The sequence below is a fragment of the Pseudomonas sp. MIL19 genome (assembly GCF_028680365.1).
GTDB lineage: Bacteria > Pseudomonadota > Gammaproteobacteria > Pseudomonadales > Pseudomonadaceae > Aquipseudomonas > Aquipseudomonas spirodelae.
Genome location: NZ_JAPPVG010000011.1, coordinates 57,672 through 108,036 on the forward strand (window position 1 = coordinate 57,672; position 50,365 = coordinate 108,036).

The window sequence follows — 50,365 nt, forward strand, 5'->3', positions numbered from 1 at the left end:
TCGGCGCCATGCGCGCGCTGCAAGCCGGCGTCACGCCGGGCGTGCACCTGTACTTCAATGGCGCGCTGCTGCATGGCGCACGGGTCAGCAAGCTGCGCAGCGACGCCTTCGACGCCTTCCACGTGCTGCCGCGCCAACGCCAGAGCGCCCGCGCCGAAAGCATCCCGGCCAGCATCGACTATCGCCAGCCGCGTCAGCCGGTCAACCTGGCCGTACTGCCGTTTTATCCCGGCATCCAGGCCAGCCATGTACGCGCCCTGCTCGACAGCGGCACACAAGGTCTGCTGCTGGAATGCTACGGCAGCGGCACCGGGCCGGCGGATGATGCCGAGCTGCTCGCTGTACTCAAGGCTGCGCATGATCGCGGCGTGGTACTGGTCGCCATCAGCCAGTGCGCCCACGGGCATATCGAGTTCGGCGTGTATGCGGCCGGCAGTCAACTGGCCAGTGCGGGGCTGATCTCTGCGGGCGGTATGACCCGCGAAGCCGCACTGGGTAAACTGTTCGCCCTGCTCGGCGCGGGCCTGAGCCAAACCGAAGTGGAACACTGGTTTGCCCTGGATGTCTGTGGTGAACGCGCCGATTGAAGCTTGGGCCCTTGCAGCTAGGCTGTAAGGGCTTTACTAAACCAACGAGGTTGCCAGCATGCCCATCCGCATTCCCGTCGAAATCCGCCCGATCAGCGCCGCTGATCAGGCCGCCTGGCTGCCGCTGTGGCAGGGCTATCAACGTTTCTACATGACCGAGATTAACGCAGCGACCAGCGACATCACCTGGCAGCGCTTTCTCGACCCGGCCGAGCCGATGCATGCCGCGCTGGCCTGGCACGAGGGCAAAGCCATTGGCCTGGTGCACTGGATCTACCACCGCTCGACCTGGACGGTTGGCGACTATTGCTACCTGCAGGACCTGTTTATCGCCAAGGATGTGCGCAGCAGCGGCACCGGTCGCAAGCTGATCGAGCACGTCTACCAGCAGGCTAAGGCCGCAGGCTGCTCACGCACCTACTGGCTGACTCATGAGAGCAATAGCCGCGCCATGCTGCTGTATGAACGCATCGCCGAGCGCTCGGGGTTTATCCAATACCGAAAACTGTTCTGAGAATCTGCTTACGGTCTGCTGCGCGTCGGCCCTACTGCGTTAAAAACCGGCTGGTGCGCCAGCCCGGTCGGAAGCCGCTTGCGGCTAACGCGCTTTAGCGCGGCCCGTAGGGCGAGTGAAACGAGTAATGCTCATGTACAGCTCGTACACTCCGCTTCCTTGCCGCTTTGACCAGCCGAAGGCTGTTACTAACGTAGCGCCTTGCATGGCTCTAGCTCGCAAGATCGTAAACAGGTTCTTCGCTCGCTGACCTTCTGGTCAGAAATTTTGAGCCTGGTCTTGCCGCCGGTAAATGATGGCGCTATCGTCTGCGCCACGCCGGCCAATGAGCCGTTCGCGCACCTGGATCAGCAGACAGGGTAAACACTGAGCTGGCTAACCTGAACCCACCTTCAGAGGAGCCAACTCAATGGCTGCTACCCGTATCTGGATCAAAAACCCCCTCGCGATTTTCACCGCCAACACCCTCGACGCCGCCGGCGGCCTGGTGATTGAAAACGGCGTCATCAGTGAACTGCTTACAGCCGGCCAACAGCCGAGCCAGCCCTGCGATCAGACCTTCGATGCCCGCGAGCATGTGGTGCTGCCAGGGCTGATCAATACCCACCACCACTTCTATCAAACCCTCACCCGCGCCTGGGGTCCGGTGGTCAATCAGCCGTTGTTCCCCTGGCTGAAAACCCTCTACCCGGTATGGGCGCGCCTGACCCCAGAGAAGCTCGCACTGGCCAGTAAGGTCGCGCTGGCCGAATTGTTGCTGTCCGGCTGCAGCACCGCCGCGGATCACCACTACCTGTTCCCCGGCGGCCTGGAAAACGCCATCGACGTACAGGTCGAGGCCGTACGCGAACTGGGCATGCGCGCCATGCTCACCCGTGGTTCGATGAGCCTGGGCGAGGCCGATGGCGGCCTGCCGCCGCAACAGACCGTGCAGCAAGGTGAAGTGATTCTGGCCGACAGCCAACGCTTGATTCAGCAGTACCACCAGCGTGGCGACGGCGCGCAGATCCAGATCGCCCTGGCGCCCTGCTCGCCGTTCTCGGTGACCCAGGACATCATGCGCCAAAGCGCCGAACTGGCCGCAGAGCTGGACGTGCGCCTGCACACCCACCTGGCGGAAACCTTGGACGAAGAAGACTTCTGCCTGCAGCGCTTCGGCCTGCGCACCGTGGATTATCTGGACAGCGTCGGCTGGCTCAGCTCACGCACCTGGCTGGCCCACGGCATCCACTTCAACCCGGATGAAATCCAACGCCTCGGCGCAGCCGGCACCGGCATCTGCCACTGCCCAAGCTCGAATATGCGCCTGGCCTCCGGCATCTGCCCGACCCTCGACCTAGAAGCAGCCGGCGCGCCCATCGGCCTCGGTGTCGATGGCTCGGCCTCCAACGATGCCTCCAACATGATCCTCGAAGCGCGCCAGGCCCTGTATATCCAGCGCCTGCGCTACGGGGCCGAGAAGATCACCCCGGAACTGGTGCTGGGCTGGGCCAGCAAGGGTTCAGCCAAGCTGCTGGGGCGAAGCGACATCGGCGAACTGGCGGTGGGTAAGCAGGCTGACCTGGCCTTCTTCAAGCTCGACGAACTGCGCTTCTCCGGCAGCCACGACCCAATCTCGGCATTGCTGCTGTGCGGCGCTGACAAGGCCGACCGGATGATGATCGGCGGCCAATGGCGGGTGATCGACGGGCAAATCGAAGGGTTGGATGTGGCGCAGCTGATCGCCGACCACCGTCAGGCGGCCAAGGAACTGATCGCCGGCTAGCACTCAGAGAAACGTAGGGTGGGTTAGGCGCTGGTGCATCACTGTCGGTTAACTCAACTTTGACAGCGCCGTAACCCACCAGAGAGGCTGATACCGCCTGGTGGGTTACACGCCGCACTGCCACCGAGCCGTCTGCTAGATAGTCGCTAGCGCCGCTAACCCACCCTACGATTTGCATACTCGCAACCGAGCCGAAGCAGATCCGAGTCAGCGTCCTAGAACACCGACCAGCCAATCCGCTCGCTGAGCAGTTCGAGCGCTTTAATGCCTGCCAGCGAGTTACCGGCGGCGTTCAACTCAGGCGACCACACGCACACGCTAAAACGCCCCGGCACCACCGCGACGATACCGCCACCGACTCCACTTTTGCCCGGCAAGCCGACGCGGTAGGCAAAGTTGCCCGCCTCGTCATACAGGCCACTGGTGGCCATGATCGCGTTGACCTGTTTGCTCTGCCGCGCCGTAAGAATCTGCGCGCCGCTGTGCTTGCAGAAGCCGTCGTTAGCCAGAAAGCAAAAGGCACGCGCCAAATCAGCACAACTCATGCGCAGCGCGCAGTAACTGAAATAGCTGCGCAGCACCGCCTCCACATCGTTATGGAAGTTGCCGAAGGATTGCATCAGGTACGCCGCCGCGGCGTTGCGCGCACGGTGCTGGTATTCCGAGTCGGCGACCCGGCTGTCCACCAGCACCTCAGGGTTGCCGGCCAGGCGCCGAACAAAATCGCGCATCGACAGCACAGGCGCGGCAAAGCGCGACTGGTTGATATCGCAGATCACCAGCGCACCAGCATTGATAAATGGATTACGTGGCCGACCGCGCTCAAGCTCCAGCTGCACCAACGAGTTAAACGGCTGACCGGAGGGCTCATGGCCCAGGCGCTGCCAGATATCCTCGCCGGAATGCTGAATGGCCTGCACCAGGCTGAAGACTTTGGAGATGCTCTGCACGGAAAACGCCGTATCCGCATCGCCGGCGCAGTACAGCTCGCCGTCGTTGCTGTACACCGCAATAGCCAGCTGATTGGCCGGCACGTCGGCCAGCGCCGGAATGTAGTCGGCTACTTTGCCCTGACCAATCAGTGGGCGGACTTGATCGAGAATTTCATTCAACAGCGCTTGCATGCTCAGGCTCACCACAAGGCCCGAGCGCACCTCGGACGATGGCAGGTAGACGCCAACGCGGCATAGCGGATCACATAGCAATGGTGCCCCGCAACCTAGCCCTCGGTTGACGACCCCGTAGGGTGGATGACGCTGTATCCATCCACCAAACCGCGAGGGTGGATGAGAAAGACGTCATCCACCCTGAACAGCCCTGGCGTACCTCAACGCGCCGGCTAGAACTTTTCCGGGCGCAGCACTTCCACCTGAGTGAGGTAGCAGACCATGGCGAAATTCTCGTAGTAGCGGGCCTGCAGATGCTCGGCAATGCGTTCAGCCACATCCCGCGCACAGATGATCTCCAGGCGGATATTGCCCTCGGCTTCCCAGCCCGCGCTGCGTACGCCACGGCCACCGCGACCGCGCGCATCGGAAATGGTCCAGCCGGGCGCTCCAAGTGCAGGCAGGTCAGCTTCCAGTTTTTTCTCCAGCGCCGCTTCACAAATCACGGTCAGCAGGGTGCGCACATGTGCGTTCATATCAGAACCCCCAGGCAATAAGCTGTTCAGCCAGCATCAGGTACAGCGGGATGCCCAGCAGAATGTTGAAGGGAAAGGTGATACCCAGTGAAGCGGTCAGCGACAGTGACGGGTTGGCTTGTGGCAAGGCCAGACGCAGCGCCGCCGGCACGGCGATGTAAGAGGCCGATGCGGCCAGCGTCGCCAGCACCGCCGTACCGCCCAGGCTTAGGCCCATAAAGCGAGCCAACAGCGCACCGATCAGCGCGCCAAAAAGCGGCATCAGCAAGGCAAAACCCAGCAGGCGCAGACCAAATTGCTTGAGCGCGCCAAGTTGCCCGGAGGCAATCAGGCCCATTTCCAACAGGAAGAACGCCAGCACCGGTTTGAACATGCTGGTGTAAAGCGGCTCCAGCGGCTTGATGCCCTCTTTGCCAGCGATTGCGCCAATGATCAGGCCGCCTAGCAGCAACATGATGCTCTTGCCCAGGAAGATCTCCCGGCCCAGTTCGCCCCAGTCGGTATCGCGCGCCAGCCCCTTGGCCAGGAGAATGCCGACCAGAATCGCCGGGATCTCCAGAATCGCCACAAACAGCGGCATGTAGCTTTCGAATTCGATGCCCTTGGCCAGCATGTAGGCCACCACCACGGCAAAGGTACCGGCACTGACCGAACCATAGTGCGCCGCCACAGCCGCCGCATTGACCCGGTCAAAGCCCAGGCCGCGCAATACGGCAAACGCCAGCAGCGGTAACACCACGCCGAGCCCCAGCACCAACCCCGCCTGGCCGAGCAGTTGCCAGCTGGCTTGCTCGGCCAACTCCACGCCACCGTGCAGACCAATCGCCAGCAGCAATAGGATCGACAGGGTTTCATACAAGGCTGGCGGCAGTTTCAGCTCACTTTTCAGCAGGCCAGCAACCAGCCCGAAGACAAAAAACAGCACAACCGGATCCAGACTCACAGTGCATACCTCTGCCGATTCACCTGAAGGTAGACGCAGGTGGCGTCATACCTCGTACATAAAAGGTCATGCCCCTCCGCAAGCGTGCTGATACTCGCAGTTTGCGCCCAGCCAGACTACAGAGCCTTGCTGAGCGTAGCGGGGCATAACCGAAAAAAAGGGAGCCCTAAGGCTCCCTCGGGACTCAGGCACGCGGCCTAAAACCCTTACCAACGCTGCTCAACAGCAGCGCTGGCGATGTAAAAAGAAGCCCCAAAAAAGCCATTCAAATGCCTGTTCAAACAGCCGGGGCTTCTGAGGTTAACCGTCGATTTCCACCAGTACATCGCCCGGGTTGACCCGGTCGCCCTTAGCCACATGCACCGCTTTCACGGTACCGGCAATCGGCGCCTGCACTTCGGTTTCCATCTTCATCGCTTCGCTGATCAGCACCGCCTGGCCGGCCTTGACCGTATCGCCGACCTTAACCAGCACGTCGACGATATTGCCCGGCATGCTGGTGCTGACATCACCCGGCGCACTGGCCTGCTTACGCTTGTTGCCGCTGCCGGCAACAAAATCGTTGAGCGGCTCGAACACCACTTCTTCCGGCATACCGTCGATAGATAGGTAGAAGTGGCGCTTGCCGTCGCTCTTCACGCCGACACCGGTGATGTCGACGCGGTAGCTTTCGCCGTGCACGTCCACCACAAACTCGGTCGGCACGCCTTCGCCACCAGCTGGGGCCACACCGCCCGCTTCGGGAATGGGCAGCAGCACTTCCGGGGTCAGGCTGCCGGCGGCGCGCTCTTCGAGGAACTTACGCCCGATGTCCGGGAACATGGCATAGGTCAGCACGTCTTCTTCGGAGTGCGCCAGGCTGCCCACTTCCTCACGCAGCTTGGCCATTTCCGGCTTGAGCAGGTCCGCCGGGCGCACATCGATCACGTCTTCACTGCCGATCGCCTGCTTGCGCAGCTGCTCGTTGATCTTGCCCGGCGCCAGGCCATAACGGCCCTGCAGGTAGAGCTTCACCTCGTTGGTGATGGTCTTGTAGCGCTCGCCGGCCAGCACGTTGAACACCGCCTGGGTGCCGACAATTTGCGAGGTCGGCGTCACCAGCGGTGGGAAGCCGAGGTCTTCACGCACGCGCGGGATTTCCGCGAACACTTCGTTGATGCGATTCAGCGCGCCCTGCTCTTTGAGCTGGTTGGCCAGGTTGGACATCATCCCGCCCGGCACCTGATTGACCTGCACGCGGGTGTCGACGGTGGTGAACTCGCTCTCAAACTGGTGGTACTTCTTGCGCACGGCATGGAAGTACAGGCCGATGTCCTGCAGCAGTGCCAGGTCCAAACCGGTGTCGTACGGGCTGCCCTTGAGCGCCGCCACCATCGATTCCGTGCCCGGATGGCTGGTGCCCCAGGCCATACTGGAGATGGCGGTGTCGATATGGTCGGCACCGGCTTCAATCGCCTTCATCTGGCACATCGCGCCCATGCCGGCGGTGTCGTGGCTGTGGATAAACACCGGCAGATCGACCTCGGCCTTCAGCGCCGTGACCAAGTCAAAGGCCGCATAGGGCGTCAGCAGCCCGGCCATGTCCTTGATCGCCACCGAGTCGATGCCCATGGCCTGCATGGCCTTGGCCTGCTTCACGTAGGCTTCGACCGTGTGCACCGGGCTGACGGTGTAGCTCAGCGTGCCTTGGGCATGCTTGCCGGCGGCTTTCACCGCCTCGATCGATACGCGTAGGTTACGCACGTCGTTCATCGCGTCGAAGATGCGGAATACGTCGATTCCGTTGACTGCCGCCTTGGCCACGAAGGCTTTGACCACATCGTCGCTGTAGTGGCGGTAGCCGAGCAGGTTCTGCCCGCGCAGGAGCATCTGCAGCCGGGTATTGGGCAGCGCTGCCTTGAGTTTGCGCAGGCGCTCCCACGGGTCTTCCTTGAGGAAGCGAATGCAGGCGTCGAAGGTCGCGCCACCCCAGACTTCCAGCGACCAGTAGCCAACCTGATCGAGCTTGTCGCAGATCGGCAGCATGTCCTCGGTGCGCATGCGCGTGGCAAGCAGCGACTGGTGGGCATCGCGCAGGACGGTGTCAGTGACGGTGATTTTTTTGTGAGTAGCGGGCTTGCTCATGTTCTGATCCTTCCCTTACAGGCCGGCGTGGGCAGCAATGGCGGTGGCGATGGCGATGGCCAGGTGCGACGGGTTGCGCTTGATCGAGTACTCGGTCAGCTCAGGGTGCGCCTCGACGAAACTGGTGTTGAACTGACCACTGCGGAATTCCGGGTTACGCAGAATTTCCTGGTAATAGGCGGCGGTGGTTTTCACCCCCTGCACACGCATGTCGTCCAGGGCGCGCAGGCCGCGGGCCAGGGCTTCTTCCCAGGTCAGCGCCCAGACCACAAGCTTCAGGCACATGGAGTCGTAATACGGCGGAATGGTGTAACCGGTGTAGATCGCCGTGTCGGTGCGCACACCAGGGCCGCCAGGGGCGTAGTAGCGGGTGATCTTGCCGAACGAGGGCAGGAAATTGTTCTTCGGGTCTTCGGCATTGATGCGGAACTGCAGGGCAAAGCCACGGTGGATGATGTCTTCCTGCTTGACCGACAGTTCCAGACCGGACGCGATACGGATCTGCTCGCGGACGATGTCGATGCCGGTGATTTCCTCGGTGATGGTGTGTTCCACCTGCACCCGGGTGTTCATCTCCATGAAGTACACCTCGCCCTCGGCAAGCAGGAACTCCACGGTACCGGCGTTTTCATAACCGACCGCCTTGGCCGCGCGCACGGCGAGATCGCCGATATAGGCGCGTTGCTCAGGGGTCAGCTGCGGGCTGGGGGCGATTTCAATAAGCTTCTGGTTGCGCCGCTGGATCGAGCAGTCGCGCTCAAACAAGTGCACCACATTGCCAAAGCTGTCACCGAGGATCTGCGCTTCGATGTGCTTGGGATTAACGATGCATTTTTCCAGGAACACTTCCGCCGAACCGAAGGCCTTGGTGGCTTCGGAAATCACTCGAGGGAAGGCTTGTTCGAGTTCTTCGCGGCTGTTGCAGCGGCGAATACCGCGACCGCCACCGCCGGAAGTGGCCTTGAGCATCACCGGATACCCGATGCGGTCGCCCTCGCTCAGGGCTTCGGCGATATCCGCCACGTTGCCTTCAGTGCCCGGCGTCACCGGTACACCGGCCTTGATCATGCTGCGCCGCGCTTCCGTTTTGTCGCCCATGCGGCGGATCACTTCGGCGCTCGGGCCGATAAATTTGATCCCGCGCTCGGCGCAGATTTCCGCCAGTTCGGCGTTTTCCGAGAGAAAGCCATAACCCGGATGCAAGGCATCACAGCCGGTTTCCACGGCCAGGTTGACCAGCTTGCGCGGGTTCAGATAACCCGCCAGCGGGTCCTCACCAATGCCATGCGCCTCGTCTGCACGTTTGACGTGCAGGGCATGGCGGTCGGCATCGGAATACACCGCGACCGAACGAATATTCATTTCGGCACAGGCTCGCACAATGCGTACGGCAATCTCACCGCGGTTGGCTATCAGGATTTTCTTGATCACGAGCCAGCATCCTCGATCACGTGAACAGGCAACCGACAAAACGGTCGACGTGTGACCGCAACAGCAACGGCGGTCAGGCGCCCAAACTACGCCGAGCGGGTGAATAACCAAAATCAATATTTATTGGGTTTAGTATTAGCTAAGACTTATAGTTACCCGCAGAACCGCCAGCCATATAGGTAATAAGCGTGCGTAAGTCTCTGCTGCGTATGACATTTCGTCAGCTTCGGGTATTCCGCTCTGTGTGCAGCCATCTGTCTTACAGCCGCGCGGCCGAGGAGATGGCCCTGACTCAGCCCGCCGTCAGCCTGCAGATCCGCCAACTGGAGGAGCTGATCGGCCAGCCACTGTTTGATTACGTCGGCAAGAAGCTCTACCTGACCGAAGCGGCCGAAGCCCTGCAACGCGCCAGCGCGGATATTTTTGGCCGCCTGGAAAGCTTCGATATGCAGCTGTCCGACCTGCAGGGTTCACTGCAAGGGCAATTGAGCCTGGCGGTAGAATCCAGCGCCAAGTACTTCATTCCTCACCTGTTCGCCGCTTTTCGCCGGCAATACCCGGAAGTTAACTTACAGCTGGTGGTCACCAATCACAGCCAGGCGATCAAGCGCCTGAACGCCAATCGCGATGATTTGCTGATCATGTCGCGGGTGCCCACGGATATGAATCTGGAGTTTCTGCCCTTCCTGAATAACCCGATCATCGCCGTGGCGCCGCCCGATCACCCCCTTTGCAACCAGGGCGCCTTGAGCCTGCCAGACCTCACACCCTTCCCGCTGCTGATCCGCGAAGCCGGCTCGGGCACCCGCCAGGCCTGCGAAGAGTATTGCCACCAGAAGCGTGCGCACTTCGCCCACACCTTGGAAGTAGGCTCTATAGAAGGACAGTGTGAAGGGGTGATCGCCGGCCTCGGCCTGGCGCTACTGCCACGCCACGCGGTACGCCGCGAGCTGGAGTGCGGCGCCCTGCGTGAACTGCCGGTGACCGAGCTGCCGCTGCTACGCAGCTGGTGCCTGGTGCACCCGCGCGGCAAATACCTGTCACCGGTGGCCCAGGCGTTTTTCGCCTTCGTGCGCGATCAACGCAGCCTGATCAACGCCCTGGCAGAGCGTTTCGCTGAGCCGGCGCCTGCTTCCCAGCCAGGTAGTTAGCGGCAATCAGCTCAGGGTAATCCACCCACTGCTGCTGTAACCGGCGCTGCTCGGCATGCGCCTCGATGGCGCGACGGTATTCCATGCGGCGCTGATCGAGGATCTTGCGCCGTGCTTTGGCGTCGCTATTTTCATGCGCCTGCGGTTTATCCAGATAGCCAGACATAGGGGCAACTCCCAAGCTGAATAAGGGAGTACCAGCATCGACTTTGGATATGACGGTTTGATGGCTGCGCGATAACGGGCCGATGACATCAGCCGCGGCGCGCCGAAACAGGGCTCAGCGCTGCGCAACCCTACGAGTAGCCTCGCGGATCACGCTGGGACGTATTCGGACGACCAACTGAACGGCCTGCAGCGCCTCAGTCTTCGCTGCTCTTATGCGTCTTCGGCGAAAGGCGCAGGCTGCGCAGACTGCGCTTAACGCTCTTGAGGTGGTTAACCAGGCCTGGACCGCGGGCCATGGCCACGCCCATGGCGAGCACGTCGATCACCACCAGGTGAGCGATGCGCGAGGTCAGCGGGGTGTAGATCTCAGTGTCCTCCTGAACGTCGATGGCCAGGTTGACCGTGGCCAAATCGGCCAGCGGGGTCTGGCTCGGACACAGCGTAATCAGCGTCGCGCCGGTCTCACGCACCAGGTTGGCGGTGATCAGCAAATCCTTGGAGCGCCCGGACTGGGAGATGCAGATGGCCACGTCCGTCGGCTTCAAGGTCACCGCACTCATCGCCTGCATATGCGGGTCGGAATAAGCCGCGGCCGTAAGCAGCAAACGGAAGAATTTGTGCTGCGCATCCGCCGCCACCGCGCCAGACGCACCAAAACCGTAAAACTCGACGCGCTGGGCGTTGGCGATAGCCGCGATGGCCTTTTGCAGGGCCTGGGTGTCGAGCTTCTCGCGCACCTCGATCAAGGTGTGCAGGGTGGTGTCAAAAATCTTCAGGCTGAAGTCGGCGACCGAGTCATCTTCATGAATCGCGAACTGACCAAAGCTGGCACCGGCCGCCAGGCTCTGCGCCAGTTTGAGTTTTAGGTCCTGAAAGCCGGTGCAGCCAATCGCCCGGCAGAAGCGCACGATAGTCGGCTCGCTGATGCCGACACTGTGTGCCAGTTCAGCCATGGAGCTGTGCATGACTGACGCAGGGTCGAGCAGAACATGTTCAGCGACTTTGAGTTCTGATTTGCGAAGTAGATCGCGCGACTGGGCAATGTGTTGCAACAGGTTCACAGGTTTAGGCTCGACATTTGGCTAACGAATCCATCAAGCACGCCGCATCTGAGTATTGACTCGGTTATGATCGGCGTACGACGGGTTGTAGTGGTCTTGTAGTTATACTACATGACCGCCGCTCCCGCACTGCTAAACCAAGTCGGAGTTCCCACCTTGAGCATTCCCTGCGACATGCTGGTGTTTGGCGGCACCGGCGATCTGGCCCTGCATAAACTGCTGCCAGCGCTCTACCACCTGCACCGCGCCGGTCGTCTGCACGTCGATACGCGTATTCTTGCCCTGGCCCGTAGCGCCCACAGCCGTAGCGCTTATCAAGCCCTGGCCGAGCGCCATTGCCGCGCTCAAGTGGCGCGTAAAGACTTCGACAACGAGACCTGGGCCAGCTTTGCTGCACGCCTCGACTACTTTGCTATGGACGCCAGCCAGAGCGCCGACTTCGGCCGCCTAAGCAAACGCCTGGGCGAAGACCATGAGCGTGTGCGCATCTACTACCTGGCCACCGCGCCCGACCTGTTCGAAGACATTGCCTCGCACCTGAAGGTCGCCCGCCTGGCCGGGCCCAAGGCGCGCATCGTGCTGGAAAAACCCATCGGCCACTCACTGCAGTCAGCCCAGGCCATCAACGCGGCCATCGGCGCGGTGTTCGATGAGTCGCGGGTGTTCCGCATTGATCACTACCTGGGCAAGGAGACGGTGCAAAACCTGATGGCGCTGCGCTTCGCCAACGCGCTATTCGAGCCGATCTGGCGCACCGGGCATATCGACCATGTGCAGATCAGCGTGTGCGAAACCCTCGGCGTGGAAAACCGCGGTGCCTACTACGAAAAAGCAGGGGCCATGCGCGATATGGTGCAGAACCACCTGCTGCAGTTGCTCTGCCTGGTGGCCATGGAGGCGCCCGTGCGCTTCGACGCCGAAGCGGTGCGCAACGAGAAGGTGAAAATCCTCGAAGCGCTGAAACCCATTACCGGCCTCGACGTGCAGGACAAGACCGTGCGTGGCCAATACACCGCCGGCAAGATCGGCGGCCAGGAAGTGCCGGCCTACTACTTCGAAAAGAACGTCGACAACGACAGCGACACCGAAACCTTCGTCGCCGTCCAGGCCGAGATCGACAACTGGCGCTGGGCCGGCGTGCCGTTCTACCTGCGCACCGGCAAACGCCTGGGGCATAAGACGTCGGAAATTCTGATCCAGTTCAAGCCGGTGCCACATCAACTGTTTGGTGGTGGCGAAGCCAACCGCCTGCTGATTCGCCTGCAACCGGAAGAACGCATCAGCCTGCAACTGATGGGCAAAAGTCCCGGCAAGGGCATGCACCTGCAACCCGTGGAACTCGACCTCAACCTGGCCGACGCCTTCCACAAGCAGCGCCGCTGGGACGCCTACGAACGCCTGCTGCTCGACGTGATCGAAGGCGACTCAACGCTGTTTATGCGCCGCGACGAAGTTGAAGCGGCGTGGAACTGGGTCGACCCGATCATCAAGGGCTGGCACCAACACTACCAGAGCCCACGCCCTTACCCAGCAGGCAGCGACGGCCCGGAACAGGCCAGCAACCTGTTGGAACGTCATGAACGGCAGTGGATGGAATAGTCCAACGCGTAGCCCGTAGGATGGGTTGAACGCAACGACACCCATCACCCGCCATCACGGTCATTGCCGTGATGGCTTACTGAACCTGAACTGCAGCCGCTGGCCGCGCCCGGCGGAAGTACAGCAGCACCAGCGGCAATGCCAGCAGGCCCAAGCCCCCGGCACATACAAACAACGCCTGATAACCCAGCCACTTAGCCAGCAAACCACTGGTTGCGCCAACCAGGCCGGCCAGCAACAGCTGCACACTGGCCTGCAAGGTAAAGTCGGCGCCCTCATGCTCCGGCCGGCACTGGTGCATCATCACCGCGAACAAAGCGACCGTGGACATGCCATCGGCGGCTTGCTCGAACAACGCCACGGAGTAAACCAGCGCACTGTTGCCACCGGCATTTACCAGCAGGGCCATGGCCGCAATCCCGACAGCCTGCAACAGACCGAACCCGAGCAGCGCACGCAGCGCGCCAATCCGGGCATACAACAGCCCCCCGATAAACGCGCCAGCGATGCCGGCAAGGCTGCTGATCAAGGTCAACTGGCCCAACTCGGCATTACTCCAACCCTGATCCACTAGCATCGGCTTGATCATCGGTGAACCCAGCGCATCACCCAGCTTGAAGCTCAGCAGCACCGCCAACCAAAAGAGCATGCTTGGCTGCATCATCAAGCCGCGATAATGCCGCAGTAATAGGCCTGGCCCGGCAGGCTCTGCCTGCGCCGGCTGGAACGGCAGTTCGCGCTGCTCGTTAAAGCGCCAGATCGGCACCGTCATTAGCACCAGCAGCGCCGCTACCAACCCCAGACTGAGGTGCCAACCCAAGGTATCCATCGCCAGTAACAGACCACTGCCACTCATCAACATGCCGACCTTATAACCGCCGACCTGCAGGCTGTTACCCAGCCCGCGCCAGCGCTCCGGCAGCAGCCTCACAGCCAAGCCATCGGTAGCGATGTCCTGGGTCGAGGCGGCCAGATTAACTAGCAGTAACAAGCCAACCAGCAGCAAAAAATAGCTGTCGAACAGCCGCTCGGGATTGATCAGCGCCAAACCCGTAACGATGGCGATAACAACCACCTGCAACGGCAGAATCCAACCTCGATGATGGCCCAGCCGCGGCGATGCCAAGCGATCCACCCACGGCGCCCAAAGCACCTTGAGCAGCCAGGGCAATGCCAGCAACTTGAGCAGGCCGATCAACGCCAGATCAACGCCATGCTGACGCAGCAGCACCGGCAACGAATGCGCCAGCAGCCCCGAGGGTAACCCCTGAGCACAGTAGAGCGAGGCCAATAGGATCAAGGTGGCATTGGCTGGGCGACTGTCAGGCTGCAGCATCGGCAATCCTCTACTCACAGAACGCGCGACAGTAGCGAGGAGCGCTGCATTACACAAATATCGGCCCTTCATACCCAAGCAATTTCAGCTGCATACCGATTCAGCCAAACACGGCCCCTGAATAACGCCATAAGCCTGCGGTCGTTAATTTAAACGCCAGAGCGGCTTAAGAATGCATCCAACAGCTTATTGGCGCCATTGAATCGCCATCATTACTGTGATGAAATTGGCACCGCTCGCAAGGTTGCGAACGAAAGACCAAGGCTTCACGGATGAACATTTTGCCCCTGCGCTCAATGTGCCTGCCCTGAAGTGCCCACAAGCTTCAGGAGCGTCTCTATTGTTCATCGCCTTGCATACCCGGTGTTCGCCCGCATTACGCATCACGGCTTTAGCCATCGCCATCAGCTTAGGCACCAGCAGTTGCGCAACAATCGATAACTTCGCCAAAAGCAACAGCGCCAACATCAACTGCATGGCCGGCGGCTTGTTAGGTGCAGTCGCTGGGGCTGCAGTCGGGGCCGCAACCAAAGGTGACAGTGGCGCCATCATAGGTGGCGCCGTTATCGGTGCTGCCGCTGGTTGCGGCATGGCCCTGCTGTACAAAAACCGCCTGGATAAGCTGGAGCAACTGGCGCGCGAGGAAAACCTCAAGATGCAGCTGGAAACCCTGCAGACCCCTGGCAGTACTCCCAGCGCAGCCCCCGAACAAGCCGGCATAGTCGCGCAGATCGAAGATCAGGGCATGTTCCCGGTCGGCAGCGCCACGCTCAGCAGCGATGGGCAACGCCAAGTACGCAAGCTGGCGAGTGCCTTTGCCCCCCTACCCGGTCAACCAAAAAACTCGGCGATTCTGGTAGTTGGCCACACCGATGCCACCGGCAGCGCGCAAGGCAACCAGCAACTGTCTGAACGCCGCGCTAAGGCTGTAGCAAGTATCCTGGCCGAACAGGGCATTGATCGTGAACGTATGTTCTTTCAGGGGGCAGGTGCCTCCAGGCCAATTGCCGACAACAGTGACAGCCTGCAACGCGGTAAGAATCGTCGCGTCGAGATAGTCGAAGTCAACGACCGCACCACCTTGGTAAAGCGGGTCAATGCCGAACAGAACAACCCAAAATACCTCGCTCACGGCACCTCGACTGAAGCAACTGCGCCGGTATCGATCAAGGCCTCAACGAGAGACGCCGCCACCAAACCGGTTACGAGCAAGGATACGGCAGTCGCTAAGAGCACCAGCAGTACTAGCCCGTCGAGCAGCGCTGCAGCACGCGTGCGCAAAGGCAATGTGATCGATTTTGGCGGCCAGCCCGCGATTGTCAGCAACTGGACGCTAGGCCAGGCCATCACGCCGAAAAGTGGCGGTTTCGCCATAATTTCTACGGCAAATGCGGCCGACATCCCCATGAGCAGCTGCGAAAGCGATAAGCCGCGCCAAAGTGGTGAGGTATTCAACTTGGCCAGCGGTAAAGCCTTGGAAACCCATGCCACCACCGATTACCTACCGGGGTACAACAACCGCGTATGGGCGCAGACGGTCAATGGCCACCTGGTGACGATTTCCCCCGTATCCATACTGCGCGACGCCGCCGCAGTAGATCGCCAGCCCTTCGTACAAGTAGTGCCGAACTACGATACCGGCAATCGCAAAGCCCTGGTCAAGGCCAGCGCCATCGCTAACACATACGAAGGCGAAGACCGTGTGCTCTATCGCGTATTCGTAAGCAACCCGCAAGAACCAGTTTCCTGCCTGGATGTGGTGTTCAGTAAAGGCAACTCACAAGCAACAGACGGCATGCTCTTCTATCCGAAAAACAATGGCGAAGCCTACAGCGCCCGGTTCATTCCGGTTCGTACCTAATACAAGGAACTCAAGATGGAAGATTTCAGCTTCAATGCGCTGATGGCTTTGGCCCTGGCCAACAAACTGGTGACAGGTGCGGTGATCTCCACCCTGCTGTCGGCACTTCTGATCAAGGTCTACTGGGACAAAGTCGGCTATTTTTTGATGCGCGTATGGCACGGTACCCCAGTGATTGGCACCGTAGCGCGCCTGGCCAGCGGCAGCACCAGCACCGACCACAAGAAGTGGCTGCTTAGCGAAGCTTCGCTATGCAACAACTACTACGACTACTACCAGGACGTTGGGGACAAAAGCTCCGACTACTACAACAAGTGCGAGTCCTACCTAGACACTATCGGTGAAGGAGACCGCCGTGAGCGTCCGATCTGGGTGCTGGTGCTTATCTTTCTGCTGATTCTCTTTGAAGCCGTAGGTTTCGCCTATGTACTGGTGCCTTTTATTAACCAGAACCTGTCATCCAATGACCAAGCCTATCTGGGCTGGATGGCCGCATTTCTCCTGTCGATTATCTCCGCAGGCTTTGCTGAAGCTGCAGGCCGGGCAATCCATCACAACTCACTGGTTAACAAGGCTCGCCACTGGTGGGAAGGCGATCAGGATGAGAATAAAGTCACTCCGCTGAAACAAGTGCAGCCGGGTGTACGTATCAAAGAAACCGAGAAGGACGAAGGCGGAAAGGACTACAACCGTATTCTGGCGCGCATCGTTACCAATCAAACCGTAACCCCACGGCATGGCTGGATCGTCGGCTGCGCCCTAGTGGTCATGATCATGGCCTGTGCAGCGTTCGGTATACGCGCTTATCAGCTCAAGAGCATCGAAACCGAAATGGTTGGCAACCCGAGCGTGTTTGCCGAGCAAAGCTACGAAAGCAGCGCCAGCCCCTTCGAACTGCCGGAGGACTCCGCAGCAGTGAACCAGGAAGCCAGCGACAGCACCCTGACTGACAAAATGGATGCGATTCGCAGCGCCTCGCTGATCACCTTTGTGGTGCTCTCGGTCATCTACGTCGCTATCCAGGCAGTCAGCGTATGGCTAGCGTCGATCTTCGGCTTCGCCGGGGTCGAATCGAAGAAGGCCTGGGAATACACCCACAAATTCAACAACGCCGTTGAGCTTGAGCGCTGGATGGAAAACCAACGCGGCAAAATCGCTGCCCATGCCGACCACAAGCTACGCATGCTGCAAATGAAGCTATCCAAGCGCACAACCACAGACAGCAATGTACAAGCAGCCCTCAAAGGCGCTCACGGACGCGACTTCAATGCCTATGTACTGCGCATGCAGGAAGAGGCTGGCACCCATCGATCACAAGCACAACCGAACCTGCCAAGCGCTGCCAAAGTCCAGCCAATAAGCCCTCCGGCACAGCCAACTGCAACCCCGGCAGCAATAGCCCAACCCACACCAGCAGTGTCTGAAATACAGGCGGAGAGCCCCCCACCAGCAGTCGAAGCAACCCTGGCGGCTGACCACAACGCGCTGCGCAGCAAAGATCTGACCGCCTACAGCGACGAGCAGCTGGGCACCATCTGCCGAGCCAAAGGCTATGACCTGGATGCCGTACTGGCGCTAAGGGCTGAACAACAGCTCTTGAAAGACTTTGAAGAGGTCTAAATGAAACTCAAGGCCCTTTCCGCCTTGCTCCTTTGCCTACCTGCACTCGTGCAGGCAGGCGGCGAGCGCAACGACATTCCCGACTGTTATGGCTATGCCAAGGTTAACGAGTTTCGCCAACCCGGCTCAGGCCGCGAACTGACGGTGATAGTCGACCAAACCATTCCGATGCCAGACAGTATCCAGAAAACCGCCTGGGGGCAGATCAATCGCTTTGTTGCACCTGGCGATAGAGTTCGCCTGTACAGCTTTTCGGCCTTTCTACCTAACCAATTTATGCAACTGCGTTTCGCCGGAGAGCTGAACCAACCGCTCGAAGGCAAGGTGCGCGACAGCATCGGCATGCAATCACTGCGTAGTTTCGATAAGTGCGTAGCAGAGCAGCAAGCCTTCTTTCGCAAGAAGTTTGGCCAGGCCTTCGTCAGCAGCCTGCGCGAAGCATCGGAAGATATTCCGCGCAGTGAGATCTTCCACTCCTTGCGCGACATAGGTGAAGACCTGGCGCGCCAGCCGGCCGAAGAACGGGTAATCCTGCTGCTCTCTGACATGTTGGAAAACAGTGATTTCGGCAGTTTCTACGCCAACAACCGTATCCGCGATTTGCAACCGCAGGGCGAGCTGAGGCGGGTTAGCGACAAGCAACTGTTTGCTGATCTACAGGGTGCAAGGGTCTATGTCGCCGGAGCAGGCTTGGTAACCAAAGATGTTAAGCAAGCCTATCGCTCTGGTAAAACCATGGAGTTGCTACATAGCTTTTGGAAAGGCTACTTCGAAGGTTCTAACGCCAACCTAGTAGCTTTTGGTTCACCCAGTTTGAATATCGACCTGAAATAAGCTGTGCATCACATCCACTCCCAAAACAAGGAATGCACCATGAAAGGCAAGATTCTGGATTTCAATAGCAATAATCGCACTGGCGTCATCAGTGCCGACGATGGTAATCGCTATAACTTCGATATGGGTCAATGGAAAGCTAGCGTACTGCCAAAGAGCGGCGCCAAGGTAGACTTCTCAGTAAACGAAGGTGCAGCCGCAGATATCTATCAAGACCAGGCCGCCTCCGGTTCTTCGAAAAAAATCCCTGCTGCCATTCTGGCGTTTTTTCTTGGCGTTTTTGGTGCACATAAATTCTTTCTTGGTTATAACAAGCAAGGCGTGATCATGCTGTTGACTTTCATCTTCGGCTTTATACTACTGGGCATTCCATCGATGGTAATTGGTGTAATTGCATTCGTTGAATTCATCATGTATTTAATAAAATCGGATGATGAGTTTGAAAATACTTATGTAAATGCCTCTAAACCCTGGTTCTAAAAATAGCTCCTTAAAAACCATAGAAAAGATTTACTTCCTCGATAAAACTGGTGCAGTTTAATATCGCCAACTACCAAACTGAGCGGCATGCTGCTCTCAACATGAGAGCAGCAACTTCACCTAAAAAAACATCCATCACTCGATAACGCCTAGAAATAAATCTATTTGCCTGACCAAGTAGTGTCGATGACTATCCGGAAGACTCGGCAAGTGGAGTCTGGAGTTTTGCCAAAATCATGATGCCTTTTCAGCGCTCTCCTAAACCCAGCTAGGACGTCTTTTTAGAGCGCCTCAAAATCTGTCGTCCTGCTCACGCAACAACTGCGCAAACTGCTCGGCCGGCACTGGCTTGCTGATCAGGTAGCCCTGAACCTCATCGCACTGGTGGCTTTTTAGAAAGTCCAGCTGCGCCTGGGTTTCCACACCTTCGGCAACCACCTTGAGCTCCAGGCTGTGGACCATGGCGATGATCGCGCGGGTGATCGCGGCGTCTTCACTGCCGGGCGTGAGGTCGCGGATAAAGGTTTGGTCGATCTTGACGTAATCCACTGGGAAGCGCTTCAGGTAGCTCAGCGAGGAGTAGCCGGTGCCGAAGTCGTCAATCGCCAGCTTGACCCCCAAATCGCGCAATTGCTGGAAGGTACTAATCACACTTTCGACATTATCCAGCAGCTGGCTTTCGGTCAGTTCTAGCTCGAGAAACTGCGGATCCAGCCCGGTTTCCTTTAGCACCTGACGCACCAGGCTGAGCAGGTTGCCTTGGCGCACCTGGTGCACCGAAAGGTTCACCGAAACGCGAATCTGCGCCAGGCCTTCGTCGCGCCATGCACAGGCTTGTTTACACGCCTGACGCAACACGAACTCGCCAATCGCACCGATCAACCCGGTTTCTTCGGCCAGACCGATAAAGTCGCCCGGCGGCACCAGCCCCAGCTGCGGATGACGCCAGCGCACCAAGGCTTCGGCGGCCAGCAGGCTGTCATCCGCCAGGCCCAATTTGGGCTGGTAGAACACCTCCAACTGGCCTTCTTGGATGCCTTTGCGCAGCTGATTTTCCAGCTGCAGACGCTCCAACGTGCAGGCTTGCAGGTTGTCGGTGAAGAACTGGAAGGTGTTACCCCCCAAGTGCTTGGCGTGCTGGGTGGCCATATTGGCCTGACTGATCAGCGCGGAAATTTCCCGCGCGTTGTCTGGCAGCAAACTAATCCCCAGCGAGGCACTGACCACTAACTCATGGCCGCCAACCGTCATGGGCACACGCAATTTGCTGAGCAGACGACTGGCCAGGCGCGCCAGGCTGGAGAGGCTGCCGTAGGCGTCGATGAGGATGGCAAACTCGTCACCGGACAAACGCGCCAGGGTGTCGGCCTCCGGCACTGCCTGAGTCAGGCGGCGGCTGACCTGCCGGAGCAGCTGGTCAGCCACTTCATGACCGAGGCTGTCGTTGAGCAGTTTGAAGCGATCCAGATCGATGTGCAGCAAAGCGATGCTGCGCCCATTCTGCCGCGCACGCTGGCTGGCCTCATGCAACCGCTGCTTGAACAGGCTGCGATTGGCCAGGCCCGTCAACTCATCATAGTGAGATAGGTAGCGCAGTCGCTCCTCGGCCTCGCGCCGCGAGGACAGGTCGGCGAAGAAACCGACGATATGACTGACACTGCCGCGCGCATCGCGCACCACATTGAGTTGCAGCCACTGCGGATACAACTCGCCGTTCTTGCGCGTTTCAATCAACTCACCGCGCCAGCTACCCCTGCTCTCTAACTCCAGACGAATCATCTGGTACTGCCGGCGGCTATCACCACTGTTCGTCAGGCTGATCGCGCTTTTACCGACCACCTCGTCCTGACGATAACCGGTGACCTCACTGAAGGCCTGATTGACCGACAGCAGGCGGTAGTCGGGATCGAGAATCACGATGCCTTCACTGGCGGCTTCAAACACCGTGGCCGCCAGTTGCTGCTGCTGTTCGTGCAGCTTGCGCGTGGTGATGTCGCTGCGCGTACCCAGCATGCGCAGCACACGTCCCTTGGCGTCGCGCTCGACAGCGCGGCCACGGTCGGCGATCCACACCCAATGGCCCTGTGCATGTTTAATGCGGTATTCGACCTGGTAATCGTCACTGCGCCCCTTCATGTGCTCGACCAGCGCGCGGCGCAGCACCGGCAGGTCATCCGGATGCAAACGCGGCTTGAGGTCGCGCAGCATCACCTGCACGTCATGCGGCTCCAGGCCGAATATCTCCTTGAGGCGCGAGTGGTGCACCTTATCGCTCTGCAGGTCCCAGTCCCACAGGCCCAGCTCGCTGGCCTCAATGGCCAGGGTCAGGCGCGTGCGGCTCTTGCTCAGCGCGTAGGTGGTTTCATCCAACTCAAGCGTGCGCTCAGCCACGCGCATTTCCAGGTCATCATGGGCATGGCGCAATTCACGCTCGGCGCGGCGACGCTGTTCCACTTCATGCACCAGCTCGCTGTTGAGCCCCTCGGCCTGGCGCTTGGCGTGCTCCAGGTTGCTGATCAACGCCTGATTGTGGAAGCGCTGCAGCAAGCTGCGCTGTACCAGGCGGTTGACCTGCCAGGCGAGCACCAGCAAGGTCAGCAGCAGGATGCTGGCAAGCAGGCCCCAGCCCTGTTGTAGCGCATTGTTGCTAAACAGCAGATAGCCCATCGAGGGCAGCAGACAGGGCAACGCAAAGGTCAGAAAAGCCGAAAAACTGATGGCGTAAGCCACGCTGGCAGAGAGAATTGCCGCCGCAATCAGGCCATAGACCAGGGCCTGCAGGTAAAACACATCGGCAGGCACCAGGGCGATGGCAGCAAACGCCAGGGTCAACCCGGACGCACCGGCCCCAAGCAGGAACAGGCGCCGCCAATAGCGCTCGGCCTGGCGGCTGGGCAAGGCATGGTTGAATGCACGCACCTGCACCAGGCGCAGCACGGCCAGAATAACCAGCCAGACCGACCAACCCACGAGCAACAACGGCGGCAGCCCCCCCCCACAACAGGAACGTGCACGCCATACCGCTGAGCAGCATAAACAGAGTCGGCACCCGCGAGCCCTGGTAGAGCATACGGGTGCGCTCGGCAGCAATATCAGTGGCAAACAGCTGAGTCACTTCCGGGCCGGAAGTCGCTTTTAAGCCATTTAAATCAGTCAATGGGATCGCAGAAGTCATAGGCGATTTTCTTATAATGGTTGCCTAAATATCGGCGCAGCATACCCGAGCTAGACGCATCGCCCAAGCCAGAAGTGCACTCACACACAGGGTAAATAGCTGACTTCTGCCGCGTCCGGCCATACCCCGACTGCGCCCGTTGAGCTGACTCACCAGTCGTCCAAAACAATCGGCGTGACAGCCTGGTTTGCCCTGCCCAGCTGCGCCCCCTAGAATGCCGCGATGCAAAATGACCTTGATCAGCGACTCACCTCCCTCAACCCAGCCCAACACCATGCGGTTACTACGCCGCCTGGCCATCAGTTGGTGCTGGCCGGTGCCGGCTCCGGCAAGACCCGCGTGCTGGTGCACCGTATTGCCTTTCTGATTCAGCGGCTGGACGTCTCGCCACACAGCATCCTGTCGGTGACCTTTACCAACAAGGCCGCCGCCGAGATGCGCCATCGCATCGAAGATGTGCTCGGGCAGAGCCCGGCCGGCATGTGGGTCGGCACCTTCCACGGCCTGGCCCATCGCCTGCTGCGCGCGCACTGGCAGGAAGCCGGCCTGGCCGAGAACTTCCAGATTCTCGATTCCGACGACCAGCAACGCATCGTCAAACGGGTGATCCGCGACCTCGGCCTGGACGAGCAGCGCTGGCCGCCCAAGCAAGCCCAATGGTTTATCAATGGGCAGAAGGATGAAGGCCTGCGGCCGAAGAATATCCAGCCCGGCGGCGACCTGTTCCTCGCCACCATGTTGAAAATCTATGAAGGCTACGAGGCGGCTTGCGCACGCGCTGGGGTGATCGACTTCTCCGAGCTGCTGCTGCGTGCCCTCGACCTGTGGCGCGACAAGCCGGGCCTGCTGGAACATTACCAGCGGCGCTTCCGGCATATTCTGGTGGACGAATTCCAGGACACCAACGCCGTGCAGTACGCCTGGCTGCGCTTTCTCGCCAAAGGCGGCGAAAGCCTGATGGTGGTCGGCGACGACGACCAGTCGATCTATGGCTGGCGCGGGGCGAAAATCGAGAATATCCAGCAGTTCGACAGCGATTTCGCCGGTGCCGAGATCATCCGCCTGGAGCAAAATTACCGCTCCACTGCGAACATCCTCAATGCCGCCAACGCGCTGATCGCCAATAACCAGGGCCGCCTGGGTAAAGAACTGCGCACCGATGTCGGCGACGGCGAGCCGATCAATCTGTACGCCGCGTTCAACGAGCACGACGAAGCACGCTACGTGGTCGAGACGATCGAAGACGCCCTGCGCAAGGACGGCCTCAAGCGCAGCGAAATCGCCATTCTTTACCGCTCCAACGCCCAGTCGCGGGTACTCGAAGAAGCCCTGCTGCGCGAGAAAATCCCGTACCGCATCTACGGCGGCCAGCGCTTCTTTGAACGTGCTGAGATCAAGAACGCCATGGCCTACCTGCGTCTGCTCGACGGCCGTGGCAACGATGCGGCGCTGGAGCGGGTGATCAACGTGCCGGCGCGCGGCATCGGTGAGAAAAGTGTCGAGGCGATTCGCGAATACGCCCGCGCCCATGATGTGTCGATGTGGGGCGCTATTAACCTGATGGTTGCGGCCAAAGCCCTGCCAGCCCGCGCCTCGGGTGCCTTGGCCGGGTTTATCGAGTTGATCAACAACCTGTCGGCCAAAGCGCTGGACATGTCCCTGCACCTGATGACCCAGACGGTGATCGAGCAGAGCGGGCTGATCGCCTATCACAAGGCCGAAAAAGGCGAAAAAGCCCAGGCCCGTATCGAAAACCTTGAGGAGCTGGTCAGCGCCGCACGCACCTTCGAGAACAACGAAGACGACGAGCTGAGCCCGCTGCAAGCCTTCCTCAGCCACGCGTCGCTAGAAGCTGGCGACACCCAGGCCGCAGAAAACGAAGACAGTGTGCAGCTGATGACCCTGCACAGCGCCAAGGGCCTGGAATTCCCCCAGGTGTTTCTGGTGGGCATGGAAGAAGGCCTGTTCCCGCACAAGATGAGCCTGGAAGAGCCCGGCCGTCTTGAGGAAGAGCGCCGCCTGGCTTACGTCGGCATCACCCGCGCCATGAGCAAGCTGGTGATTACCTACGCCGAAACCCGCCGCCTGTATGGCAGCGAAACCTATAACAAGGTGTCGCGCTTCGTCCGCGAGATTCCGCCGCAGCTGATTCAGGAAGTGCGCCTGAGCAACAGCGTCAGCCGGCCGTTTGGCGCGGTGAGCCGCAATATGGGCGGCGACAATATGTTCGCTGGCAGCGCCGTGCCGGACACCGGCTTCAACCTCGGCCAGCGCGTGCAGCATTCGCTGTTTGGCGAAGGCACCATTCTCAATTTCGAAGGCTCCGGCGCGCAGGCGCGGGTGCAGGTTAATTTCGAGAGCGAAGGCAGTAAGTGGCTGATGCTCAGCTACGCCAAGCTGGAAGCGCTGTGACCAACCGTCCATTCAATTCATAAGGAACCCCAATGATCCGCCGCCCCCTGCTGCTCGCCAGCGCCCTGCTCGCCGCCCTTGGCCTGAGCGGTTGCAAGGAAGAAGCCGCCACCTCGCAGGCAGCAGCAACCACAGCTGCCGCCGGGTCGCCTGCCGCAGAAAACTTCCAGTGGAAGATGGTCACCGCCTGGCCGAAGAACTACCCCGGCCTGGGCACGTCAGCCGAGCGCTTGGCCGAGCGGGTCAAGACCATGAGCAATGGCCGCCTGACCATCAAGGTGTATGCCGGTGGCGAGCTGGTGCCGCCGCTGGAGGTGTTTGACGCGGTGTCGCGCGGCACCGCCGAGCTGGGCCATGGCGCGGCGTATTACTGGAAGGGCAAAGTACCGGCTGCACAGTTCTTTACAGCGGTGCCATTCGGCCTGTCGACGCCAGAAATGAACGCCTGGTTAAGCAAAGGTGGCGGTCAGGCATTGTGGGAGGAAGCCTATGCCCCGCACGGCGTGAAGCCGCTGGCCGTGGGCAACACCGGCATGCAGATGGGCGGCTGGTACAACAAGGAAATCAACTCGCTGGATGACCTCAAAGGCCTGAAGATCCGCATGCCCGGCCTCGGCGGCGAAGTGCTGAGCAAGCTCGGCGCCACCACCGTCAACCTGCCCGGCGGCGAAGTGTTCACCGCCCTGCAAACCAACGCGATCGACGCCACCGACTGGGTCAGCCCCTATAACGACCTGGCCTTTGGCCTGCACAAAGCGGCCAAGTTCTACTACTACCCGGGCTGGCAGGAGCCGCAGGCGGTGCTGGAGCTACTGATCAACCAGAAGGCCTTCGATAGCCTGCCGGCTGATCTGCAGGCGATCCTCACGGAAGCCACCCGCGCGGCGAACCAGGACATGCTCGACGATTACGTCTACAACAACGCCCTGGCCCTGGATCAGTTGAAACAGCAGGGCACCCTGCTCAAGCGCTTCCCTGATGAGGTGCTCGCCGCCATGCAACATGAAAGCACCGTGGTGCTGGGCGAGCTGGCCGGGCAAAACGAACTGAACGGGCGTATCTGGGCCTCGATGCAAGCCTTCCAGGCCCAAGCCAGCCTGATGCATCAGCTGTCGGAGAAAGAGTTGTACAACTGGCGCTAACGCCCAGTATCTCAAGCCTGCAAGCGCAGCCCCTGGGTTGCGCTTGCGGTTTTCGCCACAGTTCGCCCGCCACTTCAGTGCAGCAAGGCAAAAGCCGGAAACATTCTATGGCTAGCCAGCGCTAACCACGCCGGGCAAGATGCCGCGCGTAGATCCAATAACCAAGAGACAGCCAATCATGCAGCGTTTCCTTAGCATTGCCCTGGCCATGTGCCTCAGCGTCGGCCTGACCATGAGCTTCGACGCCGAAGCCAAGCGCTTTGGCGGCAGCAAATCCTTCGGCTCCGCGCCAAGCCATCAAGCACGTCAAGCGCCAGCCCAGCAATCGGCGGCTCCGGCAGCTGCAGGTCGTCAACCGGCTGCAGCCAGCGGCGCATCGCGCTGGTTAGGCCCATTGGCCGGTATCGCAGCAGGTGGTTTGCTGGCGTCGATGTTTATGGGTGACGGCTTTGAAGGCCTGCAGATCATGGACATGCTGATCTTCGGCTTGATCGCCTTCCTGCTGTTCCGCTTCCTCGCCGCACGCCGTCGTCAGGCCGGTCCAGCGACCGCCAACGGCGCGCCGATGCAGCGTGAAATGCCTGCAGCCCCTGCCTCGATCTTTGGCGGCAGCAGCGCCGCTGCCGCGATCAAGCCGGTGATCAATGCACCAGCCTGGTTTAACGAGCAGAGCTTTGTCAGCGCTGGCCGTGAGCACTTCCTCAGCTTGCAGCAGCACTGGGATGCTAACGAAATGGACAAAATCGCCGAATTCGTTACCCCGCAGCTGCTGGAATTCCTTAGCCGCGAACGTGCTGACTTGGGTGATGGCTTCCAGTCCACCTATGTCGACGATCTCGACGTGCAGCTGGATGGTGTCGATGACCTCAGCGACAAAACCGTCGCCACTCTGACCTTCACCGGCGTGGCCAAAACCTCGCGCTTCGACCAAGGCGAAGCGTTCAGCGAAAGCTGGCGCATGGAGCGTGCGGCCGGTGACAACCAGCCATGGCTGGTCGCGGGTATCCGCCAGAACGGCTAACACCAACTGCAACACCGAAAACCCGGGCATGCCCGGGTTTTTTCTGCACGCTCATTCAGCAAACAGATGGGCTGGCGCCGGATTCACTCTGAGCGCAAGCTGAGCGCTGCCTAAGCATCATCACCACGAGGATTGAGCAATGATCGGATACGCAATGGTCGGCACCGCCGATATGGAAAAAGCCAAAGCCTTCTACACCCCGCTGCTGGCCGAAATGGGTGCCAAAATCGTCATGGATATTGGCCGCGCCGCGTTCTATGGCGTTGCCCAAGGCCAACCAATGTTTGCCGTATGCGTGCCCTATGACAAGCAGGCACCTAACCCAGGTAACGGCAATATGGTCGCCTTGCCCGGCGGTTCCCGCGAAGGTGTCGACGCGCTATATGCCAAGGCCATCGAGCTCGGCGCAACCAGCGAAGGCGAACCCGGCGAGCGCATGCCTGGCTTCTATGGCGCTTATTTCCGCGACCACGATGGCAACAAGCTGGCCTTCTTCCACATGGGCTAACGCCTTAACCCGGATCGACAGGTGTGCCCGGCGGCTTGGCCGCCGGGACCGGTTGCAAGGCCTTATCGCTCCAGGCCTGAATCTCTTCACTGCGCTTACGGCTGTTGAGCTGCGCCCGATCAATCACCTCCTGGTAATCCGCCAGCCAGCTACGTGAGCCCGGCAGCATATTGGCCAGGTCGCGCATGCCCACCTTTAAACCTTGCATCACCTGCTGATAGTCACGTTCTTGAGCCTGCAACACCTTGCTCACTTGAACGATGCTGTCAGGGTTTTCCGCGCGCTCGAACAAACCGGTCAGCTGCGAGGCTTGCTGACTGGCCAGTAACGCTTCCAGATTACTCAGGGCGGTTTGCTGCACCGACAAGCGTTGCTCAAGCGTTAGCACCTGCTGCTCCAGCGCCTCGATACGCGGTGCATCATCAGCGCTGAACAGGCTGTAGATATTCAGCCCGGCCGAAATAAGCATAATGGTGCCGAGCAGCGCGGCCACGCCAATAATGAAAAGGCGATTACGTTTGCCTGCCGCGGTCAGCAACTGCAGCCGCTGCTCCTCACTGATGACGCCGTCTTCAGACGCTTGCGTTGGGCTTTTCATGACTAGACCATTTAGTGACGTTAAAAAATTGACGACCACCTGAGCTGGACGATAGCACTTTGCCAGCTTTTTGCTTAGACCCGTCTAGGGTATAAGACGCTCCCGTATTACCTGCAAAAGAGACAACGCCCGTGGAAGAAGTCATCGAACAACTGCGCGAACTCAACGAACCCGTGCCGGTGCCGCTGGAACTTCCGGAAGAAGAAGTGCTGGTGGAGATCCAGGAACAGATCCTTATCCACCTGCCCTATGCCCTGCGCGAATACCTGCTGCAGGTCAGCGATGTGGTCTACGGCCGCTTTGAGCCGGTTACCGCCGCCGACCCGCAATCGCACACCTACCTGCCAGAAGTCGCCGCCACCGCCTGGTCCCTCGGCGTACCGCGCGAGTTTGTGCCGCTGTGCGAAGACCACGGCAACTACTACGTGGTGGAAGAAGACGGCACCGTGCTGCTGTGGGAAGCCGACACCGGCGAAATCAACGAAGACGAAAGCTGGGAAAGCGTCTGGCACTGGGTGCGCGACGTTTGGCTGGAAAGCTGAACAGATAAAACAAACATCCTCCATCGTCACGGGCCGCAACGGCCCGATTACAACGCCGCAGGCGCTAACTGACTGATCTGCTTAAGCGATGAGTGGCCGCTGAATCGAGAACCTGATTCAGCCCACCGCAGCCCGGCATGTGGCCAACAAACACTGATTGCAAATGGCCACCTGCTTCGCCAAAATCCTTGCCATTCGGCCAACTGCCAACTGCCAACTGGTTAACACTTACCAAAGTGCAGGCGCTTAACGATCAGCACAAGGAATCAATATGACGTCCGTGACCCTGCACAAATCCCTGCTGGCCCTGGCCATTGCTGCCGCCCTACCATCCATTGCCGCTGCAGATGTCACCTGTGTCAGCGGACCTAGCTGCCATATCTTCAACATGAACCACTCGCTGGTAAGCAACCCATTAGGCGTTATCATTTCTGGCGGCCTTGAGGGCATGTTCATCAACAACTCGACCATCACCACCTTGGATAACAGCGGCACTATCGAGGGAGCCGAAATTGGCCTGTACAACACCACCTCCTCGAATATCACCACCTTGGACAATAGCGGCACTATCTCCGGCACTTTCTATGGTCTGTTCAACACCTCCTCCTCGAATATCACCACCCTGGACAATAGCGGCACTATCGAGGGAGCCGAAATTGGCCTAGCCAACAACCAATCGACCATCACCACCCTGGACAATAGCGGCACTATCTCCGGCACTTACTATGGCCTATTCAACAACCAATCGACCATCACCACCCTAAACAACAGCGGCACCCTCTCCGGTAGTACCGGCTTAAGCAACGAGCAAGAATCGACCATCACGACCTTAAACAACAACGGCACCATCTCTGGCAGCAGCACCGGTCTTGCATCCGACTTTGCAACTATCACCACCCTGAATAACAACGGCACTATCTCCGGGCCGACAGCTCTGCGCCTACTCGTTCTGCGGAGCGCCATGACCATCAATAACAGCGGCGATATCCTCGGTGGATCCCCCAGCAGCTATGCCATCAACGCCCAAAGCGCCCAGCAGCCCATCACCCTGAACTGGAGCGATGGCCTGATTCGTGGCGGGATGCGCGGATTGGCAGCGATTAATATCACCGGCGATGTGGTTTATGACACCCTTTACAGCTACGGCACTATCAATCTGGCCAACGCTGCCAGCCTGACTCTGGAACAAGACCGTATCTCACATCAGGGCAACCTGACCCTGGGCGACAACGCCAAGCTGGAACTCTACCTGAGCAGCGCCACTCCCTTGGCCAGCGGCACGGGCGACGGCAATGCGATTGTCTACAACGTTCAAACAGCCACTTTCGGCAACGGCTCACAGATCGGCCTGAACCTGCGTGGTAACGATTTTGCCGCCAATCAGAGCACGTACACCCTGCTGTCCAGCACAGGAATTGTGGACAATGGCCTGAGCGTGGTCGCCCGCGATTCGGCGCTATTACGGGTCGACAGCTACTCCGTCAACGACGGCGGTAACAACAAGGTGCTGGCCACCGTCAGCACCGTCGACGAGTACAACTTTATCGGCAACACCCCCAATGCCCAAGCGGCTGGCGGTGCCATCTTGCCGCTGCTGTCCGGCATGGCCAGCAGCAATCCCAATAACCCCGTGCTCGATGCGTTGGCCGGTGATGCCGATGAAGTGGCCAAGGTGACCGAACAACTGGTTCCTCAGGTCAACGGCGCCAGCCTTCAGGCCGCCTATGGCCTCGATAACACCGCCAACAGCAATGCCAACCAGCGCACCCAGGGCTTGCGTGGTCAGTCGTCCGGCGACAGCTTCAAAGATGCCGGCCTGTGGATCAAGGCACTAGGCAGCCAGGTCGAACAGGATCGCCGTGACGGAATCGAAGGCTTCGATGCCAACCTGTCCGGTCTGGCCATCGGCAGCGATGCCAAGGTGACCGATCAGTTGACCCTAGGGTTGGCCTACAGCTACCTGAACAGCGACATTAGCGCCGACGGCGGCAACAAAGCTGAGGTCGACGGTCACGCCATCACCCTGTACAGCGGCTTTGAGCAAGACGCTTGGTTCCTCGACTCCAGCCTGACCTTAGGCCTCAACCATAACGACAGCAAACGCTATATCGCCGGCACCACGGCCGAAGCCGATTACGACAGCCAGATGGTCGGCCTGAATGTACTTGGCGGCTACGGCTTCAAACTGGACAACGGTGTGCTGCTAGAACCACGTGCGGCGGCCCGCTACGCCCGTGTGGACATCGACAGCTTTACCGAAAAAGGCTCAATCGCTGCCCTGCGCGTAGAAGACCAGCGCTATGAAGTGGCCGAACTGGGTGCTGGCCTACGCGTCGCCGGTAGCCTGCCGCTGGGCCAAGGTACGTTGCAGCCAGAAGCCAAGGTGATGGTTTACCACGACTTCGCCGCCGACCAGGTCACCAACACGGCCAGCTTCACCTTCGGCGGTTCGCCCTTCGTGGCCAACGGTGCCAGCCCAGCGCGCACTCGCTACGAAGCGGGCGTGGGTGTTGACTACAAGCTGGCCGCCGTCACCCTCGGCCTAAGCTATGACTACACCGGCAAAGAAGACTTCAGTGCGGATACCTTCCAAGCCAAGGTGCGTTACGACTTCTGATGAAGGCGTTTCTGGCAGGCTCAGCACGAGGCGCGCTACTACTGCTCGCCACACTGCTGGTTGCCTGCCAAGCGCCGCTCGGCCAGTTGCAAGAACTGGCCAGCGCGAATGGCCGGCAGGTGCAAAACCTGCCCGGCTCACCGTTCCCACTGGTCCTGGCAGGGCCGCGACAAGCAGTTAACGGCAAGCGCCTGCGCATTTATATGGAAGGCGACGGCCATGCTTGGGCCACGTCCAGTCAACCCAGCCTTGACCCCAGCCCGCGTCACCTGCTGGTAGCCGAGCTGGCCTTTGCCGACTCAGCCCCCAACCTCTATCTGGCACGCCCCTGCCAGTTTGTCAGTGCCCCAGCCTGCAACATCACGCTCTGGACTAGTCGGCGCTATGCCGAAGAAGTCGTGCACAGCCTCGACCAAGCGCTGGATCAACTCAAGGCGCGCTATGGCAATCGCGACTTCGAGCTGATCGGCTATTCCGGTGGCGCTGCGTTGGCGCTGCTGCTGGCCGTGCGCCGTGATGATATTGCCCGGGTACAGACCCTGGCCGGCAACCTCAGCCCACGCCGCTGGACAGCGCGGCTCAAACTAACGCTGCTGGACGGCTCGCTAGAACCACTGGATCAGCGTGAGCGCCTGGCACTCATACCTCAGCGTCATCTGCTGGGCGACGAAGACCGAGTGATACCGCAAGTGCTGCTCGATGATTATCGGCGGGCGTTAGGCCCTGCCAATTGTCTGCAAGCCGTCATCCTGCCGGGAGTCAGTCATGCAGAAGGCTGGCGGCAAGCCTGGGCAAATTGGCGCGAACAACCGTTGAACTGTACTCCCTAGAGCGCAGACGCAGGACTCAGATGTCCGCCCATTGGCGCACTAGGTTGTGGTACACGCCGCTCAGCTGCAACACGCTAGCGTGACCATTTCCCAACTCACGAGTTAACTGCTGAACACTCTGATCCAGCTCGAACAGCAAGCGCCGCTGCTCGGTATCACGCACCATGCTCTGTAACCAGAAGAACGCACACAAACGTGTGCCCCGCATCACCGGGCAGACCTGATGCAGACTGGTCGAGGGGTAAAGCAACAAATCACCGGCCGCCAGCTTGATGCTATGCGTTGCTAAGCTGGCGACGATTTCCAACTCTCCGCCTTCATATTCGTCAGCCCCGCTGAGGAACAAAGTGGCTGACAGGTCCGAGCGCAGCATCTCGCCACCGGCCAACCGCTGCACCGCATTGTCCACATGCAGGCCATAGGCTTGCCCGGTCTGGTGGCAATTAAAACGTGGCGGCAGCACCCGGCGTGGCAGCGCGGAAGACATGAACAGCGCATTACTTTCCAGCGCAGTGAGGATCATCTGCCCAATCTGCTGCGCCTCGACACTGTCCAGGGGCAATTGCAGATTGTTCTTTACCAGCGCCGACAGCGGCCCAGCGGTTTGCCGGCCGTCCATCCATTGCGCGCGCTGGAGAAGCTCGCGGCACTCAATAACCTGTTGCGGGGTTAGCACCCGAGGGATATGCATCATGGGAATTAGCTCTTAGCTCTGCGCACTGTCGGAGTGTGTTCAGGGTTAGTAAATACGAAATCCGCAACCAGCCGGCAACCATCTTTGGCCAGTTCAATGGCCACATTGCTCCCGGTTACAGCTCAAACCTTTTTCTCGCAGCAGCAGAAGTGCACCAGTGCCGCGGCCGGCTACTCAGCGCTAGCCCTTCTCGAGATCCAGCAGGTTAAGCAGAAAGCGCGCGAAGTAGTTCAGGTCCTGCTCCATGGCTTCACGCGCCGCTTTTCCATTTCCCGCTTCGATGGCACTGAAGGCGTCTTCATGAAAGTCGTTGAGGCGCAGCGACAGGTCAGCTTCGGTGAACAGTCGATTGAAAAACGGCCCGACTTGCAGCCACAGCGACTCGATGCTGCGCAGCAGCACTGGGTTACCGCAGGCGCTGTAGAGGTGCAGGTGGAACTGGCTGTTGGCATCCAGATAGGCCTGAATCTGCCGCTGCTCGATGGCTTGATCCATACGCGCCACACAACCGCGCAGCTCAGTCAGGTCAGCGGGGGTCAGGCGCGGCGTGGCCAGCTCTACGGCCAGGCCTTCAAGGGCTATGCGCACCTGAAAAATCTGCTGGTAACGCTCACGGGTCATCGGCGGTACGCGCACCGAGCGCTGCGGCTCGCCTTCCAGCGCGCCCTCGGCGACCAGGCGCTGCAAAGCGGCGCGTACCGGCATCGGGCTGGTGCCCCATTCAGCGGCCAGATCACGGATTTTCAAGCGCTCGCCGGGCTGGAAACGCCCAGCCAGCAGGCCTTCACGAATACGTTGGTAGAGTTGATCCTGCAGGTTGTCGGCCATGGTTCAGCAGCGTCCTTGTGCCGGCGGTGCAGGGAGTTGGGCGAGGGTCAGCGAGCAGTTATGCATGGGGTTCTCCGAAATTCAGGAAATTGGCCTGAGTGGTGCTGCTAGAGGCAGGCTAGGCGCAGGGTTACTGGAAAAACAGTCAATGAGCATTTTCGAGTATCCCTGCAACAACGCCTGACCGACGCAAAAGCGCTCAGGGGGCTTTGTTCTCGATCAGGCAGTTACCGCCATCCACCACGATAACCTCGCCGGTGATATAGCTGGCCTCGCGCGATGCCAAAAAAGCCACCGCAGCCGCCACTTCCTCAGATCGTCCGGCGCGGCGCATAGGTGTGTACTCGGCGGCGTGGCGCTCTTCCTCGGTACTGGAACCAGTAGCAATCCAGCCCGGCGCGACGCTATTAACCGTAATGCCTTGCTTGGCCACCTCCAGCGCCAGGCCCATGCTCATACCGAGCATGCCGGCCTTGGCTGCGCTGTAGGCCGCCTCACCAGGGTTGCTGCCACGGGTGCCGGTGGTAGAACTGATATTGACGATGCGCCCGTAGCCGCGCGCACGCATGCCCGGCAGCACAGCGCGGGTGAGCAGAAAAGCAGTGCCGAGGTTGCGCGCGATGGACAAGTTCCAGGTCGCCAGGTCCATATCCGCCAGCTCGGCGAACGGCTCCGGGCTGCCTTGCATGGCCATGCCAGCGTTGTTCACCAGGATATCGATCTGCCCCCACTGTGCCTGTGCCCAGTCGAGCAATTCAGCGACCTGCTGTTCATCGGTCAGGTCCGCAGCCTTGGCGCGTGCGTCTATACCTTCTGCACACAGTTCAGCGGCGCGTTGCTCGACCCGCGCACTGCTGGCCGTCAGCAACACTCGCGCCCCGGCACAGCCCAGGCGGCGGGCAATCGCCAGGCCGATGCCCGATTCACTGCCCGCACCGCTGATCAGCGCGACTTGCTGTTCAAAGACCATTCTTCAACATCCCGTGATCACAAATATGGGATTAATCTAGCAATAAAGCCTGATCAAACCAATTCTTGAGTTTTCTGTGATCACAAAATAGCATGTTCAGATATTCGAGCGAGGTGTTCAACATGACTGCCAGTGGTATCAGCCCATCCGCCGTAGAAGCTTTCGCCCAACGCGAGCGCGAGCGTTTTATCGCGCGCAATCCGAAATCCGTGGCACTGGCTGAACGCGCACGCAATTCGCTGTACGGCGGCGTGCCGATGCACTGGATGGCCGACTGGTCGACGCCGGTGCCGCTGTTCGTCGAGCGGGCCAAGGGCGCGCGTTTCTATGACGTCGACGGCCACGAATACATCGACTTCTGCCTGGGCGACACCGGCACCATGTTCGGCCACTCGCCGGACCCGATTGCCAAGGCTATTGCCGAGCAAGGCAACAACGGCCTGACCACCATGCTGCCAGGCGAAGACGCCGTGGTCTGCGGCGAGCTGCTGGCCGCGCGCTTTGGTTTGCCGTTTTGGCAAGTCACCGCTACCGCCACTGACTCCAACCGCTACGTGCTGCGCTGGGCCCGCGCGATTACCGAGCGCAAAACCTTACTGGTGTTCGACGGCTGCTACCACGGCACCGTCGATGACGTGATGGTGCGCTGCATCGATGGCGAAACCGTGCCGCGCTCCGGTCTGCTCGGCCAGGCCTACGACCTGACGCAGCACAGCCGCTCGATTCCGTTCAATGATGTGGCGGCGCTGGAAGCCGCATTGGCTCAGGGCGATGTCTGCGCCCTGCTCTGCGAGCCGGCGATGACCAATATCGGCATGGTCCTGCCCGAGCCGGGCTTTATGCAGCAATGCCGCGAGCTAACGCGTAAATACGGCGCGCTGCTGATCATCGACGAGACCCACACCATCTCCACCGACATGGGTGGCTGCACCAAGCTGTGGAACCTCGAGCCGGACTTTTTCGTGGTCGGTAAACCGATCGCAGGCGGTGTGCCGTGCGGCATCTTCGGTTGCAGCGCAGCGATGGCCGAAGCCATGAGCGCTGCGCGCCAACGCGCCAGCGAAAACAGCCACGGCCATGGCCACAGCGGCATGGGCACCACGCTGTCGGCCAACGCCCTGGCCATGCACTGCATGCGCGCCAACCTGGAACAGGTGATGACCCAGGCCGCCTACGACCACATGCTACCGCTGGCCAAACGCCTGGCCGATGGTTTCCGTTCGTTGATTGGCAAGCATGACCTGAAGTGGTCGGTGACCGAGCTGGGCGCGCGCAGCGAGTTCCAGTTTTGCCCGGTCTCACCGAAAACCGGTGCCGAAGCTGAAGCGGCATTTCACGATGAACTGCAGATGGCACTGCACCTGTACCTGATCAACCGCGGCATCCTGATCACCCCGTTCCACAACATGACCCTGTGCTGCCCAAGCACCACGGCAGCGGATGTGGACCAGTTGATCAGCATGCTCGATCAGGCCCTCACCGAGCTGCTGGCCATCCCCGGCGCTCGCGAGTAGGGGCGCACCAGACCGTAGGGTGGATGACGCTTTTTCATCCACCAACAGGCCACACCGACAATCGAGACACCCGGTGGATGGATAAAGCGCCAGCTACGCGCCCCGATCCACCCTACAGAGACAACCACCATGCAATACGCCGATATTCAGGAAGCCCACGACTTCCTCGCCGCCCACCCCGAAGTGCGTCTGATTGAGCTAATGCTGATCGACGCCAACGGCATCCCACGCGGCAAGCTGCTGCATCGTAACGAACTGCTGGCCATCTACGAGAACGGCCGACCGCTGCCCAGCTCGATTCTGGCGCTGACCATCCAGGGCGAGGACGTGGAAGAAAGCGGTCTGGTCTGGGAAGTGGCCGACGCCGACTGCTGGACTTACCCAATCCCTGGCAGCCTGACCCTGCAACCCTGGCGCAGCACACCGACCGGCCAGCTGCAGGTAAGCATGCACCCGACCCAAGGCCTGCCCGCTGCGCCGGCTGATCCACGGCATGTGCTGATCCGCGCCATCGACCGGTTGAAGGCCGACGGCTACCACCCGGTCATGGCGGTGGAGCTGGAGTTCTACCTGCTGGATAAAAACCGTGATACCAATGGTCGCCCGCAACCGGCGCTGCAAGCCAACGGCGTGCGCCCGCAAGCGCCGCAGGTGTATGGCGTGTACGAACTGGAGCAGCTGCAACCGTTCCTCGACGACCTCTACAGCGCCTGCGAAGTGCAGGGTCTGCCGGTACGCACGGCAATTTCCGAATACGCCCCTGGCCAGGTCGAACTGACCCTAGAACACCGCTTCGACGTGCTGCAGGCGATCGATGAAGGCGTGCGCTACAAACGCCTGGTCAAAGGTGTGGCCAACAAGCACGGACTGCAGGCCTGTTTTATGGCCAAGCCGTTCGGCGACCAGGCCGGCAGTGGTATGCACATGCACGTCAGTCTGGCCGATGAGCACGGCAATAACTTGATGGCGTCGGAAGACCCACACGGCACGCCGCTTCTCAAGCACGCCATCGGCGGAATGATGTCCACGCTCAACGACGCCTTGGCGATCTTCTGCCCCAACGCCAACTCCTACCGCCGCTTCCAGGCCAATAGCTACGCGCCACTGGCCAAGAGCTGGGGGGTTAATAACCGCACCGTGTCGTTCCGTGTACCCGGTGGCCCGGCTAAAAGCCGGCACGTCGAGCACCGCATCTGTGGCGCCGACGCCAACCCCTACTTAGCTGCGGCAGCGATCCTTTCTGGTATCCATCACGGCATCAAAAACCAGATCGATCCGGGCGAAGAAATCATCGGCAACGGCTACGAGCAAGCACGCGAAACCCTACCCACAGACTGGCTTACTGCCCTACGCGCCCTGGAAAACTCAGCGTGGGCCAAAGACGCGCTGGGCGAGGAATTTCTCAAGGTGTTCCTGGCGATCAAATGGAATGAATTTCGCCAATTTATGGGTGAAGTCGGCGAGCAGGACTGGCGCTGGTACCTGACCCACGCCTGATCAGCAGCAAACCGCCCCCCCTGCACCAGGTGCCGGCTGCATTCATATACCGCCAACACACTGCGCCCACCCGCTGGAAACCGCGGGTGCAGGCGCACGGTTTGGGCTTTCGCCAGGTCTCGCCTACAGACCCGGTGAGCCGGAGCACAGCCTGCAACTGCAGGCCTGAATAGCCGCCAGATTGGCAAGCCGCGTGGCTATGCCGAGCGCACCGCTTACCTGCCACCTGCGCAGGCGCTGGAAACCACAATGCTCTAAGCCGCAGCGGTGCCAAGCCGCCGTTGCGCGGCAAGGCGCTTGCTTATGGTTTGTCGCAACCAGTACCGTGACGGGCGTGCAGCGCGTCACAGCGCCTACACGCTCCATCAGCCCGCCACAGAGTGCCCTATGCAAGCCGGAACCGCCCAGCTGTCGATGACCGTCCTGATGACCCCGGACATGGCCAATTTCTCTGGCAATGTTCACGGCGGCACCCTGCTCAAATACCTCGATGAAGTCGCTTACGCCTGCGCCAGCCGCTATGCCGGTTGCTACGTGGTGACCTTGTCGGTGGATCAAGTGATTTTCCGAGAGCCGATCCATGTCGGTGAACTGGTGACCTTCCTCGCCTCGGTTAACTACACAGGCCGCACCTCGATGGAAATTGGCATCAAAGTGATCACGGAAAATATCCGCGAGCGTTCGGTACGCCATACCAACAGCTGCTTTTTCACCATGGTTGCGATGGATGAACAGGGTAAGCCCGTGGTTATTCCGGCCTTAACCCCCGACACCCCGGACGGCCTGCGCCGCCAGCGCCAAGGCCTGCAACGCCGGCAGATTCGCCACGAACTGCAACAGCGCTATCAGGCGCTTAACCAAGCAGAAGGCTGAGCCATTAGCCTGCTGCTGCCGGAGCCTGCATGATCGACCTCTTCGATGTGTTTCTCGTGATGCTATTCGCCACTGCCTGCGCCTGGCTGTGGCACGCCCATGGTCTGCGTGAACACGCGCTGGCGCTGGTAAAGCAGCACTGCGCCAAGGCCGACATCGAGTTGCTTGATGAAAATGTCGCGCTGCGCCGGCTCGCGCTATTGCCCGATGCCCGGGGCCGCAAACGCCTGGCACGGGTGTATGGCTTCGAGTTCACGGTGACCGGCGAGCAACGGCATATCGGCAGCATCACCTTGTTCGGCAAGCAATTGGGACGGATCGAACTGGCCCCCCATCCATTTCGCGAACCGCCCGCGCCCAGCGCCCAGGTGATCGAAATGCAGCAATGGCGCAGCCAGCGGCACGACGCCGATGACAACACGCCGCGCCACTAAGAGCGCTTATCCTCGCCGCGACTGATGGCTAATCACGCTGCAATAAAAAGTGCACCACGCGGGCGGCGCTGTCGGCCGGTTGCTCTTGCATAAAACAATGCCCGCCCGGCACCACATGGGCACTGACATGGCTATTGCTGGCACACCAGCGCGCCACCGACTTAGCCACGAAGGGGTAACTGTGCTGCCCGTACAGCACCTGAGTCGGCGTTGTCACGTTGCCCAGCGAGGGCCACAAGCGCTTGGGGTATGAGCTGAAAATATCCGCCTCGCGGCTCGGCCGGCATTTCAACTCGGCGCCGTTATCGCCGTCTTTCAAGGCGTGCTGGATATAGGCGGCAAAGGCTTCTTCGGTCCAACCACGAAACATCCCCCGGCCATGCAACGCCGCGTGTGCAGCCGCGCGGTCTGGCCAACTGCTGCGCCGCTTGAGCGCCTTGCTGGCGAGAGTGGTGCGCCGGCTTAGGCCGACCACATCGGATAGCGCCATCACCCCGATCATCGCCGGGCTGAATAACACCGGGTCGAGCAACACCGCGCGCTGGAACAGCTGCGGCTGCTGGGCCAGCATCAGGCTGCTCAGCACCCCGCCAAAGCTGTGACCCACGGCAAACACCGGCACATCGCCATAGCGCTCACGCCCCAGCGCAAACGCCTCCAGCGCCAACTCGGCACTGCGGTTCCAACCATGAAAACGCCCGCCATGATCACTCTCGCCATGGCCCTGTACGTCGCACAGCCACAGGTCGAAGTCTTCGCTGAGCCGTTGCAACAAGGGCGTATAAACCCGCCCGCAGTAACCATTGCCGTGCAAAAAATGCAGCAGCGGCTTGCCCGAAGGCGGCGTATGCCAACCGCGCAGGGTGAAGCCCGCCGAGCAGTCATGGGACCAAGGAAGCAATTGCATGGGCGCTATCCAGAAAAAAGTGGCCGCAGTTTATCAACACCCGCTGGCCTTTCGCCTCAGGGCAGCACGCATTGCGCAAACGCAGCCTGCAGCGCCGGCACATCCTGCGCCTCGCTAAAGATCAGCTCCAGCCGCGAGTCCTTGCGCCATTCGCTGGTTTGCCAGTGCAGGGCCTGGCCGTTCAGGGCGTTGGCGGATAGCCAGCCGGCGTTGCTGTGCAACACCAGCTTGGCGCGGCGCCAGGGCAGGCTGCTTAGCCACTGCTGGACGCGCAGCAGCTCAAACTGCTGGCTGGGGTGCCAGCGCCAGCCGATGCTCCAGCCTTCGGCCTGTTGTTGAATCTGGCAGATTGGCTCACTCGGACCGCGCCACAGCTGCGGCAATGGCGCCGCTGCCGTAGGCAGATTATCCAGCGCGCCGCCGCTATCGGCCTGGGTGCTAAAGCCGGGCAGCGCTGCCAGCGGCAGTGCGCCCTGACGGGTCCAGTAAATCGGGCGTGCTGACAGCTGCGCCTGGATGCGCGCCTTGGTTGCATCATTCAGCCCTTCGGCCTTGTTCAGCAGCAACAAGCCGGCGCTGCTCAGGGTTGCCTGCTGGCTCTCCGGCAGCGCAACACCTGCGGCCAGCGCCTGCGCGTCGAGCACCAGCAGCGGCTCTTGCACCGCCAGCACGCCAGCCCAGGGCGCTTCGCGCAGTTGTGCGAGTAATTGCAGCGGATGGCCGAGGCCGGAGGGTTCGATCAGCAGGCGATGCGGTTTGGCTTTGCGCAACAGGCGGCCAAGGCCAACCTGAAACGGCACGCCGTTAACGCAGCACAGGCAACCGCCGGCCACTTCACCCAAGGCAATGCCATCGTCATCAGTGGTCAACAGTGCAGCGTCCAGACCGATCAGACCGAACTCATTGATCAGCACCGCCCAGCGTTCATGCGTCGGCCGCTGCGCTAACAAGTTACGGATCAGGCTGGTCTTGCCGGCACCGAGCGGCCCGGCAATCACATGGGTGGGAATATTTTTCAGCATGATAGGCGCGTGCCACTGTCCATCAGGAAGTAGATTTCGGTTGTAGCCATTCTAACGGCCTACAGCACCGGAGGATGCGGCCCTACGCAGACTGATTAAAAACAGCGTGCTAGAGTCGCCGGCATATTTTTGGAGGGTCAATTGATGCGCGCTTTTTGGCTGCTGAGCCTGTTTTCACTGTCCGGCCTGGCCTGGGGCGAAGCCTGTGTGGTGCATAGCCAGGCTGAGCGCCTGGATGTGAAGGTCTGCCAGCAGAACCGCAGTATTCCGCCCAACCTGTTCCGCACTGGCTTCTGCCAGCCGCAGCTAAAGGGCCAGAAAGTGGCCGTGGAGTTTGTCGAACAGTGCCCGATGGGGGCCTTCGGCGTGTGCCGAAATTCCACGGTGGGCGGCACGCCGTACAAGCAGGATGTGCATTATTACGGCGTGGCCAGCGATGCCAATTACCTCAAGCCCTTCTGCGAAAAGCAGAGCAAGGGCGTGTGGATGGCGCGCTAGCAGGCTGTTAAAACTCCGGCGCAGGCAATATTGCAGTGCTCATACCCCTTTGTCGGTGCAACGCCAGGCTATGTGGGAGGGGTCGGGCGGCGTTCCGCTTTAGCCGCGACGTTTTTAGCGCCGCCAGATCAGTCGCGGCTGAAGCCCCTCCCACGCAAAGCGACAGACCATAAGGTCCTGATACGAGTTCTCTAGCGTACAAACACCGTCATCAAAGCGTCACCCTGTCTATGTTCTAGTGGCCTTGAGTATCCCTCCCCTGCATACCGGGTCACGCGCCGGTGTGCCTTTCTGGTACTTAAGGCTGCTTTATTCGCAGCCTATTTTTTTGCCTGAATTCAGGCCAACCAATCCAGCGTCAGCAACAAGCGCCGCTCACCTGCCGGCGGCTGCGGTGAACGGTGGATCAAGCCGCCGCCCTCGTTACCAATCCATTTCTCGCCCTTGGCCAGCAGCACATGGCCGGTATCGGCGCGCTTGATCAGCACAGCATCGTTGGGCTCGGCAGCCGGATCGCCAAGACGACGGCGCGCCATACCGCCTTCCGCCAGCCACTCACTGCCCACCCCGGCGTAGCTGGTGATCAGCCGTACCGGCACATGATCGACGTGAAAGCGCGGGCACATGGCCTTGTCGAGAATACGCAGACGCAGGCCGATGCGTTTGGCGTCAAACAGGCAGGCGAAGGCACTGACCAGCCAGCTCAGGTCCTGCAGAAAAGCCTCCTGGCCCGGCAGATCGCTGTAACCATCGACCAAGCCACTGAGGTTCGGCGTGCTCTCCGGGCTGGCCAGTTCCAGCACAATGGATTGCCCCAATGCTTCGCCCTGAGCCAACAAGGCGTTGGCGAAATCACTGATCTGCGCCGGCAACTGACGTTGCCAGACGGCCAAGTTGACCTCTTCGCGCAGCACCTCGCCGAGCACCTCGATTTGCTCGCTTCTGACCTGCTGCAGCGGCTGACGCAGCATCGGCGCGAGCATCAGGCGGCCTCCTCATGCCAGGGGCCGAACGGGTCGGGCAGCGCTTGCCAGGCGTCGACACCGAGGGCCATTTCCGCATCCGTCAGCAGGCAGGCATCCAGCTCTGCGGTCAGTTGGGCGAAGTCGATGTTCTGGCCGATAAACACCAGCTCCTGGCGGCAGTCGCCAGTCTCGGCTTGCCAGTTTTTCATGATTGTCTGCAGGCCTTCCTCATCCTGCGGCCATTGCGCCTTGGGTACGAAACGCCACCAGCGCCCGGCAAACCCATAGCGCATCAAACCGCCCGCCTGGGACCAGCTGCCGGCTTCCTCGTACTTGCTGGCCAGCCAGAAGAAACCCTTGCTGCGCAGCAGGCGGCCGTTGCTCCATTCGCGATTAATAAAGTTGAAGAAGCGCTCTGGATGCAGCGGCTTGTGCGCCCGGTAAGCCGTGGAGGCAATGCCGTATTCCTCGGTTTCCGGCACATGTTCACCGCGCAGCTCCTTGAGCCAGCCCGGTGCCTGGGCGGCGCGCTCGAAGTCGAAACGGCCGGTGTTGAGGATCTTCTCCAGCGGCACTGCGCCCATGGCCATAGGCACGATTTCGGCGTGGGTATTCAGGCCCTTGAGGATGGCCATCAACTCTTCGCGCTCATGGCTGCTGATCAGGTCGATCTTGCTGATCAGCAAAACATCGGCGAATTCCACCTGCTCGATCAGCAGATCGGTGATCGAGCGCTCATCGTCTTCGCCGAGGGTTTCGCCCCGGCTGGCCAGGCTTTCGGCCTCGTGGAAATCGCGTAGGAAGTTCACCCCGTCGACTACCGTCACCATGCAGTCCAGGCGCGCTATGTCGGCCAGGCTCTGGCCATCCTCACCCCGGAAGGTAAAGGTCTCGGCTACCGGCAGCGGCTCGGAAATGCCGGTGGATTCGATCAGCAAGTAGTCGAAGCGACCATCGCGGGCCAGGCGGCCAACTTCTTCCAGCAGGTCTTCGCGCAGGGTGCAGCAGATGCAGCCGTTGCTCATCTCCACCAGTTTTTCTTCGGCGCGGTTCAGGCTGACATCACGCTGAACTTCGCTGCGATCGATGTTGATCTCGCTCATGTCGTTAACGATCACCGCCACTTTCAGGCCCTGGCGGTTTTTCAGGATGGCGTTGAGCAAGGTGCTTTTGCCGGCACCGAGAAAGCCGGACAGCACGGTGACGGGAAGACGGTTGGGCATAACAGGAGGCTCCAGCATTGATCAGACATAGCAAGCAGTGAGTTATAACATAACACTTAATGTGTTTAACCGAAGCTCAATTGCTGCTGAATGACCTGGCCTGCTTCCGCACTAAACGCACGAAACCAGACTGAGAGCCAGCATCCATAGGGGTTTCACGTGGAACGATCAAATACGCCAGGGCTTTCCGTCTGCACCGCTAGCTGTGGCTGAGTCGCAACGGCCTGACGAATCTGACAAGCTTGCTGTTACAGTTCACTGCCTTTTCGATGCCAGCCATGCCAACGCCAAACCTTACCCTGCGCGCCTACCAAGCCCAGGACCTGCCAGCCATCGTTACGTTGTTTCAGGCCTCGGTTAGCCAGCTGACTGCGCCGCACTACGACGCAGCGCCAGGCCTGGGCTCCGGCGACTGCAGATATGCCTGCCTGGAAAACACGTTTCTCGTCACTTGAACTGCTTATCGCCGAAGATAGCCGAGCTATCGCCGGCTTTATCGGCTTCAGCCTTGATGGCCATATCGATCTGCTATTCACCGCACCCGGCTTTGCCCGCCAGGGTGTCGCCAGCGCCTTGTATGCGGCAGCCGAGCAACGGCTGCGAGCGGCCGGCGCCCGTGAGCTGTTTACCGAGGCCAGCCTAGTGGCGCAGGCGTTTTTTGCCCATCAGGGATTTTCTGTGCAGCAGGCACAGACGGTGACGCGTGGCGCTGTTAACTTGCCGCGCATGCTGATGCACAAAACTCTGGAGCTGCGATGAACACCCTGACGATTATCGTGCTGGCCGCCGTGGTGCTGGCCGCCTGCGCCCTGGCGCTATGGAGCTGGCGTAACCAGATCAAGCTGGAAAAGCTCGATGAGCGGATCAACCGGCAGAGCGAGCTGATCGAGCAGCTCGACAGCGTGCTGGAAAACCCACAGCTCAGCGAAGCCGAACAGTTGGCGAAAAGCGAAGCCTTGCTGGCCAAGCTGCAGGAAACCCGTAAGCCTTAAGCCCGAAGACTTGGCCGCGATCAGACGACGCGAACCCATACCCGGTAGGAGCGGCTGGGCGGCACTCCGCCTTGGCCGCGATGTTGTTGCATTGACCGTGATCGCGGGCAATAACTGGGCGTCCCCCCCGCTCCTACAAAAGCTGAACCGCGCTCTACCAACCGCCGCCGCCCCCGCCACCACCGCCACCACCGGACGAGCCGCCGCCGGATGAACCGCCACCGCCTGACGAGCTGCTCGACGGGGGTGATGACGCCAGCGCCGTGGCGCTGCTAAGGCCAGCAGCCAAGGCGGCACTCATCGCCAGCGGTGTGCTGAATGAGCTGCGGCTGTGGTACCAGTCGGGCTGATAGTCACGCTGCGCCGGGTCGATCAGGCCATTGGCCAGCGCTGCGCTAAAGCGCGCGCTCCATTTGTCTTCCACGCCCAGGGCCATGGCATAGGGCAGGTGTTTCTCGTACAGCGCGATGCTCATCGCCGGGGCATTGCCTGCCAATGCCAGCACATCGCTCTCCGCCAGTTGCAGGTAGTCGCGATAGCCTTCCAGCTGATCCAGCAAACGCCGCCCTTCGACCGATGGTGCCGGCAGCAGGTAATAAAACAACACCACCACCAACACATACAGGCAGAGCAGCAGCAAGGCTGGCACCGACGCCGCATCGCTGAGCATCCAAAGGCCAACCGGTACTGGCCAAAAAAACATCAACCCCACCAGGCCCAGGCCGATCTGCTTACCCACGCTGGGCTGATGCCAGGCCATGTACAGCACAAACAACGACGGCACGCCAAAACCCAAGGAGAACACCACACCCGCCAAGCCGGTGGTCATATCGTCTTCGCTGCGCGCGCCGGTTAGCACCATGATCAGGCAGCCGACAAGCGCCCACACCAAGCCCCAGGCCCAGAGTCCCCGATTATTGCTGAACCAAGCCTTGCCCTGTTTTTGCAGCTGGGTTTTCAGCCCGGCTACGGCGTCAGCCAGGCGCGGCTCGTAGCTGCTACCAATTTCCAGGGCGATGCCTTCCTTATTGGCCGGGAACAGGCGTTTGCGCAGCTCGCGATCCGCCTCGCTGAAGTCTTCACGTGCGCCTGCGCCGCGAGCCAGGGTAAAACCACCGCCGCGCGGCTTGTCTTCGAGATGCAGGTGCTTGCGAATGGCCATATCGGTGAGCCACACACTGAACGCCCGCGCATCCTGATACGCCCCCTGCAAACCGCGATGCCAGAGGTAACCGGCCTGCACCGCACTCATGCCCTGCGGTGGCTCGAATAGCGGAATGATCAGGCCTTTCTCAGGGTCGCGGCCAACCCGGTCCCAGGCGCGCAGATAGAACAGCAGCAGGCCGACCAACAGCAGCAAACCCAGACACAGGCCGAGGTTATCGCGCAACAAGGCGCCGCCCCGTTCAACCAAACCCGGCCTAGTGACTAGCCCGGCTTGCCACTCCACAGCGACCGTCAGGCCCTGATAGGCCGGTAAGCCCTGCGTGGTGATCAGCCGCAGGTAATCATCGCGCTGTTCGACCACTTCATAGGCCTTGTCCTGGCTGCCCCAGCCACCGGTGTAGGCGGCACGCTGGCCGATCCGCGCGCCCCTCGGCAACAGCACTTCCACAGAAGCGTGCTGAATCGGGAAGCTCCAGCCATTGCCGGTGACGTTCCAGTACAGCTCGTCGGTATTGAGGTGGTGCAACAGCTGGCGCTCAACCCGATAACGCAGCTCATATTGATAGCGCCCCGGTTGCAGCACATGGTCAGCAGAACCGAGGTAGTAGCGCACCCAGCTACCGTTCTGCTCGACCCGCGCCCGCTCCGCCTGACCATCGCGGCTCACCCCAAGCAGGGTGATCGGGCTGCTCTGCAACAAACCCAGCGGCAAGCTGTAACTGACCGGCAAATCGCGGTAGATGCCGCGCTTGATCTGCTCACCCTCGGCCTGCACGGTGATCCGCTCGGTCACCAGCAGGTTGCCGTCCGCCTGCACCTGCAGGGTCACGGCAAAGTCTTCAATTACCTCGGCCGCAGCAGTCCATAGCGGCAGCAGGCACAGGCTCAACAGGGCAAAACGCAGCACTCGCAGCATGTCAAAACTCCATGTTTGGCGACTGGGCGTCACGCGGGTCATCCAGGCTGAAGTACTCCGCCGGGGTGAAGGCAAAAGGCCGCGCCACTAGGTTGCTCGGTACCGATTCCACCAGCACATTCAACTCGCGCACCGCGCCGTTGTAATAACGCCGGGCCATCTGGATATGGTTCTCGACCTCGGTGATGGTGCGTTGCAGGTCGAGAAACTGGCCATCGGCCTTGAGCGCCGGGTAGTCCTCGACCAGGGCAAACAGCTGGCGCAGCTGCGTGCTCAGATGCGCCTCCACCGGCGCCCGTTCAGCCAACGGCGAATCGGCCAACTGCAGCGCGCGCAGGCGCTCCTGCACCAGCGCCTGCAGCGTGCCCTGCTCATAGTTCATGTACTGGCGCACGCACTCGACCAGCGCCGGAATCAGGCTGGCGCGGCGCTTGAGCTGCACATCAATGCCGCTCCAGGCCTCGGCCACCCGTGCGCGGTTGAATACCAGGCGGTTGTAGTAATAAATCCCCAGGCCAGCCACAACCAGCAACAGCGCCAACACCCACCAAAGCCCTAACTCTTGCATCACCCCTCCCTGATTAGTCATCTGCCCGCCAATTCACCCTAGCCGGCACTCAACGGACGCGCCGGCCGACCTGCTTAGGCCAGCAAGGCGGACATCACCGCGCGATGCTCGTATCCTGTAGTGCCACAACGCGCGAGGCACCCATGCAGATCGAACTCCTGGAGATCCGCGATCACCTCAATCGCTACCCGCCCTTTGATGCCCTGCCCGAGGACAGCCTCGACGCCATCGCCCGCCAGGTCGAGGTGGCCTACTTCAAGGCCGGCACCGACATCCTCCTATACGGCGCAGACATCCATGACCTGCATTACGTGCGCAGCGGCGCGGTGGAAATCTACCGGCGCAATGGCGAGTTATACAACCGCCTGAGTGAAGGCGATATCTTCGGCCAGGCCGGCCTGCTGCGTAGCAACAAGGTGCGCTTCCCGGCCCGCGCGATTGAAGACAGCCTGATCTACTTTATTCCGGCCGCCCTGTTCGCTCAGATGTGTGAGCAACACGACAGCTTCGCCGATTTCGTTGAGGCCGAAGGCCAGTCACGCCTCAAGTCGGCTGTGGAGAGCCAGGGCAAGGCCAGCGACCTGATGCAGATCAAAGTGCGCACGCTGATCTCGCGTCAGCCCGTCTGCGCGAGCCAAGACACCCCGGTGCAACAGGCCGCACAGCTGATGACCGAGCAAAGCGTTTCGTCGTTGGTACTGCTCGACGGAGATGCGCCCGGCGCCGCCATGGTCGGCATCCTAACGGATCGCGACCTGCGCACCCGTGTGCTGGCCGTTGGGCTGGATGCGGCCACGCCGGTCAGCCAGGTGATGTCGCCCGATCCCATCACCATCCAGGCCGATGACAGCGTTTTCGAAGCCATGTTGAGCATGTTGCGCCATAACATTCACTACCTGCCGGTGGTGCAAAGGCGGCGCCCGGTGGGGATGATCAACCTCTCCGATATCATCCGCTACGAGTCGCAAAGCAGCCTCTACCTGGTCAACTCGATCTTCAATCAGCCGGATGTCGCCGGCTTGCAGGGACTGCTGCCGGACTTGCGCGGCACCTTCGTGCGCATGGCCAACGAAAATGCCACCGCGCACATGATCGGCAGCGCCATGGCTGGCATTGGCCGCGCCTTTAGCCAACGCCTGCTGGAGTTAGCGGAGCAGAAACTCGGCCCGCCGCCGGTGCCCTATTGCTTCCTCGCCGCCGGCTCGATGGCCCGTGATGAACAACTGGTGGTGACCGATCAGGATAACGCGCTGATTCTCGATGACCGCTTCGACCCCGACCTACATGACGGCTACTTTGCCGAGCTGGCGAAATTCGTCAGCGATGGCCTGGCCGCCTGTGGCTACAGCTACTGCAAGGGCGGGATCATGGCCACTAATCGCCAATGGCGGCAGCCACTCAAGGTATGGCGCGGCTATTTCAGCCAGTGGATCGACCGGCCCAACCCGCAAACCCTGCTTAACAGCTGCATCTTCTTTGACCTCGACGGCGTACACGGCGAGGTCGAGCTGGCGGAAAACCTCAAGGAACTGCTCGCCGAAAAAGCCAGCAATGCCCCGGCCTTTCTCGCCGCCCTGGCGCGCAACGCCCTGAACCGCACGCCGCCACTGGGCTTCTTTCGCACCTTCGTGATGGAAACCGACGGCCAGCAGAAACACATCATCAACCTCAAAGGCCGAGGTACAGCGCCGCTCACCGACCTGATCCGCGTGCACGCGCTGGCCTGCGGCAGCAAGGCGCAGAACTCACTGGAACGCCTGGACGCTATCGCCAAAACCAAATTGCTACAGCCCGAAGCGATCAGCCAACTGCGCTACGCCCTGGAATTTCTCAGCCTGGTGCGCATCCGCCATCAGGCCAATGCGCTGGCGGAAGGCCGCGAGCCAAACAACTACATCGAGCCGGAAAAAGTCTCGGCCAGTGACCGCCATAACCTCAAGGAAGCCTTTCAGATACTCAGCAACGCGCAGAAATTCCTGCGCTTCCGCTATCCCGCACAGCCGGGCAAAAGCTTATGAGTACGCTCGCTGCGCCGCTGGACTGGGCGGCGCGCTTTGCTGAGCTGGCTACCAGCGCCAAAGACCCGCGCCTGCAAGCCTTCTACCAAGCAGGCTGCGTCGCCGCCGACACCCCACTGGAACAGGTGCCGCTGCTGGCCCTCGATGTGGAAACCACTGGGCTCGACGCCAACCAGCACGCCATCGTCAGCCTTGGCCTGCTGCCCTTCAACCTGCAGCGCATCCGCTGCGGCGAAGCACGTTACTGGGTGGTCAAACCGGCCAGTGAATTGAGCAGCGAGTCGGTGACCTTCCACCACATCACACACTCCGACATCCGCCATGCCCCGCGCCTGGGGCAGATTCTCGACGAACTGCTGACGGTGATGGCTGGCAAGGTGATGGTGGTGCACTACCGCAGCATCGAGCGCAGCTTTCTCGATCAAGCGGTGCGTGAGCATCTGGGCGAAGGCCTGCAATTCCCGGTGATCGACACCATGCAGCTGGAGGCCCGCCTGCACCGCCAACCGAACTGGTGGGAGCGCTTGCTGCGGCGCCAGCCGGTGTCCATTCGCCTGGCCGATAGCCGCCTGCGTTACAACCTGCCGCCCTACCAGGCGCACCACGCCCTGACCGATGCCCTGGCCACCGCTGAGTTACTGCAGGCGCAAGTGGCAACGCACTATTCGGCGGATACGCCGATTGGGCAATTGTGGAGTTGAGACCGCACATCTGTAGGAGCGGTGGGAGGGGCTTTAGCCGCGACTGCAGCAGTCGTAGGATGGGTTGAGCATCGCGATACCCGTCATTTGGCTATTCCGTCGATGTGTATTTACTTGCACCCCATCGGGCGCGTTACTTGATTCGCTACACTTCACTCTTCAGGCCAACCTGCGGCTATTACTGCACGTCGCTCCGTTGCTCTTGCTGAGCACAAAAGAAAGTAACCAAAGAGAATGTGCCTCTGCATCCGGGTTTCGCTCCGGTATTGCTCCGGGGACTGGCAGAGCCGGCCTCTTACTAAAAACGTATGACTAGTTTTCAAACATTTATCACCGAGCAGAACACATGAACCGTCGCAAAAAAATCAAACAGCTATTACAAGCACATGCCAAAAAAGCCAGTGCCAAATTGGCGCCAAAACGTAAGTCTGCATACATCAGTAAAGCCGACCGTTTGAAAGCAGAAGCCGAAGCCACTCAAGACTTAACCATCACCACTGATAATTGATTTATGCCTATCAGGCTGCAGTGTCCCTCGCGATCGAGTAGGAGGCAGATTCACATCTGCCGTCCTCTCACACCACCGTACGTACGGTTCCGTATACGGCGGTTCAGGT

The 50,365-nt window shown here is 60.4% G+C and carries 46 protein-coding genes and 1 pseudogene (1 of these 47 running past the window's edge); 27 read left to right on the forward strand and 20 right to left on the reverse strand.

All coding sequences use genetic code 11. The annotated features are described in order from the left end of the window. The 3 genes from N1078_RS10170 to N1078_RS10180 form a co-directional block, all read left to right on the forward strand. Window positions 1-587: the 3' portion of an asparaginase gene (locus N1078_RS10170; RefSeq protein WP_443218106.1), read on the forward strand. 400 nt of this gene lie to the left of the window's left edge; 587 of the gene's 987 nt are visible here — the last part of the coding sequence; the start codon falls outside the window, past its left edge; it ends in the stop codon at window positions 585-587. Between the two features lie 58 nt (window positions 588-645). Beyond that, the gene (locus N1078_RS10175) at window positions 646-1,101 is read left to right on the forward strand and encodes a GNAT family N-acetyltransferase (protein WP_274088056.1); all 456 of its coding nucleotides are present in this window, start codon (window positions 646-648) and stop codon (window positions 1,099-1,101) included. A 409-nt stretch (window positions 1,102-1,510) separates the two neighbouring features. Then, window positions 1,511-2,866, forward strand: a complete 1,356-nt coding sequence (locus N1078_RS10180) for an 8-oxoguanine deaminase (protein ID WP_274088057.1) — start codon at window positions 1,511-1,513, stop codon at window positions 2,864-2,866. Between the two features lie 215 nt (window positions 2,867-3,081). Here the strand turns inward: N1078_RS10180 and glsB are convergent, their stop codons facing one another. The 5 genes from glsB to N1078_RS10205 all read right to left on the reverse strand — a co-directional run bounded on the left by glsB (window position 3,082) and on the right by N1078_RS10205 (window position 9,006). Beyond that, window positions 3,082-3,990, reverse strand: coding sequence for a glutaminase B (gene glsB, locus N1078_RS10185; RefSeq protein ID WP_274088058.1), 909 nt, complete (start codon window positions 3,988-3,990; stop codon window positions 3,082-3,084). 215 nt (window positions 3,991-4,205) lie between these two features. After that, window positions 4,206-4,508, reverse strand: coding sequence for a P-II family nitrogen regulator (locus N1078_RS10190; RefSeq protein ID WP_274088059.1), 303 nt, complete (start codon window positions 4,506-4,508; stop codon window positions 4,206-4,208). Window position 4,509: 1 nt separating this feature from the next. Further along, window positions 4,510-5,451 (reverse strand): sodium-dependent bicarbonate transport family permease, encoded by a 942-nt coding sequence (locus N1078_RS10195; RefSeq protein WP_274088060.1) that lies wholly within the window; start codon window positions 5,449-5,451, stop codon window positions 4,510-4,512. Window positions 5,452-5,751: 300 nt separating this feature from the next. Next, a complete protein-coding gene (gene oadA / locus N1078_RS10200) occupies window positions 5,752-7,575 on the reverse strand; it encodes a sodium-extruding oxaloacetate decarboxylase subunit alpha (RefSeq protein ID WP_274088061.1) in 1,824 nt (607 codons plus the stop codon). 15 nt (window positions 7,576-7,590) lie between these two features. Beyond that, window positions 7,591-9,006 (reverse strand): acetyl-CoA carboxylase biotin carboxylase subunit, encoded by a 1,416-nt coding sequence (locus tag N1078_RS10205; protein ID WP_274088062.1) that lies wholly within the window; start codon window positions 9,004-9,006, stop codon window positions 7,591-7,593. Window positions 9,007-9,194: 188 nt separating this feature from the next. Between N1078_RS10205 and N1078_RS10210 the strand changes: the two genes are divergently transcribed. Next, on the forward strand, window positions 9,195-10,157 hold the full coding sequence (locus N1078_RS10210; protein ID WP_274088063.1) for a LysR family transcriptional regulator: 963 nt from the start codon (window positions 9,195-9,197) through the stop codon (window positions 10,155-10,157). Here N1078_RS10210 and N1078_RS10215 read toward each other — a convergent pair. Both N1078_RS10215 and hexR read right to left on the reverse strand, forming a co-directional pair. Continuing rightward, window positions 10,099-10,323, reverse strand: coding sequence for a PA3496 family putative envelope integrity protein (locus N1078_RS10215; protein ID WP_274088064.1), 225 nt, complete (start codon window positions 10,321-10,323; stop codon window positions 10,099-10,101). The genes N1078_RS10210 and N1078_RS10215 overlap by 59 nt on opposite strands. Window positions 10,324-10,519: 196 nt before the next feature. Further along, entirely contained in the window at window positions 10,520-11,386 is an 867-nt protein-coding gene (gene hexR / locus N1078_RS10220; protein ID WP_274088065.1) for a transcriptional regulator HexR, read from the reverse strand. A 111-nt stretch (window positions 11,387-11,497) separates the two neighbouring features. On the opposite strand from hexR, the gene zwf reads away from it, so the two are divergent. Beyond that, on the forward strand, window positions 11,498-12,985 hold the full coding sequence (gene zwf, locus N1078_RS10225; protein ID WP_274088066.1) for a glucose-6-phosphate dehydrogenase: 1,488 nt from the start codon (window positions 11,498-11,500) through the stop codon (window positions 12,983-12,985). A 76-nt stretch (window positions 12,986-13,061) separates the two neighbouring features. Here zwf and N1078_RS10230 read toward each other — a convergent pair whose 3' ends face one another. After that, entirely contained in the window at window positions 13,062-14,321 is a 1,260-nt protein-coding gene (locus tag N1078_RS10230; RefSeq protein WP_274088067.1) for an MFS transporter, read from the reverse strand. A gap of 186 nt (window positions 14,322-14,507) precedes the next feature. After that, entirely contained in the window at window positions 14,508-14,798 is a 291-nt protein-coding gene (locus tag N1078_RS10235; RefSeq protein ID WP_274088068.1) for a hypothetical protein, read from the reverse strand. 112 nt (window positions 14,799-14,910) lie between these two features. Here N1078_RS10235 and N1078_RS10240 point away from each other — a divergent pair, with 112 nt between their 5' ends. From N1078_RS10240 to N1078_RS10255, 4 genes are read left to right on the forward strand one after another with little or no spacing between them, the layout of a single operon-like run. Further along, the gene (locus N1078_RS10240; protein WP_274088069.1) at window positions 14,911-16,182 is read left to right on the forward strand and encodes an OmpA family protein; all 1,272 of its coding nucleotides are present in this window, start codon (window positions 14,911-14,913) and stop codon (window positions 16,180-16,182) included. Between the two features lie 15 nt (window positions 16,183-16,197). Next, on the forward strand, window positions 16,198-17,802 hold the full coding sequence (locus tag N1078_RS10245; RefSeq protein ID WP_274088070.1) for a hypothetical protein: 1,605 nt from the start codon (window positions 16,198-16,200) through the stop codon (window positions 17,800-17,802). Continuing rightward, on the forward strand, window positions 17,803-18,636 hold the full coding sequence (locus N1078_RS10250; protein WP_274088071.1) for a hypothetical protein: 834 nt from the start codon (window positions 17,803-17,805) through the stop codon (window positions 18,634-18,636). It abuts the gene before it with no gap. A gap of 39 nt (window positions 18,637-18,675) precedes the next feature. After that, on the forward strand, window positions 18,676-19,116 hold the full coding sequence (locus N1078_RS10255; RefSeq protein WP_274088072.1) for a TM2 domain-containing protein: 441 nt from the start codon (window positions 18,676-18,678) through the stop codon (window positions 19,114-19,116). A 291-nt stretch (window positions 19,117-19,407) separates the two neighbouring features. On the opposite strand, the pseudogene N1078_RS10260 reads toward N1078_RS10255, so the two are convergent. Further along, window positions 19,408-22,186: pseudogene (locus N1078_RS10260) on the reverse strand (putative bifunctional diguanylate cyclase/phosphodiesterase). Window positions 22,187-22,513: 327 nt separating this feature from the next. Between N1078_RS10260 and uvrD the strand changes: the two are divergent. The 4 genes from uvrD (at window position 22,514) to N1078_RS10280 (ending at window position 27,374) form a co-directional block, all read left to right on the forward strand. Next, the gene (uvrD, locus tag N1078_RS10265; protein ID WP_274088073.1) at window positions 22,514-24,703 is read left to right on the forward strand and encodes a DNA helicase II; all 2,190 of its coding nucleotides are present in this window, start codon (window positions 22,514-22,516) and stop codon (window positions 24,701-24,703) included. A 32-nt stretch (window positions 24,704-24,735) separates the two neighbouring features. Further along, window positions 24,736-25,845: a TRAP transporter substrate-binding protein gene (locus N1078_RS10270; protein WP_274088074.1), complete on the forward strand. Its 1,110-nt coding sequence runs from the start codon at window positions 24,736-24,738 to the stop codon at window positions 25,843-25,845. A gap of 178 nt (window positions 25,846-26,023) precedes the next feature. Next, the gene (locus N1078_RS10275) at window positions 26,024-26,866 is read left to right on the forward strand and encodes a Tim44 domain-containing protein (protein WP_274088075.1); all 843 of its coding nucleotides are present in this window, start codon (window positions 26,024-26,026) and stop codon (window positions 26,864-26,866) included. A 139-nt stretch (window positions 26,867-27,005) separates the two neighbouring features. Next, complete coding sequence (locus N1078_RS10280) at window positions 27,006-27,374, forward strand: VOC family protein (RefSeq protein ID WP_274088076.1); 369 nt, start codon at window positions 27,006-27,008, stop codon at window positions 27,372-27,374. Between the two features lie 4 nt (window positions 27,375-27,378). Here the strand turns inward: N1078_RS10280 and N1078_RS10285 are convergent, their stop codons facing one another. Further along, window positions 27,379-27,972, reverse strand: a complete 594-nt coding sequence (locus N1078_RS10285) for a hypothetical protein (RefSeq protein WP_274088077.1) — start codon at window positions 27,970-27,972, stop codon at window positions 27,379-27,381. Between the two features lie 131 nt (window positions 27,973-28,103). On the opposite strand from N1078_RS10285, the gene N1078_RS10290 reads away from it, so the two are divergent. From N1078_RS10290 to N1078_RS10300, 3 genes are all read left to right on the forward strand, one after another. Further along, window positions 28,104-28,514, forward strand: coding sequence for an SMI1/KNR4 family protein (locus N1078_RS10290; RefSeq protein ID WP_274088078.1), 411 nt, complete (start codon window positions 28,104-28,106; stop codon window positions 28,512-28,514). Between the two features lie 271 nt (window positions 28,515-28,785). Further along, window positions 28,786-31,131: an autotransporter family protein gene (locus tag N1078_RS10295; protein WP_274088079.1), complete on the forward strand. Its 2,346-nt coding sequence runs from the start codon at window positions 28,786-28,788 to the stop codon at window positions 31,129-31,131. Continuing rightward, window positions 31,131-31,961, forward strand: a complete 831-nt coding sequence (locus N1078_RS10300; protein WP_274088080.1) for an alpha/beta hydrolase — start codon at window positions 31,131-31,133, stop codon at window positions 31,959-31,961. The genes N1078_RS10295 and N1078_RS10300 overlap by 1 nt, the downstream gene beginning before the upstream one ends. A 16-nt stretch (window positions 31,962-31,977) precedes the next feature. Here N1078_RS10300 and N1078_RS10305 read toward each other — a convergent pair whose 3' ends face one another. The 3 genes from N1078_RS10305 to N1078_RS10315 all read right to left on the reverse strand — a co-directional run bounded on the left by N1078_RS10305 (window position 31,978) and on the right by N1078_RS10315 (window position 34,453). Beyond that, entirely contained in the window at window positions 31,978-32,655 is a 678-nt protein-coding gene (locus N1078_RS10305) for a Fe2+-dependent dioxygenase (RefSeq protein WP_274088081.1), read from the reverse strand. Window positions 32,656-32,835: 180 nt separating this feature from the next. Further along, window positions 32,836-33,483: a GntR family transcriptional regulator gene (locus N1078_RS10310; RefSeq protein ID WP_274088082.1), complete on the reverse strand. Its 648-nt coding sequence runs from the start codon at window positions 33,481-33,483 to the stop codon at window positions 32,836-32,838. Between the two features lie 199 nt (window positions 33,484-33,682). Continuing rightward, window positions 33,683-34,453 (reverse strand): SDR family NAD(P)-dependent oxidoreductase, encoded by a 771-nt coding sequence (locus N1078_RS10315; RefSeq protein ID WP_274088083.1) that lies wholly within the window; start codon window positions 34,451-34,453, stop codon window positions 33,683-33,685. Between the two features lie 122 nt (window positions 34,454-34,575). Between N1078_RS10315 and N1078_RS10320 the strand changes: the two genes are divergently transcribed. From N1078_RS10320 to N1078_RS10335, 4 genes are all read left to right on the forward strand, one after another. Then, window positions 34,576-35,967 (forward strand): aspartate aminotransferase family protein, encoded by a 1,392-nt coding sequence (locus tag N1078_RS10320; protein WP_274088084.1) that lies wholly within the window; start codon window positions 34,576-34,578, stop codon window positions 35,965-35,967. Between the two features lie 129 nt (window positions 35,968-36,096). Next, window positions 36,097-37,464, forward strand: coding sequence for a glutamine synthetase family protein (locus tag N1078_RS10325; RefSeq protein ID WP_274088085.1), 1,368 nt, complete (start codon window positions 36,097-36,099; stop codon window positions 37,462-37,464). A 387-nt stretch (window positions 37,465-37,851) separates the two neighbouring features. After that, window positions 37,852-38,337 (forward strand): acyl-CoA thioesterase, encoded by a 486-nt coding sequence (locus N1078_RS10330; protein ID WP_274088086.1) that lies wholly within the window; start codon window positions 37,852-37,854, stop codon window positions 38,335-38,337. A gap of 29 nt (window positions 38,338-38,366) precedes the next feature. Further along, window positions 38,367-38,771, forward strand: coding sequence for a DUF3301 domain-containing protein (locus tag N1078_RS10335; protein WP_274088087.1), 405 nt, complete (start codon window positions 38,367-38,369; stop codon window positions 38,769-38,771). A gap of 28 nt (window positions 38,772-38,799) precedes the next feature. Here N1078_RS10335 and N1078_RS10340 read toward each other — a convergent pair whose 3' ends face one another. Together N1078_RS10340 and N1078_RS10345 are read right to left on the reverse strand one after the other, a co-directional pair. Next, a complete protein-coding gene (locus N1078_RS10340) occupies window positions 38,800-39,678 on the reverse strand; it encodes an alpha/beta fold hydrolase (RefSeq protein WP_274088088.1) in 879 nt (292 codons plus the stop codon). Between the two features lie 56 nt (window positions 39,679-39,734). Beyond that, window positions 39,735-40,700 (reverse strand): CobW family GTP-binding protein, encoded by a 966-nt coding sequence (locus tag N1078_RS10345; RefSeq protein WP_274088089.1) that lies wholly within the window; start codon window positions 40,698-40,700, stop codon window positions 39,735-39,737. A 144-nt stretch (window positions 40,701-40,844) separates the two neighbouring features. On the opposite strand from N1078_RS10345, the gene N1078_RS10350 reads away from it, so the two are divergent. Continuing rightward, a complete protein-coding gene (locus N1078_RS10350) occupies window positions 40,845-41,198 on the forward strand; it encodes an NADH:ubiquinone oxidoreductase (protein ID WP_274088090.1) in 354 nt (117 codons plus the stop codon). A 338-nt stretch (window positions 41,199-41,536) separates the two neighbouring features. Here the strand turns inward: N1078_RS10350 and N1078_RS10355 are convergent, their stop codons facing one another. Continuing rightward, on the reverse strand, window positions 41,537-42,181 hold the full coding sequence (locus N1078_RS10355) for a DUF1826 domain-containing protein (RefSeq protein WP_274088091.1): 645 nt from the start codon (window positions 42,179-42,181) through the stop codon (window positions 41,537-41,539). Next, a complete protein-coding gene (gene zigA / locus N1078_RS10360; RefSeq protein WP_274088092.1) occupies window positions 42,181-43,386 on the reverse strand; it encodes a zinc metallochaperone GTPase ZigA in 1,206 nt (401 codons plus the stop codon). The genes N1078_RS10355 and zigA overlap by 1 nt, the downstream gene beginning before the upstream one ends. Window positions 43,387-43,664: 278 nt before the next feature. Here zigA and N1078_RS10365 point away from each other — a divergent pair, with 278 nt between their 5' ends. The 3 genes from N1078_RS10365 to N1078_RS10375 are packed head-to-tail and all read left to right on the forward strand — an operon-like array spanning window position 43,665 to window position 44,378. After that, the gene (locus N1078_RS10365) at window positions 43,665-43,841 is read left to right on the forward strand and encodes a hypothetical protein (RefSeq protein ID WP_274088093.1); all 177 of its coding nucleotides are present in this window, start codon (window positions 43,665-43,667) and stop codon (window positions 43,839-43,841) included. Continuing rightward, the gene (locus N1078_RS10370; protein WP_274088094.1) at window positions 43,807-44,145 is read left to right on the forward strand and encodes a GNAT family N-acetyltransferase; all 339 of its coding nucleotides are present in this window, start codon (window positions 43,807-43,809) and stop codon (window positions 44,143-44,145) included. Before N1078_RS10365 ends, N1078_RS10370 begins: the two co-directional genes overlap by 35 nt. Further along, window positions 44,142-44,378 (forward strand): hypothetical protein, encoded by a 237-nt coding sequence (locus tag N1078_RS10375; protein WP_274088095.1) that lies wholly within the window; start codon window positions 44,142-44,144, stop codon window positions 44,376-44,378. Before N1078_RS10370 ends, N1078_RS10375 begins: the two co-directional genes overlap by 4 nt. A 154-nt stretch (window positions 44,379-44,532) precedes the next feature. On the opposite strand, the gene N1078_RS10380 is transcribed toward N1078_RS10375, so the two are convergent. Together N1078_RS10380 and N1078_RS10385 are read right to left on the reverse strand one after the other, a co-directional pair. Further along, window positions 44,533-46,461, reverse strand: a complete 1,929-nt coding sequence (locus N1078_RS10380) for a DUF2207 domain-containing protein (protein ID WP_274088096.1) — start codon at window positions 46,459-46,461, stop codon at window positions 44,533-44,535. Window position 46,462: 1 nt separating this feature from the next. Beyond that, window positions 46,463-47,050 carry a LemA family protein gene (locus tag N1078_RS10385; RefSeq protein WP_274088097.1) on the reverse strand — a complete coding sequence of 196 codons (588 nt, stop codon included), beginning with the start codon at window positions 47,048-47,050 and terminating at the stop codon, window positions 46,463-46,465. 122 nt (window positions 47,051-47,172) lie between these two features. Here N1078_RS10385 and N1078_RS10390 point away from each other — a divergent pair, with 122 nt between their 5' ends. The 3 genes from N1078_RS10390 (at window position 47,173) to N1078_RS10400 (ending at window position 50,256) form a co-directional block, all read left to right on the forward strand. Continuing rightward, complete coding sequence (locus N1078_RS10390; RefSeq protein ID WP_274088098.1) at window positions 47,173-49,047, forward strand: DUF294 nucleotidyltransferase-like domain-containing protein; 1,875 nt, start codon at window positions 47,173-47,175, stop codon at window positions 49,045-49,047. Next, window positions 49,044-49,748: a 3'-5' exonuclease gene (locus tag N1078_RS10395; RefSeq protein ID WP_274088099.1), complete on the forward strand. Its 705-nt coding sequence runs from the start codon at window positions 49,044-49,046 to the stop codon at window positions 49,746-49,748. Before N1078_RS10390 ends, N1078_RS10395 begins: the two co-directional genes overlap by 4 nt. 346 nt (window positions 49,749-50,094) lie before the next feature. Further along, on the forward strand, window positions 50,095-50,256 hold the full coding sequence (locus N1078_RS10400) for a DUF2986 domain-containing protein (RefSeq protein WP_274088100.1): 162 nt from the start codon (window positions 50,095-50,097) through the stop codon (window positions 50,254-50,256). Window positions 50,257-50,365: the final 109 nt, after the last annotated feature.

Coding starts and splice junctions, on each gene's coding strand:
- N1078_RS10230 (WP_274088067.1), bottom strand. CDS start 14,321: ATGCTGCAGCCTGACAGTCGCCCAGCCAATGCCACCTTGATCCTATTG.
- N1078_RS10325 (WP_274088085.1), top strand. CDS start 36,097: ATGCAATACGCCGATATTCAGGAAGCCCACGACTTCCTCGCCGCCCAC.
- N1078_RS10330 (WP_274088086.1), top strand. CDS start 37,852: ATGCAAGCCGGAACCGCCCAGCTGTCGATGACCGTCCTGATGACCCCG.
- N1078_RS10285 (WP_274088077.1), bottom strand. CDS start 27,972: ATGAAAAGCCCAACGCAAGCGTCTGAAGACGGCGTCATCAGTGAGGAG.
- N1078_RS10270 (WP_274088074.1), top strand. CDS start 24,736: ATGATCCGCCGCCCCCTGCTGCTCGCCAGCGCCCTGCTCGCCGCCCTT.
- N1078_RS10235 (WP_274088068.1), bottom strand. CDS start 14,798: ATGCAGTTGATGTTGGCGCTGTTGCTTTTGGCGAAGTTATCGATTGTT.
- N1078_RS10275 (WP_274088075.1), top strand. CDS start 26,024: ATGCAGCGTTTCCTTAGCATTGCCCTGGCCATGTGCCTCAGCGTCGGC.
- N1078_RS10190 (WP_274088059.1), bottom strand. CDS start 4,508: ATGAACGCACATGTGCGCACCCTGCTGACCGTGATTTGTGAAGCGGCG.
- N1078_RS10370 (WP_274088094.1), top strand. CDS start 43,807: ATGCCTGCCTGGAAAACACGTTTCTCGTCACTTGAACTGCTTATCGCC.
- glsB (WP_274088058.1), bottom strand. CDS start 3,990: ATGCAAGCGCTGTTGAATGAAATTCTCGATCAAGTCCGCCCACTGATT.
- N1078_RS10375 (WP_274088095.1), top strand. CDS start 44,142: ATGAACACCCTGACGATTATCGTGCTGGCCGCCGTGGTGCTGGCCGCC.
- N1078_RS10245 (WP_274088070.1), top strand. CDS start 16,198: ATGGAAGATTTCAGCTTCAATGCGCTGATGGCTTTGGCCCTGGCCAAC.
- N1078_RS10335 (WP_274088087.1), top strand. CDS start 38,367: ATGATCGACCTCTTCGATGTGTTTCTCGTGATGCTATTCGCCACTGCC.
- N1078_RS10395 (WP_274088099.1), top strand. CDS start 49,044: ATGAGTACGCTCGCTGCGCCGCTGGACTGGGCGGCGCGCTTTGCTGAG.
- oadA (WP_274088061.1), bottom strand. CDS start 7,575: ATGAGCAAGCCCGCTACTCACAAAAAAATCACCGTCACTGACACCGTC.
- N1078_RS10180 (WP_274088057.1), top strand. CDS start 1,511: ATGGCTGCTACCCGTATCTGGATCAAAAACCCCCTCGCGATTTTCACC.
- zigA (WP_274088092.1), bottom strand. CDS start 43,386: ATGCCCAACCGTCTTCCCGTCACCGTGCTGTCCGGCTTTCTCGGTGCC.
- N1078_RS10380 (WP_274088096.1), bottom strand. CDS start 46,461: ATGCTGCGAGTGCTGCGTTTTGCCCTGTTGAGCCTGTGCCTGCTGCCG.
- N1078_RS10315 (WP_274088083.1), bottom strand. CDS start 34,453: ATGGTCTTTGAACAGCAAGTCGCGCTGATCAGCGGTGCGGGCAGTGAA.
- N1078_RS10305 (WP_274088081.1), bottom strand. CDS start 32,655: ATGATGCATATCCCTCGGGTGCTAACCCCGCAACAGGTTATTGAGTGC.
- N1078_RS10350 (WP_274088090.1), top strand. CDS start 40,845: ATGCGCGCTTTTTGGCTGCTGAGCCTGTTTTCACTGTCCGGCCTGGCC.
- N1078_RS10295 (WP_274088079.1), top strand. CDS start 28,786: ATGACGTCCGTGACCCTGCACAAATCCCTGCTGGCCCTGGCCATTGCT.
- N1078_RS10300 (WP_274088080.1), top strand. CDS start 31,131: ATGAAGGCGTTTCTGGCAGGCTCAGCACGAGGCGCGCTACTACTGCTC.
- zwf (WP_274088066.1), top strand. CDS start 11,498: ATGACCGCCGCTCCCGCACTGCTAAACCAAGTCGGAGTTCCCACCTTG.
- N1078_RS10320 (WP_274088084.1), top strand. CDS start 34,576: ATGACTGCCAGTGGTATCAGCCCATCCGCCGTAGAAGCTTTCGCCCAA.
- N1078_RS10215 (WP_274088064.1), bottom strand. CDS start 10,323: ATGTCTGGCTATCTGGATAAACCGCAGGCGCATGAAAATAGCGACGCC.
- N1078_RS10175 (WP_274088056.1), top strand. CDS start 646: ATGCCCATCCGCATTCCCGTCGAAATCCGCCCGATCAGCGCCGCTGAT.
- N1078_RS10340 (WP_274088088.1), bottom strand. CDS start 39,678: ATGCAATTGCTTCCTTGGTCCCATGACTGCTCGGCGGGCTTCACCCTG.
- N1078_RS10385 (WP_274088097.1), bottom strand. CDS start 47,050: ATGACTAATCAGGGAGGGGTGATGCAAGAGTTAGGGCTTTGGTGGGTG.
- N1078_RS10255 (WP_274088072.1), top strand. CDS start 18,676: ATGAAAGGCAAGATTCTGGATTTCAATAGCAATAATCGCACTGGCGTC.
- N1078_RS10310 (WP_274088082.1), bottom strand. CDS start 33,483: ATGGCCGACAACCTGCAGGATCAACTCTACCAACGTATTCGTGAAGGC.
- N1078_RS10355 (WP_274088091.1), bottom strand. CDS start 42,181: ATGCTCGCGCCGATGCTGCGTCAGCCGCTGCAGCAGGTCAGAAGCGAG.
- uvrD (WP_274088073.1), top strand. CDS start 22,514: ATGCAAAATGACCTTGATCAGCGACTCACCTCCCTCAACCCAGCCCAA.
- N1078_RS10365 (WP_274088093.1), top strand. CDS start 43,665: ATGCCAACGCCAAACCTTACCCTGCGCGCCTACCAAGCCCAGGACCTG.
- N1078_RS10240 (WP_274088069.1), top strand. CDS start 14,911: ATGGCCCTGCTGTACAAAAACCGCCTGGATAAGCTGGAGCAACTGGCG.
- N1078_RS10345 (WP_274088089.1), bottom strand. CDS start 40,700: ATGCTGAAAAATATTCCCACCCATGTGATTGCCGGGCCGCTCGGTGCC.
- N1078_RS10280 (WP_274088076.1), top strand. CDS start 27,006: ATGATCGGATACGCAATGGTCGGCACCGCCGATATGGAAAAAGCCAAA.
- N1078_RS10250 (WP_274088071.1), top strand. CDS start 17,803: ATGAAACTCAAGGCCCTTTCCGCCTTGCTCCTTTGCCTACCTGCACTC.
- N1078_RS10400 (WP_274088100.1), top strand. CDS start 50,095: ATGAACCGTCGCAAAAAAATCAAACAGCTATTACAAGCACATGCCAAA.
- N1078_RS10390 (WP_274088098.1), top strand. CDS start 47,173: ATGCAGATCGAACTCCTGGAGATCCGCGATCACCTCAATCGCTACCCG.